The following is a 57,671-nucleotide window of genomic DNA, read 5'->3' as shown; positions in this document are numbered from 1 at the left end:
CCAGCCGGTGTCGGTGTCGAAGGCGTCGTCGTCGGCGCCGTTGATGACGATGCGCTTCAGGTTGACGTTGCCGCCGAAGATTTCGATGCCGTCGTCCGACGAGTTGTAGGACTGGACGTATTCGATGGTCGTGCCCGCGCCGACGCCGGCCAGGGTCAGGGCCTGCAGCTCGTTGCCGGTCGAAATCTCAAAGCCCGAGTAGCGGATCTGGACGTAGCGCAGACGGCCCGAGTTGTCGTTGACGTTGCCGCCGCCGTAGAAGGCGTTGGTGCCTTCCACCTGGCCGGTGCAGGTGACAGGCGCAGTCAGCTGGCAGTTGGCCTGCGGCGCGCGGCCGGCGATGACGATGCCGCCCCACTGGCCGTGCGAGTTCTCGGTCGTCGCGCCTTCGACGTTCTGGCGGCTGGTGAAGACGATCGGCTGCGAGGCCGTGCCTTCAGCATAGATCTGCGAGCCGCGGTTCACCAGCAGGTAGTCGCCGCCGCCCGAGGCGAAGATGGTGACGCCCGCTTCGACCGTCAGGATGCCCTGCGTGCCCGTGCTGGCCGAGGCGTCGACGCCGCCGTCGGTGCCGACGGCCGTGCGGCCCGAGATGGAGTAGATGGTGCCGGCGCGCAGCGGCACGGTCAGCGCGCCGTTGATCTGTTGCGGCAGCTGGCAGTTGCGCAGCGTGCCGTTGGCCATGGTGCCGACGTTAGCGAAGCCGGTCGGGCAGTCAGCCGCGGCCTGGCCGTTGCCGCCGTTGCCGTTCCCATTGCCGTTGCCGTTGCCGTTGCCGTTCCCATTGCCGAAGTCGCCTTCGCCGGGCGAGGCCACCTCGGCGGAGCCGCCGCAGGCCGCCAGGGCGAGCGCGCTGGCCGCCACGGCGAGCATGGTCTTGAAGCTGCTGTTCATCGTCATCCACCGGTCTGGTCAAAAGATGCGACAGTGGGCGGCCTGTCCGTCACGGACGGCCCTGCTTCCCTCCTGCCTCGGCGGCATGGATAGCGGCTGCGGTTTCCGAAGCTTGCGCGCTTCAGTGACGGATCGGCTTAGGTTTCTTGCCGTTTTGTCGCCGCTTGAGTGACAAAATGTCCGGCGACGGAGGTAGCGCCTCGCCCTCCCGCGTCTCAAAGCCGCGGCCGAGGTCCGTGTGACGCTTGTATCCAGGACGCGTCTGGCGCAACACAGCGCGCCGGTCTTCCCGCCGGTCCCGACACACAAGAAGACGAGACACCGTATGGGCGGCTGGAACGTGCGTAAGCGCATCACTGTCAACGCGCAGGAACGCAGCCTGGCCCGCAGCCTCAGCTGGCCGCACCTGATGGCCATGGGCGTGGGCGCCATCGTCGGCACCGGCATCCTGACCCTGATCGGCATCGGCGCGGACAAGGCCGGCCCGGCCGTCCTGCTGTCCTTCCTGATCGCGGGTTTCGTCTGCGCCTGCGCCGCCCTGGCCTATGCCGAAATGGCCTCGACCATCCCCGCCTCGGGCAGCGCCTACACTTACAACTACGTCGTCCTGGGCGAGGTCGTCGCCTGGATCATCGGCTGGAGCCTGATCCTGGAATACAGCCTGGTGGTCAGCGCTGTGGCCGTCAGCTGGTCCGGCTATGCGGCGCCCCTGCTGCACGACTGGCTGGGCCTGCCCATGGCCCTGATGCAGGGACCGCACGCGGGCGGCGTCGCCAACGTCCCGGCCCTGTTCATCATCCTGATCATCGCCGGAATGCTGATCATCGGCACCCGCAAGAGCGCCACGCTGAACCTGGCCCTGGTGGTCGTGAAGCTGTCGGCCCTGGTGCTGTTCGTCTGGTTCGCCCTGCCCCACTTCAACGCCGCCAATCTGGAGCCGTTCAATCCCTACGGCTTCGGCCGCACCATGGGCGAGGACGGGGTCGAGCGCGGCATCATGGCCGCCGCGGCCATCATCTTCTCGGCCTTCTACGGCTTCGACGCCATCGCCACGGCGGCCGAGGAAACCCGCAATCCCAAGCGCGACCTGGCCATCGGCATCATCGGCTCCATGCTGGTCTGCGCGGCCATCTACACCGTCATCGCCACGGCGGCCCTGGGCGCCGCGCCTTTCACCCTGTTCGCCAACAGCCCCGAGCCGCTGGCCCTGATCCTGCGCGAGATCGGCCAGCCGGGCGCCGCTCACTTCCTGGCCGTCACGGCGGTGCTGACCCTGCCCACCGTCATCCTGGCCTTCTTCTACGGCCAGAGCCGCATCTTCTTCGTCATGGCGCGCGACGGCCTGCTGCCGCGCGGCCTGTCGCAACTGTCGGCCAAGGGCGCGCCCCTGCGCATCACCGCCTTCACCACCGCCGTCGTCGGGACCATCGCCCTGTTCTTCCCCCTGGGCGAGATCGTCGCGTTGGCCAACGCCGGGACGTTGGTGGCCTTCAGCTCCGTGGCGCTGTGCATGCTGATCCTGCGCCGCCGCTCTCCGGAACTGCCGCGCGGCTTCCGCACGCCCCTGGCCTGGGTCATCGGCCCCGTGGCCATCGCCGGCTGCCTGTATCTGCTGGCCAGCCTGCCACAGAAAACGCAGCTGTGGTTCCTGATCTGGAACGTGATCGGCGTCGGCGCCTATCTGCTCTACGGCCGTCGTTTCAGCGTCGCCCGCCGCGAGGCCAGGGAAGCCGAACAGGCCGCCGCCGACTGATCCCTATAGAGGGGGCGCTGCAACCGGCGCCCCCGCTAATCCGCAACCGGCCCAGGCGGCCCCCGGCGCCGCCTGCTATCCAGACGCCTCGCCCCGATGGCCGGATGGCGGAGCGGTTACGCGGCGGAGTGCATATCCGTCCAGCCTGGTTCGATTCCAGGTCCGGCCTCCATCGGGGCGCCCTGCTTTTCAGGAGCCGCCGCCATGCACCGTCTCGCCCCCTCGATCGACGCCGCGGTATGGCTGAACACGCCCGAGCCGGTGCGCCTGGAAGACCTGCGCGGCAAGGTCGTCTGCATCGCCTTCCTGCAACGCCTCTGCCCCGGCTGCTCCCACTACGCCCTGCCCCAGGCCCGGCGCGTGGCCGAGACCTTCACCTCCGGCGAGGTCGCCGTCCTGGGCGTCCACAGCGTGTTCGAGCATCACGACCAGCAGTCGGACCGCGCGGGCCTGACAAAGTGGCTGGCCGAGCACGGCTGCCGTTTCCCGGTCGCCGTCGACGCGCCGTCGGCCGATACGACGGCGCCGCGCACCATGACCTCCTTCAATCTTCAGGGCACGCCCAGCCTGGTGCTGGTCGACCGGCTGGGCCGGATGCGGATGCGTCGTTTCGGCCCCGTCTCGGACATGATGCTGGGCGCCGAGATCATGGCCCTGCTGCTAGAGCCCGCAACCCCCGCGTGAAAAGCCGCCCGCGCCTGCTTGCCCCAGCGTCAAACGCTCATTTTATTGAGCACTCAGAACACAAAATCAGTGACTTAGGCCAAAACCATAAAGGGCTTGGCGCCTGATCCGTTATCGTGCCCACTATCCTGGACGGCGAACCAGAGGGGGATCGCCCTCACAGTGAGCCTAACGACATGGTCGCGCCCTTCCCCACGGATAAGCTCTTCATCGACGGCGTCTGGCGCCCCGCAGGCGGCGACGCGACCCTGCCGATCGAGAACCCGTCGACGGGCGAGGTCATGGGCCGGCTGGCCGCCGGAACCGCCGCCGACGTGGACGACGCCGTCCGCGCCGCCAGCACGGCTTTCCACGGAGGCTGGGGCCGCACCACCGCCGTCGAGCGCGGCCGCATCCTGGCCCGCATGGGTCGCGAGGTCGAAGCCCGCATCGACCTGCTAAGCGAACTGGAAGCGCTGGATGTCGGCAAGCCGCTGAAGCAGGCCCGCAACGACGTGATCGCCCTAGCCCGCTATCTGGAATTCTACGCCGGTGCAGCCGACAAGCTGCACGGCGAAACCATTCCCTTCCAGGACGGCTACACCGTCTACACCCTGCGCGAGCCGCACGGCGTGACGGGGCACATCATCCCCTGGAACTATCCGATGCAGATCATCGGCCGCTCCGTCGTGGCGGCCCTGTGCGTCGGCAACGCCGTGGTGCTGAAGCCCGCCGAGCAGGCGTCGTTGACCGCTCTCGCCTTCGCTCATATCGCCGCCGATTGCGGCCTGCCCGCAGGCGTCTTGAACGTCGTGACCGGCACGGGCGCCGAAGCGGGCGCGGCTCTGGCGGCGCATCCGGGGATCAACCACCTGTCCTTCACCGGCTCGACCGGGGTGGGCGTGGCCATCCAGCAGGCGGCGGCGCTCAACGCCGTTCCGGTGACGCTGGAGCTGGGCGGCAAGTCGCCCCAGCTGGTCTTCGACGACGCCGATCTGGACAAGGCCCTGCCCTTCCTCGTCAACGCGGGCGTCCAGAACGCAGGCCAGACCTGCTCGGCCGGCTCGCGCGTGCTGGTTCAGCGCGGCGTCTATGATGAAGTCGTGCGCCGCATGGCCGAACGCTTCGCCGCCCTGACCGTCGGCCCCGCAATGGACGACCGCGATGTCGGCCCGCTGGTGTCCAAGAAGCAGCAGGCCATGGTCGAAAACTTCATCGAAAAGGGCCGCGCAGACGGCCTGATCATGGCGCAGGCGACGCTGGGCGACTTACCAGAAGGCGGCGCCTACGTCGCGCCCACTCTGTTCGCAAACGTCGCGCCCGACCACCCGCTGGCGCAGCAGGAAATCTTCGGCCCCGCCGTCGTCGTCATCCCGTTCGAGACGGAAGACGAGGCGGTCGCCATCGCCAACGGCACCGACTACGGCCTCGTCGCAGGCGTCTGGACCGCCGATGGCGGACGGCAGATGCGCCTGGCGAAACGGCTGCGCGCCGGACAGGTCTTCATCAACAACTACGGCGCGGCGGGCGGGGTCGAGCTGCCCTTCGGCGGCGTCGGCAAGTCGGGCCACGGTCGCGAGAAGGGGTTCGAGGCGCTCTACGCCTTCACCACCCTGAAGACCGTCGCGGCCCATCACGGATAGCGCAAGGGAGTAGCGTCTTGGAGGGGAACAGATCGAAGCGGCTGGAGGGCAAGCGAGCGATCGTCACGGGCGGAGCCTCCGGCTTCGGCGCCGGAATCGCGCGCCGCTTCGCCGAGGAAGGCGCCCGCGTCATCGTCGCCGACCTGAACGGCGACGCCGCCCGCGCCCTGGCCGCTGAACTGGGCGACGCCGATCTGGGCGTGAAGGTCGACGTCTCCAGCGCCGCCGACGTGGCCGCACTGGCCGAAACCGCCGACCGCCTGCTGGGCGGCGTGGACATCGTGGTCAACAACGCGGGCGTCGGCCACACGCCTCAACCGCTGGACGAACTGTCGGACGAAGCCTTCGAACGCATCGCCTCCGTCAACATGCGCTCCATCTATCTGATGTCGAAAACCTTCGTCCCGGCGATGAAGACGCAAGGATCGGGCGCCATCCTGAACATCGCCTCGACCGGCGGGGTCAGCCCCCGCCCGAACCTGACCTGGTACAACGCCTCCAAGGGCTGGGTCATCACGGCGACGCGGGCCATGGCGGTCGAGCTGGCGCCCTTCCAGGTGCGGGTGAACGCCCTGAACCCGGTAGCGGGCGACACCCCCCTGCTGAAGACCTTCATGGGCGCCGACACGCCCGAGGTGCGGGCGAAGTTCCTGGCCTCTATCCCCATCGGTCGCTTCTCGACGCCCGAGGACATGGGCGCCGCCGCCGCCTTCCTCTGTTCGGACGACGCCTCGATGATCACGGGCGTGGCGCTGGAGGTCGACGGTGGCCGCTGCATCTGACCGTGTGTTCAAACTGCTGGTCCTGCCCGGCGACGGCATCGGACCGGAGATCATCCGCGAGACCCTACGCGTCGTCGACTGGGCCCGGAACGCCGGGCTGCGGATTGAACTGAGCGAGGGATTGGCGGGCGGCGCCAGCATCGACGCCGTCGGCGCGCCCATAGCCGAGGATGTGGTCGAGCAGGCCCTGGCTTCCGACGCCGTCCTGTTCGGCGCCGTCGGCGGGCCGAAGTGGGACCACCTGCCCCGTGCCGAGCGGCCCGAGATGGGCATTCTGCGGCTTCGTCAGGCGCTGGACCTCTACGCCAACCTGCGCCCCGCCGTCTGTTTCGACGAACTGCTGGACGCCTCGGCGCTGAAGCCCGACCTGATCCGAGGCCTCGACATCCTGATCGTGCGTGAGGCGACGGCGGGGGTCTATTTCAGCCTGCCCCGCGCCAACGAGATCAGTCCCGACGGCCAGCGCCGCGCCTATGACACCCAGGCCTATACGGAAGCCGAGATCGCCCGCGTCTGCCGCACGGCGTTTGAACTGGCCCGCACCCGCCAGCGCCGCGTCTGCTCGGTCGACAAGGCCAATGTCATGGAGACCGGCGCCCTGTGGCGCGCGGTCGCCACCGAGGTCGCCGCCGACTATCCCGACGTGGAGCTGTCGCACATGTACGCCGACAACTGCGCCATGCAGTTGGTCCGGCGCCCGGATCAGTTCGACGTCATCGTCACCGACAACCTGTTCGGCGACATCCTGTCGGATGCAGCGGCGGCCCTCACAGGGTCTCTGGGCCTGCTGCCCTCCGCCTCCCTGTCCGGCCTCGGTCAGGGCGGCACCAGCCGGGGCCTGTATGAGCCGATCCACGGTTCGGCGCCGGACATCGCGGGACAGGGCGTCGCCAATCCCATCGCGACCATCCTGTCCTTCGCCCTGTGCCTGCGCTGGTCGTTCGACCGCGCCGATCTGGCCGACCGGCTTGAGCGCGCCGTTCGGCACGTCGTGTCCAGCGGCGTCCGCACCCCGGATATCGCCCACCCCGGCGTCGCCGCTGTTTCCACCATTGAGATGACCGACGCGGTTCTGGCCGCCTTGGCTGCCGAGTGAGGTTCCACCGATGAGCGCCCCGACCCTGCAGACCGTCATGGACCTGATCGACGGCCGCACCGACGAACTGGTCGCCCTGACCCAGGATCTGATCCGCTTCCCCACCATCAACCCGCCGGGCGAGGCCTATCGCCCCTGCGCCGAATACATCGGCGAGCGGCTGAAGAAGCGCGGCTTCACCGTCGAATATGTGCGCGGCGAAGGCTCGCCGGGCGACAGCGATCAATACCCCCGCACCAACGTCATCGCCCGCTGGACCGGCTCCGAACCGGGGCCTTGCGTCCACTTCAACAGCCATATCGATGTAGTCGAGGTCGGCGCCGGCTGGACCGTCGATCCCTTCGGCGGAGAGGTGAAGGACGGCCGTGTCTACGGCCGGGGCGCCTGCGACATGAAGGGAGGGCTGGCCGCCTCCATCATCGCGGTCGAGGCCCTGATCGATTCCGGCCTGCCCCTGCCCGGCGCGCTGGAGATCTCCGGCACGGTGGACGAGGAATCGGGCGGCTACGGCGGCGTCGCCTATCTGGCCGAGCGCGGCTGGTTCTCGGAGCCGCGCGTCAACCACGTCATCATCCCCGAACCGCTGAACGTGGACCGGGTCTGCATCGGCCATCGCGGCGTCTGGTGGGCCGAGATCGAGACTAAGGGCCGCATCGCCCACGGCTCCATGCCCTTCCTGGGCGACTCAGCCATCCGCCACATGGGCGCGGTGATGGAAGAGTTTGAATCCAAGCTCTACCCCGCCATGGCTGCCCGCCATTCCGACATGCCGGTCGTGCCCGAGGGCGCGCGCCAGTCGACGATGAACATCAACTCCATCCACGGCGGCCAAGCCGAGGGCTTCGACGGCCTGCCCGCGCCCTGCGTCGCCGATTCCAGCCGCATGGTCATCGACCGCCGCTTCCTGATCGAGGAGACGCTGGAGGACGTGAAGGGCGAGGTGAAGGCCATCCTCGAGGGGCTGGCGGCCCAGCGCCACGGCTTCCGCTACGAGATGCGCGACCTGTTCCAGGTGGCGCCCAGCATGGCCGACCGCGACGGCCCCGTCGCCAGCACGACCGCCGCCGCCATCGAGACGGTGCTGGGCAAGAAGGCCCAGTTCGTCTGCTCGCCCGGCACCTATGACCAGAAGCACATCGACCGTATCGGCAAGCTGAAGGACTGCATCGCCTACGGCCCCGGCGTGCTGGATTTGGCGCACCAACCGGACGAATGGGTGGGCATCGACGACATGACCAACTCAGCCAAGGTCATGGCTAGGGCGGCCTATGATCTGCTGACCCGCAAGCGGAGCTGACAGGATGGCGCGTGGCGACATGGAAGAAGAGAACATCATCGGCCCGCGCCTGCGCGCCCTTCGGGATCGCCTGGGCCTGTCGCAGCGCGCCCTGGCGCGCAAGGCCGGCGTGCCGTCCAGCACCGTCAGCCTGGTCGAGAGCGGCCGCACCAGCCCCTCCGTCGGCTCGCTGAAACGGCTGCTGGACGCGGCGGGCATATCGCTGGGCGACTTCTTCAGCTCGGAGTTCGAGACCCCGACCAAATACTTCTATCGCCACGACGAACTGACCGACATTTCGCGCGGCGAAGTCTCCTACCGCCAGTTGGGCTCCAGCCAGGATTCCAGCCTGCAGATCCTGCACGAGACCTATCAGCCCGGCTCGGACAGCGGCCGGGTCATGCTGTCCCACGAGGGAGAGGAAGGCGGCATGATCATCTCCGGCCGTCTGGAAGTCACCGTCGACGGCCAGTCGCGGGTGCTGAAGGCGGGCGAAGGCTATCTGTTTCCCAGCGTCCTGCCGCACCGCTTCCGCAACATCGGCGACGCGCCCTGCGTGGTCATCAGCGCCTGCACGCCGCCGACCTTCTAACGGCGCCGTTGCGAATGATCAGTATTCCGATCATTGGATTATTTTATCCTTACGCGACAGGAAGATAGGCACCCAAAGAAACAGTCTTGCCCCAAATCGACCCAAGGCAGCTACTGATTGCCGAGGGAAGAGAGATTTCCGTCGCCGACAGAGCAGCCGCACAAATGTGCTGCATTGCACAAGACGTCGACTACGGAGATAGTTCGGCGAGCGGGCAGTCCCGGTCGCGACGGCTGAACGCGGCCATAGACCGCGACGGCCTCATGGGGAGGAAGACGATGAATCGTCTGATGGTCAGCGTTTCCGCCGGGGCCCTGTTCGCCCTGTCCGCCACCTCCGTCGCCGCGCAGCGCGCGCCCGACGAGCCGGCCGCCACCACGGTCGACGAGGTCATCGTCACCGCCCAGCGCCGTGAACAGGCGGCCCAGGACGTGGGCATCGCCCTCAGCGTCCTCAGCGGTGAAAGCCTGACGCAGCAGGGCGTCACCAACGTCAACCAGCTTCAGAACGCCACGCCCAACCTGGAGGTCGAACCGGCCTTCGGCGGCGGCGCGGCCCAGTTCCGCATGCGCGGCGTCGGCTTTCAGGACTACGCCTCCAACAACTCGCCCACGGTCGGCGTCTATGTGAACGAGGTCGCTTATCCGGTCCCCGTCATGACGCAGGGACTGATCTTCGACATCGACCGGGTCGAGGTGCTGCGCGGGCCGCAAGGCACCCTCTACGGCCGCAACACCACCGGCGGCGCCATCAGCTTCGTCACCAAACGCCCGACCGAGGAGCTGACCGCAGGCCTGATGACCGAATGGGGCAGCCACAACCTGTTCCGGGGCGAGGGCTATGTCTCCGGCCCGCTGACCGACACGTTGCGCGGCCGTCTGGCCGTCTCGACCGAACAGGGCGGCGCCTGGCAGCGCAACCGCGACACGGGCGAAAGCCTGGGCGACGCCGATCGCTCCGGCGCCCGCGCCCTGCTGGAATGGACGCCCAATGAGACCTTCACGGCCCTGCTCGACGTCCACGGCGGCGTCGACAAGTCCGAGAACCAGGGCCTGTATCTGATCAGCGACCTGCACACCCGCCTGGGGACCGGCCCGGTCATTCCCGCCGACAAGGACCGCTCCAAGACCGGCTGGGGCCTGTCTCAACGCTTCGCCGACGCCATCGGCCGTGATGTGAACGCCAAACCGGGCCGGGACAACTCATCCTGGGGCGCCTCGCTGAACGCCAATCTGGCGCTCAAGGGCATGAACCTGTCCAGCATCACCAGCTATGAGACCCTGGACCGCAGCGAATACGGCGACTGGGACTCCAGCGCCTCGGTCGAGGCCGACACCTTCTTCGGCAGCGACGTGAAGGTTCTGTCGCAGGAACTGCGTCTCGCCTCGGACAACGACAGCCCCCTGACCTGGGTGGCCGGGTTCTACTATTCCAAACAGGATCTCAACGAGCGCTACTTCTCGGACTTCATCGACATCTACAACACCTACGCCCAGGTCACCTATGACCAGAAGGTCGAGTCGTGGAGCCTGTTCGGTCAGGCCGAGTACGCCTTCTCCGAGCGGTGGAAAGCCATCCTGGGCCTGCGCTACGAAGAAGAAACGCGTGAACTTGAAGGCTTCGGCTCGGCCTTCGGCGGCGCCACCGCCCTGCCCCCGACCAGCGTCGACACCAAGATGACGCCTTTGACCGGCAAGGCGGCGCTGGAGTTCAAGCCCGCCGACAACGTCCTGATCTACGGTTCGGCCAGCCGGGGCGCCAAGTCGGGCGGCTTCACCACTTACAACACCGGCGACAGCAGCGGCATCGAGCCCTTCGATCCGGAAATCCTCTGGGCCTATGAGCTGGGCTTCAAGGCTGACCCGTCGCGTGCGATGCAGATCAACGGCGCGGCCTACTACTACGACTACAACGGCCAGCAGGTGCTGTCGGCCGTCTGCGGCGCCAACGGCCCGGTCGGCCGCTTCACCAACGCCGATTCCAAGATTTACGGCGCGGAGTTGGAGGGCGTCTTCCGCCCCGCCGCCGGTCTGCGGATCAGCCAGAACCTCAGCTACAAGAAGGGCGAGTACACCGACTTCATCGACCTGGACATCGGCGCCTGCCAGCAGATCCCCCGCGCCACCGTCTACATCGACAAGTCAGGCCAAAAGATCCCCTTCCCCGCCTGGTCGTACGGCGGCTCGGTCAGCTACGACTGGACGGTCGGCGGCTTCGCGGTCACGGCCGAGGCCAACTACAGCTATCGTGACGAGTACCCGTCCTGGCTGGGCGCAAAATACGATGTCGAGGCCTATTGGCTGGCCAACGCCAGCGTCACCATCGGCCCCGAGGACGCCGCCTGGTCCGTGGCCTTCTGGGCGCGAAACCTGTTCGATCAGGACTACGACCTGACCCGCAACTTCTTCACCAGCGCCGACATCGCCCAACCCGGAACGCCGCGCACCATCGGCGCGCGGCTGACCCTGCGCTACTGATCGATCACGCCGCTCAGTAAATCGAGCATGCAGGTAAAATGTCTTTTTTTATCTGCATGTTGCGCCCGACAAGTAACAGTCTTCCCTTTCGTCGCGGTTCGTCCGCTACTGGCGAAAGACAGAGGATGACCGCATGACCGCTGCAAGCGCCGGCAAGGCCGCCAACGACCTTGATCCATTCTGGATGCCGTTCACGGCGAACCGCGCCTTCAAGGCGCAGCCTCGCCTGTTCGCCTCGGCCAGGGACATGCACTACTTCACGCCGGACGGCCGGGCGGTGCTGGACGGCACCGCCGGCCTGTGGTGCGTCAACGCCGGTCACGCCCGCCGGCCGATCGTCGAGGCCATCCAGCGTCAGGCCGAGATTCTGGACTACGCCCCGACCTTCCAGCTGGGCCATCCGCTGGCGTTCGAGCTGGCCTCGCGTCTGGGCATGCTGCTGCCCGGCGACCTGAACCACGTCTTCTTCGCCGGTTCGGGGTCAGAGGCGGTCGACACCGCGCTGAAGATCGCGCTGGCCTATCAATCGGCCAGGGGGTTCGAGAACCGCACCCGCCTGATCGGCCGCCAGAAGGGCTATCACGGCGTCGGCTTCGGCGGCATTTCCGTCGGCGGGCTGGAGAACAACAAGCGCGGCTTCCCCACCCTGCCCGGCGTCGACCACCTGTCGCATACGCTGAACCTGGACGAGGCCGCCTTCACGCGCGGCCAGCCCGCCTGGGGCCTGCATCTGACCGATGAGCTGGAGGCCCTGATCGAGACCCACGGCGCCGAGACCATCGCCGCCGTCATCGTCGAGCCCATGTCCGGCTCGGCCGGGGTGATCGTGCCGCCGCTCGGCTATCTGGAGCGCCTGCGCGAGATTACGGCGCAGCACGGCATCCTGCTGATCTTCGACGAGGTCATCACCGGCTTCGGCCGCCTGGGCGCCCTGACGGCGGCCGAGGCCCTGGGCGTCACGCCCGACCTGATGACCTGCGCCAAGGGGCTGACCAACGGCGCCGTGCCGATGGGCGCCGTGGGCGTCAGCAGCGCCGTCTATCAGACCGTGGTCGAGGGCGCGGCCGGGCCGGGCATCGAGTTCTTCCACGGCTACACCTATTCCGGCCACCCGCTGGCGGCGGCGGCCGGGCTGGCGACGCTCGACGTTTATGAGAGCGAAGGCCTGTTCCAGCGCGCGACCGAACTGACGCCCTACTGGCAAGACGCCGTGCACAGTCTGAGGGGGCTGCGCCACGTCATCGACATCCGCGATCTGGGTCTGGTTGCGGGGATCGAGCTGGAGCCGCGTCCCGGCGCGCCCGGCGCCCGCGCGACCGAGGTCTTCCACCAGGCGTTCGACGAAGGGCTGCTGATCCGGGTGACGGCGGATGTCATCGCCCTGTCGCCCCCGCTGATTATCAGCCGGGAACAGATCGACGAACTGATCGGCCGCCTGTCAGGGATCATAGAAAAAACACCCTGATCAGGGGTGTCGAGGAGGGGGAATAGAATGAGAAAACACCTACTGGCGTCGTCGGTCAGCCTGCTGACCCTGGCCGCCTTCTCCAACGCGAACGCTCAGAGCGACGCCCGATCGGGGGATCAGGCCACGCGCGTCGACGAGATCATCGTCACCGCCCAGCGTCGCGAGCAGGCCAGCCAGGACGTGGGCGTCTCGCTCAGCGTCATCGGCGGCGAACAATTGGACGAGAAGGGCATATCGGTCGTCAACGATCTGGAGAACGCCGTCCCCAACATGGAGGTCGACAGCCAGTTCGGCGGCGGCCAGCCTCAGTTCCGCATCCGCGGCATCGGCGCGCGCGAATACTCCTCGAACAACGCCTCGACGGTCGGCATCTACGTCGATGAAGTGGCCCATCCCTATACGGTGACGACCCAGGGCGCCCTGTTCGACGTGGCGCGCATGGAAGTCCTGCGCGGCCCGCAAGGCACCCTCTACGGCCGCAACACCACCGGCGGCGCCGTCAACATCATCACCAATGCGCCCACGACCGACTTCCGCGCCGGCTTCAACGCCGAATACGGCACGTTCGATCGCTTCAAGGTCGAGGGCTATGTCTCGGGTCAGATCGCGCCCAACCTGCTGGGCCGCCTGGCCGCCGTCACCGAACAGGGCGGCGCCTGGCAATACCACCGCGATACCGGCGAAAAGCTGGGCGACCTCGACAAGAGCGCCATCCGCGGCCGCCTGACCTGGGACGCCAGCGAGGCCGTCACCGTCGACCTGGCCGCCACCTATTCAATCGACAAGTCGGACGGCCGCGGCTTCCGCCTGCTGGGGCCGTACACGGTCGCCGACGGCAGCATCACCTACCCGAAAGACACGGCCTGGCGGATTACCGGGTGGGGCATTTCGCAACGTCTGGCCGATGTGGCCGGCGTCTCGACCGACGCGAAGCCGTTCCGCGACAATGACGGCTTCGACATCAACGCGCGCATCAAGGCGGATCTGGGCTGGGCGGACTTGTCCTCGATCACCGCCTATCAGACCTTCTCCCGGAAGGAATACAACGACTGGGACGGCACGCGATTCCAAGAGTCTGATGTCTATTTTTACAATGACATCAATGTTTTTGCTCAAGAGTTTCGCCTGAGCTCGACCAGCGACGGCCCGCTGCAATGGATGGTCGGCGCCCACTATGCCGATGAGAGCATCGACGGCGGCTTCTATACCGAGTTCCGGGGCTCCCCTTCGACCAACTACCAGTCCAGCCTAGTCAACACGGCCTACGACCAGAGCGTTACCGCCTTCGGGCTGTTCACGCACAACTCCTATCAAGTCACGGACCGCCTGAACCTGATCCTAGGCCTGCGCTGGGAAAAGGAAGAGCGGGAACTGACGAGCCGCGGCACCTTCACGGCCCCGGCCCTGCCGCCGCCGCCCGAGACATTTGACACCACGATGGAGGAAATCACCGGTCGGGCTGGACTGGAGTACACGCTCACGGACGACGCCCTGTTCTACGCCAGCGTGGCGCGCGGCGTGAAGTCGGGCGGCTTCACCACCTACAACTCTCCGAACTCCCAGGCAGCTCGTCCCTTCAAGCCCGAAATCGTCATCGCCTATGAGACCGGGATCAAGTCGGACTTGTTCGATCGTCGCCTGCGTCTGAACGGCGCCCTGTTCTACTACGACTACAAAGATCAGCAGGTTCAGGGGATCGAGTTCGACCGCACCGCAGGCCGCCTAGGCAAGATCACCAATGTGCCAAAGTCACACATCTGGGGCGGCGAAGTGGAACTGGTCTGGGCTCCGATCAATGGCCTGACCATCACCCAGAACCTCGGCTACAAGACGGGCAAGTACGACGAATACTTCGCGGTCGACAGCGCCGCGACCGTCGCCGCCAACCCGCCCAATGGCCCCTGGGACATCATCATCTCGAACGACCGCTCGGGCGAGCGCCTGTCTTTCCCCAAGATGAACTACGGCGGCTCGGTCGCCTATGACTGGGAAGCGGCCGGGTGGGAGCTGCGCGCCGAGACGAACTACAACTATCGGGACGAGCTGTATTCCGTCAGCTCCTCATCGATCATCGACGCCTACTGGCTGTGGAACGCCAACTTCAGCGTCAGCCCGGCCGGCGCCAACTGGCGCGCGGGCCTGTGGGTGCGGAACATGTTCAACACCTACTACGAAGAGACCCGCAACGGCTTCAACGGCTCGGCGCGCCCGACCACCTCGCCCAGCCAGGGCCGCACCTACGGCGTGCGCCTGTCGATGGACTTCTAAGGCTTCCTCCCGAGTGAGGCGGGCCGGTTCCGGCCGGTCCGCCTTGCGCCTTTTCCTGATGGTATGATGGCTTACTCCGCTTCCCGCCTTGATCGCCGCACCCTGCTGACGGGTCTGGTCGTCGCGCCCGCCGTGCTGAGTTTCGGTCGCGCCCAGGCGGGCGGCGCCTATCTGTTTCCGCTGGGCGTCGCCAGCGGCGATCCCGCGCCGGACGGCTTCGTCATCTGGACCCGACTGGCGGCCGATCCTCTGGCCGCCGACGGTCTGGGCGGCCTCGACGCCGCCATTCCCGTGCGCTGGGAAGTGGCCGCCGACGACCAGTTCCGCCGCATCGTCGCCGCCGGCAACGCGACCGCCGCCCGCGACGCCGCCCACAGCCTGCACGTCGAGGTCGCGGGCCTCGCCCCCCACCGCCCCTACTGGTATCGCTTCACCGCCCAGGGCCAGCAGAGCCCGACGGGCCGCGCCCTGACCACGCCCGCCCCGAACGCCAGCGCCGACCGGCTGCGCCTCGCCGTCGCCTCCTGCTCGCACTGGGAGCGCGGCTATTTCAGCGCCTATGGCCACATGGCCGACGAACAGCCGGACCTGACCCTGTTCTTGGGCGACTACATCTATGAATACAGCCTGGGGCCGGACCGCGCCGACCAGGTGGTGCGCCCCTACAACCTCGAGGAAGCGACATCGCTGGCGGGCTATCGAAACCGCTACGCCCTGCACCGCACCGACGCCAACCTGCAGCGCCTGCACGCCGCCGCCCCCTGCCTCGCCGTCTGGGACGACCATGAGGTTCAGGACGACTATTCCGGCGTCTGGTCCAAGGTTTCGGGCGTTGCGCCCAATGACTTCCTGCAACGCCGCGCCGCCGCCTATCAGGCCTTCTACGAGGCCATGCCGATCCGCCGCACGCGCCTGAGCGCCGCCCTGCAGATGCCGATCTATCGCCGCGTCCGCTACGGCCAGCTGGCCGAGTTCTTCATGCTGGACGGCCGCCAGTACCGCTCGAAACAGCCGTGCAGCGACGGCGCCAACGGCGGCAAGGGCCAGATCGTCAGCGACGCGACCTGCACCGACCGGCTGGACCCGTCGCGCACCTTCCTCGGCTTCGAGCAGGAGCGCTGGCTGTATGACGGCCTGGCCCGCGCTGAGGCGCGCTGGAACATCCTGGGCCAGAATCTGGTGATGGCAGGCCTGCGTCTGGCCCGCAGTCCTGCCGAGGAGAACCGCTACTGGACCGACACCTGGGACGGCTTCCCCGCCGCCCGCGACCGGCTGACCTCGGCCCTGTCGGAACTGAAGCCGTCCAACCCCGTCGTCCTCAGCGGCGACTACCATTCGTTCTGGACCAATGACGTGAAGCTGGATAGCCGCGACCCGTCGTCGGCCACCGTGGCGACCGAGTTCGTCGGCACCTCCATCACCTCGACCGGCCCCAGCTACGACGGGCTGATGGCCGTCATGCCCAATAATCCGCAGGTGAAGTTCTTCGACAGCCGGCCGCGCGGCTATATGTCGATCGACGTGCGCCCCGACCGCATGGATACGCGCTATCAGGTCATCAGCGACGTGCGCGACCCCAAGGCCAGCCTGTCGACCCTGAAATCCTGGACCGTTGAATCGGGCCGCCCCGGCGCCGTCGCCGCATGATCCCTTCTACCCGGAGTTTTCCCATGACCACCTCGCGCCGCTCTTCATCCCTCATCGCGATGAGCCTGGCTCTCGCGCTCGGCGGAGCGTTGAGCGGCTGCGCCGGGGCGGTGTCGACGCAGACGGCGGCGACTGCGCGCGTGACCTTCTGGGAAGGCTTCCGCGATCATCCGCACGGCTATCTGACCGCCGAGAACACGCCCAACGCCGCCAACTTCCTGCCGCCGCCGCCCGCCGAAGGCTCGTTGCGCGAACAGGCCGACATCGCCGCCTATCGCGCCATGCGGTCGCTGGAAGGCTCCGAGCGCTGGGCCATCGCCCGCGCCGACAATGAGATCGAAACGCCCGGCGCCCCGCGCGCCTTCGACTGCGCCCTCGGCTTCAAGTTCGAGCCGGAACAGATGCCGACCCTGACGCTGTTGATGGGCAAGATGCTGGGCGATCTGGAGATGATCCAAACGCCCGCCAAGAAGGGCTATTTCCGCAAACGCCCCTTCGTGGTCGAGCCCCTGCCGACCTGCATCGCGCCCGAGACCTGGCTGGCGGCCAGCGGCTCCTATCCGTCGGGCCACTCGGCGCTGGGCTGGGCCTGGTCGCTGGTGCTGGCCGAACTGGCGCCCGACCGCGCCGACGCCATCCTGCGACGCGGACTGGCCTATGGCGAAAGCCGCGCGGTGTGCGGCGTCCACTATCCCAGCGACGTCGAGGCGGGCCGCATCGTCGGCGCGACCATCGTCACCCGGCTGAAGGCCGATCCGGCGTTCCAGGCCGATTTCGCCAAGGCCAAGGAAGAGTTCGACGCCGCCCGCGCCGCCGCGACCGAGGCTACGGCCGCCTGCCCCGCCTCGCTGGCGCGCCAGCCGTGGTGAGGCGCGCTTAATCCATGGCGTGAAAGCAAATCCATGACGTAGGCTGACGAAGATCGGCCACGTCGCAAGGGGGAGACCGAGGGAAGGTGACGAAGACAGGGGCGACACGCGTCGCGACAGCATCCCGACGGCGCGGCCGGAACGGCGGGCTTCGGCCCGGCCTGATCACGCTTATGCTGTCGCTGGCCCTGTGCCTCGTCTGGGGCCTGACCACGCCGCAGGTTCAGGCGCAGGCGCCGCGTGACCGCCTGATCCTCGGCCTGCCGCTGGAGCCGCCGAACCTCGACCCGACCTCGGGCGCGGCGGCGGCGGTGGATGAAGTCGTCTACGCCAACGTCTTCGAAGGCCTGACCCGGCTGACCCAGAACGGCGCCGTCGCCCCGTCGCTGGCCGAGTCATGGGAGGCCGCCCCCGACGGCCTGACCTGGACCTTCCACCTGAGACGCGGCGTCACCTTCTCGGACGGCTCGCCGTTCGACGCATCAGTGGCGAAGTTCTCCCTGGACCGTATCAAGGCCGAAGGCTCGACCAACGCCCAGAAGGCCCTGTTCGCGCCGATCCAGAGCGTCGAGGTCGTCGACCCGGCGACCATCCGCATCCGCCTGTCGCGGCCGATGGCCACCCTGCCCTATGTTCTGGCCTGGGGCGACGCGGTGATGGTTTCGCCGAGCAGCGCGGCCACCAACGCCGTCACGCCGGTCGGCACCGGCCCGTTCAAGCTGCAGAACTGGCAGCGCGGCAGCCAGCTGACCCTGATCCGCCGCGACGGCTACTGGGGTCCGACGCCCCGTCTGAACACCGTCGTCTTCCGCTTCATCAGCGACCCGACCGCCGCCTTCGCCGCCGTCAGCGCCGGCGACGTGGACGCCTTCCCCAACTACCCCGCGCCCGAGAATGTCGCCCAGTTCCAGCGCGACCCGCGCTTCCGCGTCGTCGTCGGCGCGTCCGAAGGCAAGGTCATCCTGGGCATCAACAACACCAAGGCGCCGTTCAACGACGTGCGGGTGCGCCGCGCCCTTTCCTACGCCATCGACCGCGACGCCCTGATTCAAGGGGCCATGTTCGGCTTCGGCCAGCCCATCGGCAGCCACTATTCGCGTCAGGCGCCGGGCTATGTCGACCTGACCGGCCTCTATCCCCACGATCCCGCCAAGGCGCGCGCCCTGTTGGCCGAGGCGGGCTATCCCAACGGCATCGACGTGACGCTTCGCCTGCCGCCGCGACCCTACGCCCGACGCAGCGGCGAGGTGCTGATCTCGCAACTGGCCCAGGCGGGCATCCGCGCCAAGATCGAGAACCTCGAATGGGCCCAGTGGCTGGACCAGGTGTTCAAACGCCGCCAGTTCGACCTGACCATCGTCGAGCACGTCGAGCCGATGGACTATGACATCTACGGCCGCAAGGACTACTACTTCGGCTACGACAGCCCGGCCTTCGACGCCCTGCTGGCGCAGGTCAACGCCGCCCCGGACGAGCCGACGCGCAACCGCCTGCTGGGCGACCTGCAACGCCGCATCGCAGACGACGCGGTCAACGGCTTCCTGTTCCAGTCCTCGCGCATCGGCGTGTGGAAGGCGGACGTGAACGGCCTGTGGATCAACGGCCCCATCGCCGCCAATGACGTCACCGGCGCATACTGGACCGGCGCGGGCGCAGCCGCGAGCGCCAGCGCCGAGCGTACCGGCGGCGGCCTGCCCTGGGGCTGGATCAGCCTGATCACGGGCGCCGCCCTGCTGGCCTTCGTCGCCTGGCGCTTCGGCGCGGCCTGGCTGCTGAAGAAGCTGGGCGGCCACGCCCTGACCCTGCTGGCGGCGACCGTGGTCATCTTCCTGTTGCTGCAGGTCGTGCCCGGCGATCCGGCCAGCTATATGATGGGGCTGAACGCCAGCCCGGAATCCATCGCCGCCCTGCGTCAGCAGATGGGCCTCGAAGGCTCGGGCCTTGAGCGCTACTTCGCTTGGCTCGGCGACCTGCTGACCGGCCAGTTCGGCGTCAGCTACACCTATCAGGTGCCGGTCGGCGGCCTGATCGCCGAACGTCTGGCCGTGTCCGCGCCGCTGGCCCTGATGGCCACCGTCCTGTCGCTGCTGGTCGCCCTGCCCATCGGCGTCACCGCCGCCAGCCGCCGAGGCACCGCCGTCGACACCGGCCTGATCGGCGTCACGCAAGTGGGCGTCGCCCTGCCCAATTTCTGGATCGCCATGCTGCTGATCCTGCTGTTCTCGGTGAACCTGGGCTGGTTCTCGGCCGGAGGCTTCCCCGGCTGGAGCAAGGGTTTCTGGCCCGCCTTCAAGGCCCTGCTCCTGCCTGCTGTCGCGTTGGCCGCGCCGCAGGCCGCCATCCTGGCCCGCGTCCTGAGGACCGCCCTGCTCGACACGATGAACGAGGACTATGTCCGCACCGCCCGCGCCAAGGGCCTCTCGGTCAATCAGGCCCTGTGGCGACACGCCCTGCGCAACGCCTGGATCCCGGTCCTGACCATCCTCGGCCTTCAGTTCCCCTTCCTGCTGGCGGGCGGCATTATCATCGAAAACGTCTTCTCCCTGCCCGGCCTCGGCCGACTGGTCTTCCAGGCCATCACCCAACGCGACCTGATCGTGGTGCAGAGCGTCGTGGTGGTGCTGGTCTTCGCCGTGGTTCTGGTCAGCTTCCTGATCGACCTCGCCTATCTGTTCGCCGATCCGCGCCTGAGGGGACGCCGCGCATGACCGACGCCCCCGCCATCATCGCCCCCGCCAAACCCCGCGTGCGCTGGCCGCTGTCGCTGATCGTCGGCGCCACGCTGACCGCCGTCGTGCTGGCGACCGCCCTGATCGCCCTCGTCTGGACGCCCTATGACGTCGAGGCGGTGGACATCGCCGCCAAGCTGACCGCCCCCTCGGCCGCCCACTGGATGGGCACGGACCACTTCGGCCGCGACGTGCTGTCGATGATCATGGCAGGCGCGCAGAACTCCCTCGTCGTGGCCTTCGTCGCCGTCGGCATCGGCATCGGCATCGGCACGCCTCTGGGCCTGACGGCGGCGGCGCGCGGCGGTTGGATCGACGAACTGGTCATGCGCGGCAACGACCTGATCTTCGCCTTCCCCGCCCTGCTGCTGGCCGTGATGATCACCGCCGTCATGGGGCCGGGCGCGATCAACGCCGTCATCGCCATCGGCGTCTTCAACATCCCCGTCTTCACCCGCGTCGCGCGCGGCGCGGCGCAAGGCCTGTGGACCCGCGAATACGTCCTGGCCGCCCGCACGGCCGGCAAGTCCAAGGCCCTGATCTCGCTCCAGCACATCCTGCCCAATCTGATGAGCCTGCTGGTGGTTCAGGCTGCGATCCAGTTCGCCGTCGGCATCGTCGCCGAGGCGGGCCTGTCCTATGTCGGCCTGGGCGCCCAGCCGCCCGCGCCCAGCTGGGGCCGGATGCTGGCCGAGGCCCAGACCATGATCGGTTTCGCGCCATGGCTGGCGATCATGCCGGGGCTGGCCATCTTCGTGACCGTGCTGGGCCTCAGCCTGACCGGCGACGGCCTGCGCGACCTGTTCGACCCGCGCGTGCGGCGGGAGCGTTGACCATGACCGTCCTCGACATCCGCGACCTCAGCCTGTCGATCGGCCAGACGCCGATCCTGAAGAACGTCAGCCTGTCCGTCGCCCCCGGCGAGATCCTCGGCCTCGTCGGCGAAAGCGGCTCGGGCAAGTCCATGACCTCGCTGGCAGTGCTGGGCCTGACGCCGCCGCGCGCCACCATGACCGGCGAGATCCGCCTGAACGGTCAGCTCATCTCGAACGCGCCTGACGCCGCCCTGCAGCAGGTGCGCGGCCGAGACGTGGGCATCATCTTTCAGGAGCCGATGACGGCCCTGAACCCCGTCATGACCATCGGCGATCAGGTCGCCGAGACCGTGCGCCTGCACAAAAAGGCCTCGCGCAAGGAAGCCCTCGCCGTCGCCCGCGCCGTGCTCGACCGCGTCGGCCTGCCCGCCGAACGCTTTCCCCTGACCCGCTATCCGCACGAACTGTCGGGCGGCCAGAGGCAGCGCGTCGCCATCGCCATCGCCATCGCCCTGACGCCGAAACTGCTGATCGCGGACGAGGCGACGACGGCGCTGGACGTCACGACCCAGGCCCAGGTGCTGGACCTGCTGAAGCGGCTGGTGCGCGAGGACGGCATGGGCCTGATCCTCATCACCCACGACCTCGCCGTCGTGGCCGAAACCGCCGACCGCGTGGCGGTGATGAAGGACGGCGAACTGGTCGAGGAAGCGCCCGTCGACCGCATCCGCACAGGCATGGCCCACGCCTATTCCCAACGCCTGCTGGCCAATGCGACCCACGCCCCCACGCGCCGCAGCCGCCCGCAGGCCGACGCCGCCCCCGTACTGCAGGTCGAGGGTCTGGTGCGCGAATACGGCGGCGCGCCCGCCCTGTTCGGCAAGTCCAGGACCTTCCGCGCCGTCGATCAGGTCAGCCTGTCGATCCAGCCGGGCGAGAGCGTCGGCCTGGTCGGCGAAAGCGGCTGCGGCAAGTCCACCCTGCTGCGCGCCATCCTGGCGCTGGAAACGCCGCAGGCGGGCCGCGTCCGGGTCAAAGGCCGCGACATCACCGCCGCGCGCGGCGTCGCCCTTAAATCCATTCGCCGCGACATCCAGGTCGTTTTCCAGGACCCCTACGGCAGCTTCGATCCACGCTGGAAGGTCAGCGATCTGGTGGCCGAAAACTTCCATCTGCTGGACGCCAAGCCGTCGCCCGCCGAGGCCCGTCGCCGCGTCGATGAGATGCTGGAGCGCGTCGGCCTGGCAAGCAACGCCGCCGACCGCTATCCGCACGAGTTCTCGGGCGGCCAGCGCCAGCGCATCGCCATCGCCCGCGCCCTGATCACCGAGCCGTCGGTCATCTGTCTGGACGAAGCGGTCTCGGCGCTGGACGTTTCGGTCCGGGCGCAGGTGCTGGACCTGCTGGCCGACCTGTCGGACCGGCTGGGCCTGTCCTACCTCTTCGTCACACACGACCTCAGCGTGGTGCGCACGGTGACGGATCGCCTGCTGGTCATGCAGGCCGGAAAGATCGTCGAACAGGGCGAGACGGCCGCCGTCTTCGCCGCCCCTTCGCACCCCTATACGCAGAAACTTCTGGCGGCGACGCCGGATCTGGTCCGCAATCACGCTCTGGAAAAGGAAACCGCCGGATGAACCGCAGAACCGTCCTCGGCTCGGCCCTGATCGGCGCCGCAGCCTCCGCAGCAGGAGCCGCCAGCGCCAAGCCCGCCGCCCAGAGCGCCGCCCGCGCTTCCGGCCGCACCGGGCCGCTGAACCTGATCACCGACGTCGAGGGCATCAAGGTCGGTCAGGCCCACGACGCGGGCGTCCGCACCGGCGTCACCGTCATCCTGGCCGAAAAGCCCGCCACAGCCGCCGTGGACGTGCGTGGCGGCGGCCCCGCCGGGCGCGAGACCGACGTGCTGCGCCCCGAAAACCTGGTGCAGGAGGTGGACGCCATCATCCTGTCGGGCGGGTCGGTCTATGGTCTCGGCTCGGCCGACAGCGTCGCCGCCTGGATGGGCATGCGCGGGCGCGGCTACGGCATGGGCGGGGCGCCGGGCGTGCCGCCCTCGCCCATCATCCCGACCGCCTGTCTCTACGACCTGGCCAATGGCGGGAACAAGGCGTGGGAGATGGAGCCCCCCTATCGCCGCCTGTCGGTTCAGGCGCTGGAGGCCGCGAGCGACCGCTTCGACCTCGGCACCGCAGGCGCAGGCTATGGCGCCGAGGCTGGCGCGCTGAAGGGCGGGATCGGCTCGGCCTCGGCGGTCATGGCGGCGGGCTGGACGGTCGGCGCCATCGTGGCGGTCAACAGCGTCGGCTCGGTCGTGGCGCCGGGCGGCAAGAGCTTCTGGGCCGCCCCCTATGAGATCGGCGACGAGTTCGGCGGTCTGGGATCATCGGGCCTGCACGCCTCGACCGAGGACTGGGGCCCGTCCAAGTTCCGGCCCCAGCCGCGCGAGAACACCACCATCGCCTGCATCGCCACCGACGTCGCCCTGACGCGGGTCGAGCTTCAGCGCGTGGCCATCATGGCGCAGGACGGCATGGCGCGCGCCATCCGCCCCGCCCACGCGCCGTTCGACGGCGACACCCTGTTCAGCCTGTCCACGGGCAAGAAGGTCATCGCTGACCCGGCCCTGCGTCAGGTCGTGGTCGCCCAGCTCGGCAACGTCGCCGCCGACGTCCTGGCCCGCGCCGTGGCGCGCGGCGTCTATCACGCGACCAACTATGAAGGCATGACCGGCAAGACCTGGCGGGAGCTGTAACCCTCTCCCGCCGGGAGAGGGTCGCCTTTTCAGTCAGGGTCAGATCGGCGCGCCCGGCGGCACCGCCTGCGCGACCGGCAGCGTCTCGCTCAGCGCCTTCAGCCCCTCGACCGGCCCGGTCAGAGCCTCCGCCAGATAGGCGCACTGCGCCGTCTCCAGCCGGTCGCCGCGGCAACGCTTCAACTGCTCCCCGAACCGCCGCGCGCTGTCGCGCACCGCGCCCTGCGCCGTCGAGGACAGATCCTTGCCCTGAATCAGCGCGGCCAGATGGGCCGCATAGCGGGCGCGGGCGACGCGGCGCAGCTCGGCCTGACGCGGGCTCAACGCCGCGCCCGGCCCGACGGCGACCGCCACCCGATCCAGCGTCTCGACCAGGCCCAACTGCCCCGGATCGCGGCGCTCCTGCTCGACCAGGCGGTTCAGCCGCTCCGGCGCCAACAGGGTTTCAAACACCACCTCGGTCGCCGCCGCCGCCGCCGAGGACGGATCGAACACGGCGTCGGTCTTGCCCTCGAACAGCTCGATCTGGGTCTGGCGATCCGAATTGCCCGACTGGGCCGAGGACAGCAGGTCGATCAGATCGTCGCGCAGGTCCAGTTCGGCCGGAGACAGGGCCAGCATCAGGGCCTCCAGCGCCGCGCGCTGTTTGTCCGCAGGCACGACCTCGGCCCGCTCACGCCCTTCGCCGCTGACGGCGTAGCTGTAGTCTAGGCCCCCGATCTGACGCCCCACCGCCGTCGTCTGATAGCGGTGATAGAGATAGATCGGCACGATGACCCGGCGCAGGTCCGCCGCCGGCGCGCCCGCCGGCAGATTGGCCAGGCCGAAGCGCGACAGGGCGATGCGCCGCACCGCCAGGGTGTTGGCGAACTCGGCGGTCGGGTCTGTTCCGTTGTCCCACATGGCGCCGTAGGGCTGCAGGCTGCCCAGCGGACGGGTGTCGGAGTCGTTGACGAAGCGGTAGCCCTTTGCTTGCGCCTCGGCGGCCAAGGCCGCTCTCCGCGCGATCGGATCACGTCCCGGCGCGTCGCCATAGAGCCAGTCGACGACATAGCGGTCCCAGGCGCCGACGCCGGTCGTATAGGCCTGGCTGAAGTCCAGCCGGTCCCCGTCCGCGATCACCCACGGCGCCGGATAATCCATGACTGAGGCCCGCCCCTCGAAGGTGGAAGCGGCGAAATTGTGAGCAATGCCCAGGGCGTGGCCGATCTCGTGCGCCGACAGGTGGCGCAGGCGGTGATAGGCCAGACGGTCCGGGTCGTCCTCGGCGCCCGTGCCGCTGCGGGCGGCGCCGATCAGCCCTTCGATGATCATCTTGTCCTGACGGTCGCGCAGGGAGCCCAGTTGCACCACGCCGCGCACGATCTCGCCGGTCCGGGGGTCGTTGACGCTGGTCCCGGTCGACCAGCCGCGCGTCTCGCGGTGAACCCAGGAGATGATGTTGTAGCGGGCGTCCATCGGATGCGCCCCCTCGGGCAGGAGCTCGACACGGAAGGCGTTAAGATAGCCCGCCTGTTCAAAGGCCTGCGCCCACCAGTTGCCGCCCTCGATCAGGGCTTCGCGGATAGCGGGCGGGGCGGCGCGATCGACGTAGAAGACGATGGGCTTCTTCACCGTCGAGCGCGCGGCGGTCGGATCCGTCTTCTCCAGCCGGAACCGGCGGGCCAGCCGACTGACCACCGGCTGATCCAGGTCGGCGGCGAAATCCGTCACCGTCACCTGAGCCGAGGTGCCCGACCGAGGATCATGCAGCACAGGCAGGAAGCCCTCGTCCGGCAATCGGATGAACGAATGGCGCACCGCCAGGGTGACGGAACGGGTTTCCGGCGAAACGCGCGACAGCTCACCGCCCGGCTCGTCGCTGGTGAAGGTCTGGACCGTCTGGAACTCGACATTGTCGGGGAAGACCAGGGTCTGGGCCGTATCGACGTAGCCGAGGCTGGCGGCCGGCTTGAACGTCCCCAGCCGCGCACGCTTCAGACGGGAAACCACATTGACCGCGTCGCGCTCGAGAAAGCCCGAAAGGTCCACCGTGACCGAACCGTCGGCCCCGGCGTCCGTCGCCTCAGCCGACCAGACGACCGGCGAGACGAAGGAGGCGGCGACGGCGTTGACCTGATCCGGGTCGGCGTCCACGGCGCGGAAGCGATGGTTCTCGAAGGCGGCGAAGACCCGGTTCCCGACCTTGCGGAAGACCACGATCTGCGTCTGCCCGAGGCCCGAACGATCCAGCCCCGCTCCGTCCATGCCCAGGCCCGCCGACAGACCCGGCTGATACAGATAACGGCCCAGAACCCCGTCCGCGTCCGGCGCGGGCAGGCGCACCGAGACCTTGCCCTTGTCGCTGTCCTGTCGCACGCCGAACAGGCCGTCCCGCCAGGCGGCCGACGCCGCCGCCGAGGCGGGCGCGGACTGAGCCGCTACGGGAGCCGCTGCTCCAGCCAGAACCAGACCCGCGGCGCCCGCCAGCAGAACCTTGCGCAACATCGGCTTCCCCCTCCGATTGATTCAACAGCGGTCGTTCAGACCATCGAACGGCCGAAACAGCAAGCGGCGGCTCAGCGTACGCCCAGGGCCAGAGCATCCGGACGCCGAGTGTCGGCCGCGCCCAGGAAACGGTCGCCATCGACCATGATGGACTGGGTGCTCCCCATGGTCATCGACGGACGCACGGCGTGCCCCCGCTCGCGCAGCAGGCGCTCGACGTCGGGCGAAAAACCGCCTTCCAGCTCCAGCGGGCTGTCGCCTCCCGCCTGGTTCAGACGCGGACGCATGGCCGCCTCGGCCACGTTCAGATCGTGGTCGATCACGTTGGAGATCAGCTGGACCATGGTGGCGATGATGTAGCCGCCGCCGGGCGTGCCTGTGACCAGCCAGGGCTTGTCGTCCTTGAACACCACCATCGGCGTGATGGTCGAACCCAGGCGCTTGCCCGGCGCGGGCGAGTTCGGCTCCCCGCGCGTGCCCCACGAGAAGTTGTCCAGGTGGTTGTTCAGCAGGATGCCCGTCCCCACCGGGGCGACGTGCGCGCCGTAGGAGTTGGACAGGGTGTAGGTGTTCGACACCGCATTGCCGAAAGCGTCCGCGACCGAATAGTGGGTCGTGTCCTGGCTCTCATAGGGATAGGGGTTGCCCTCGGGGATATCGGCCGCTTTCAGGGTGCGGTCCAAGGCGATCAGTCGAACGCGTTCGGCGGCGAATTCCTTGCTCGCCAGCCCATGCGCCGGGGTGGTCCACTGCGGCGCCCCGCCGATCAGGCGACGGTCCGACGAGGTGATCTTCATCGCCTCGGAGATCAGGTGCAGGCTGTCGACGCTGCCCCACCTCATCGCGCGCAGGTCGAAATGCTCCAACAGGTTCAGCGCCTGGGCGACGCTGACGCCCGAGGCCGTCGGCGGCATATAGGCGATGCGATGGTCGCGATAGCTGCCCCAGATCGGCTCTGACACGTCGGCGCGGTAGGCGGCCATGTCGGCCATGGTGATCACACCGCCCTGGGCCTGGACGCCCGCGACGATCTGGCGGGCCAACTCGCCCTTGTAGAACTCATCGGCCCCGCCGCGCGCCACCTTGCGCAGGCTCTCGGCCAGCAGAGGCTGGCGGAAGATCTCGCCCGCGCGATAGGGGGTTCCGTCCGCCTTCAGATAGGCTTCGCGCGCGCCCGGATCGGTCGCAAGCACCCGCGCCCGCCCGGCCGTGGCGTCGGCCTCGCCGTCCGACAGGACATAGCCTTCCTCGGCCAGCTTGATCGCCGGCGCGACCAGATCGGCCCAGGGCATGGAGCCGAAGCGCGCGTGCGCCTCCCACATGCCCATGACCGTGCCCGGCACCGAGACGTTGATGAAGCCCGACGGCTTGCTGCGGTCAAAGCGGCCGCTGTCGTCCAGCAGCAGGTCCGGCGTCGTCGCCGCCGGCGCCGTGCCGTAGTAGTTGACGGCGATGGTCTGGGCCGGCCGCTCGGCCGTGGCCGCCATATGGACGATCATGTAGCCGCTGCCGCCGATGTTGCCCGCACGCGGCAGGGTCACGGCTTCCGCGAAAGCCACGGCGACGGCCGAATCCACCGCATTGCCGCCCTGACGCAGGATTTCGACGCCCACGCGGGTGGCCGGGTCGCTCTGGCTGACCACCATGCCGCCGCGGCCCACCACGGGGCTGTGGATCTGGCCGTAGTTGACGATGTCTCCGCCGCTGCCTGCGGCGGGCCGAACCGGCGCGGCCTGTTTGGCCAGGACCGGCCCGCCCATCAGCATCAGGGCCGCCGTCAAGGCGACCAGGGTTCTGGGTTTGGTGATGTACATGCAGCCCCCGTCACAATCCATCGCCGCCCCGCCTCGAACAGCGACGAGCGGACCGCGACGACTGACCTCAAATCCGATGAATGAGCGATAGCATTGCTAAAAAGTCGACTTCAAGGGCATTTCTTAGTGATTATTGCGCTCATTATTTTGAATATCGGCAATATTTAACCCAAAAAGGTTGACGCCGCTAACTATGGCGTCTTTTAGTCTGAAATGCGGCGCATCGTCCGCCATCGATAAAAACTCAGGCGACGGCGCGCTGCGCGACGGTCGCCGGCCATCAAACGACGCTCAATCGGAGGGGATGCCGAGGCGATGATCAAACACGGGGATGCCAAGCTCATGCGTTCAGTCCATGCACGTCGAAACATAAAGGCCGCCATGCTGGCCTCCACCGCCCTGCTCGCCGCCGGAACGGCGCACGCCCAGCAGACGCCGGCCAACGAACAGGCCACCCAGGTCGAAGATATCGTCGTCGTCGGCTCCCAGATTCGGGGCGCGAAGGTCACCGCCGCCCTGCCCGTCACGGTCGTGGGCGAGGAATTGATCCAGGCGACCGCCGCCACCTCGGGCGACGAACTGCTGCGCTCCATCCCCCAGATGGGCGATGTGACGTTCAACTCGGGGTATCTGCCGGCCTCGTCCAACTCGGCGCGCGGCGACACCGGCTCGGTGAACCTGCGCAACCTCGGCATCGGCAACACCCTGGTCCTGCTGAACGGCCGCAGGGTCGTGGGGCACCCGACGTCCCAGGCGAACGAGCACCTGGTCCCCGTCCTGACCTACAACACCAACGCCATTCCGGTGTCGGGCCTGAAGCGGCTTGAAGTCCTGCGCGACGGCGCGGCGGCCATCTACGGCGCCGATGCGGTGGCGGGCGTGGTCAACACGGTCCTGCGCGACGACATGAACGACTGGACCGTCTCGGCCCAGTACGGCGCCGCCGAGGGCACCGACATGTGGGAGAGCAATTTCTCCTTCTACGGCGGCAAGGACATCGCCGACGGACGCGGCAACCTGTCCCTGTTCTTCAACTACGACCACCGCGACGAGCTTTCGACGCTGGATCAGGACTACACCGCCTCCGTGGACATCCGTTCCCTGTTCGCCGGAACGGGCTTCGAGAACGACACCACGCTGAACGGCGTCTCGTCGCTGACGCCCTGGGGCTATTTCCGCGTCGCGGACGGCGCCGCCTCGATCGGCGGCGCGAACCGCTCGGCCTTCACCATCCAGCCCAACACCCTGTCCGGCTGTATCCGGCAGTTGGGCGACGGCTTGTGCATCAAGAACGGCACCACGGTTGACGCTGCCTTGCGCGCCGATACGGCCCAGGAAGACCTGACGGTCATTCCCCAGGTCGATCGTTTCAACCTGTTCCTGACCGGCCGCTACGAGATCAACGACAACGTCGAATTCTTCGGCGAACTGGGCGGCTACTACGCCAAGTCCAAGGCGCGGCAGGCGCCGATCAACACCCTGTCGTCCGTGGTCATGACGATTCCGGGCACGAATTTCTACAATCCGACCGGCGAGGATCTGCTGCTCAGCGGCTATCGCTTCAACGACTTCGGTCCGATCGGCGTCGAGGTCACGAACAAGCAGTTCCGCGCCCTGGGCGGACTGCGCGGCGAATGGCGCGGCTGGAACTGGGAAACCGCCCTGGTCTGGTCCGAAGCGACGGCCGAGGACGTGTCGGACAACATCTCGACCACGCGCCTGTTCGAGTGGGCGTCCAAGTCCACGCCCGACGCCTACAACTTCTTCAACGGCGGCGACCCGACGCACCCGCGTTACGGCGACTCCACCCCGTCGAGCCAGGCGGCGCTGGACGCCATCGGCGTCGACATGGTCCGCAAGACCAAGACCGAACTGGGCATGTGGGACTTCAAGATCTCGCGGCCTGACCTCTTCACCCTGCCCGCCGGCCCGGTCGGCATGGCCGCCGGCGTCGAGGCCCGTACGGAGACCCAGCTGGACGACCGCGACAGCCGCATCGACGGCACGATCACCTATACCGACCGATCGGGCGCGACCTACAGCGACCTGATCAACTCATCGATGAACCCCGACACCTACGGCGAACGGGACGTACTGTCGGCCTATATCGAGTTCGCCGCCCCGCTGGTCTCGCCGGAGATGGGCGTGCCCCTGGTCCACAACCTGGAGGTCCAGATCGCCGGCCGCTTCGAGAATTATTCCGACTTCGGCGACGTGGCCAAGCCCAAGTTCGCGGCGGCCTGGGACATCGTCGACGGGTTCCGCGTTCGCGGTTCGTGGGCCCAGGGTTTCCGCGCCCCGAACCTGGAACAGATCAACGCCACGATCATCACCCGCTCCAACACCAGCACCGACTGGACCTATTGCGAGGCCCTGCTGCGTCGCGGCGCGCTGAGCAACATGAACCTGTGCGGCGGCAGCTTCACCCCGCCCTCCACCTTCCCCGACGCCGACGCCGTCAGCACGGCCCGGATCGCGCGCCTGACCGCCGAGCAACGCTCGGGCAATCCGGACTTGCAGCCCGAGGAGTCCGAGACCCTGTCCTTCGGCCTGGTGGTGCAGCCGCGCTTCATCCCGGCGGACTACGGCGACTTTACCTTCACCGCCGACTGGTGGCGGGTCGAGCAGACCGGCATGGTCGGCATCTTCCGCGGCCAGAACGCCATCACCCTGGACTATCTGCTGCGCAAGAGCGGCGGCTCGAACCCCAACGTGGTGCGCGCCGCCCCGACGCCCGAGGACATCCGCCTGTTCGCGGGCACCGGCCTCGCCCCCGCGGGCGAGATTCTCTACATCAAGGACGCCTACACCAATCAGCAGCCCCAGACCGTCGAAGGACTGGATCTGGGCGCCATGTGGAGCCTGCGCGGCACCCGCTACGGCGACTTCAACCTGAACCTGAACGTCTCGCACTTCCTGAAATACTATCTGGAGCCGTCACCGGGCGTTCAGGAGCTGATGGACGCGATGGACTCCGGGGACATCGATCCCGCAATCAACTTCTCGGGCAGCGCAGGCGATCTGCTTCGCGACTTCGGCCGCCCGGAATGGAAGTGGTCGCTGTCGGGAACCTGGCGCTATCAGAACATCACCGTCGGCGCCTTCACCCAGTACATCTCGTCGCTCTACGACGACTCCGTCACCAATGCGGCGAACGAGCCCTGGACCGTCGACGCCACCCTGACGGGTAATCTGTACGGCGAATATCAGTTCGAGGACGGCGGCCTTCTGTCCGGCACGGCGGTCCGCGTAGGCGTGCGCAACATCACCGACGAACAACCGCCCCTGTCCAGCGGCGGCTATGTCGGCACCGTCTATCAGCCCTACGGTCGCTACTGGTACGCTAGCATCCGCAAGACCTTCTGACCGATCTCTGATCGTCCGGGGACGGCAGGCGGCGACGCCTTCCGTCCTCCCTTCTTTTGTTCCCGGAGTACTCCATGAAGCCCGTTTCGATGCGCGCCCTCGCCCTCGCCGCCGCCCTGGCCGGCGTCGGCGTCCCCGCCCTGGCCGGCGAGCTGTCGCCCCAGGCCCAGCAGCAGATCGTCTCGACCGTCGACCGCAATCAGGCCGCCCTCGACCACGCCGCGCTCGAAATCTGGAAGTTCGCCGAGTTGGGCTATCAGGAGACCCAGAGCGCGGCCCTGCTGCAGGGCCAGCTGCGCGAAGCCGGCTTCACCGTCACGCCCGGCATCGCCAATGAGCCGACCGCCTTCCTGGCCAGCTTCAAGAACGGTTCCGGTCCGGTCATCGCGGTCCTGGCCGAATACGACGCCCTGCCCGGCCTGTCGCAGACCCTCAGCCCGATCCAGGAATCCGCGGGCGGCCATGCGGGCCACGGCTGCGGCCACAACCTGTTCGGCGCCGCCTCCATCCACGCCGCCATCGCGGTGAAGGACTGGATGGTCGCCAACAACATCAAGGGCGAGCTGCGCGTCTACGGCACGCCCGCCGAGGAAGGCGGCTCGGGCAAGGTCTACATGGTCCGCGACGGCCTGTTCGACGACGTGGACGTGTCGCTGCACTGGCACCCCGGCAATGTGAACTCGGCCCGCCAGGGCGACACCATGGCCAACGTCTCGGGCAAGTTCCGCTTCTACGGCACGGCGTCCCACGCCGCCGCCGCGCCGGACAAGGGCCGCTCCGCCCTGGACGGCGTCGAGGCCATGAACGCCATGGTCAACCTGATGCGCGAACACGTGCCCGACCGCACGCGCATCCACTACGCCATCACCGACGGCGGCAAGGCGCCGAACGTCGTCCCGGCCTACGCCGAGGCCTATTACTACGTCCGTCACAACAACCCGGAAATCGTCCGCGACGTGCTGGAGCGGGTGAAGCTGGCGGCCGACGGCGCGGCCCTGGGCACCGGCACCCGCGTCGAGTTCGAGGCCATCGGCGGCGTCTACTCCATGCTGCCGAACGAGGCCCTGATGCACGTCATGGACCGCAACCTGCGCCATGTCGGCGGCATCAGCTGGACGGCCGAGGAAACCGCCCTGGCGTCGGAAATCCAGAAGACCCTGACCACCAAGCCCGACCTGGCCTCCGTCGGCCAGATCGAGGACGCCGTGATCGGCGGCGACTTCGGCGGCTCGACCGACGTCTCGGACGTGTCCTGGGTCACGCCGACGGTCGGCCTGTCGACGGCGACCTTCGTGCCGGGTTCGGCCGGTCACTCGTGGCAGAACGTGGTGGCGGCAGGCTCGACCATCGGCCTGAAGGGCGCCCATCTGGCGGCCAAGACCCTGGCCCTGACCACCGCCGAACTGTTCCAGAGCCCCGAGACGATCCAGGCCGCCAAGGCCGAATTCGAGCGCCGCCGCGGCCCTGACTTCCAATACCGCGCCCTGCTGGGCGACCGCGCACCGGCGCTGAACTACCGCGACTAGCCGCCGCGCCCCTTCTCCCCTTGCGGGAGAAGGTGGCCCGTCAGGGCCGGATGAGGGGTGTTGACGCGATGTCTAAACGGATGTCGCCGACCGGCGCCCCCTCATCCGTCCGGCTTCGCCGTCCACCTTCTCCCACAAGGGAAGAAGGACCAAACAGCGCCCTTGCCCGCCTATCGCACCGCTCCAATCCCGGTAAAACACGGCGATTGACCGCGGCTGGACGCGATCAGCCCGCCGCCTCCCGTCCGTCCGCCATCATGAGCGCTCCACCGACGGCGCGGAGCGATTTCAGACGATTCAGACGAATTGGACTCTGTTTTTTCGGCGGGGCCGATCAGGCCTCCGCGCGTGACGCCGGGCGGCTCCTGACCGCCCGCGCGGGCTGCCCGGCGTGTATGTCGCGCCCGCGCCGCTCGACCTCCCGCAGGATCACCGCCAGCTCCTTGTCGGTCAGATGCTCGATGCCGATGAAGGCCGCGTCGGCCTTCTTCACCGCATAGATCAGCTCGTCCATCTTGGCGTGCATGGCGGCGGCGTCGCGGTTCTGGGTGTTCTGGATCAGGAAGACCATCAGGAAGGTGACGATGGTCGTGCCGGTGTTGATCACCAATTGCCAGGTCTCGCTGTACCTGAACACCGGTCCCGTCACGGCCCAGATCAGCACCACCGCCAGGCAGACGATGAAGGTCCACGGCCGCCCCGCAAGCTTGGCCGTCGCGTTCGCCAGATGATTGAACAGCTTTTCCATTCCGGCGGAACGACGGCCGCAGGGCCGGGTTCCGCCGGATCAGAGTTCGCCTCAGTCCGCCTTCTGCGGCGCCCGCGTTCCGATGGTGCGGTCCAGGAAGTCCAGATAGGTCCGCCACTGATGCAGCTGACGATCATTGCCCCGGATGCCGTGACGCTGGCCCGGATAGAGCATGGTCTCGAAGGGGATGCTCTTTTCCTGAAGGGCGTTCAAAACCCGCGTGGTGTTCTCGAAGATGACGTTGTCGTCGGCCATGCCGTGCATCAGCAGCAGACGCCCGGTCAGATTATCGAGGCGGTTCACCACGTCCGAGGCGGCGTAGCCGTCCACGTTCGCCTGCGGCGTCGACATATACCGCTCGGTATAGGCGGTGTCGTACAGGCTCCACTCCGTCGGCGGCGCGCCCGCCAGGGCGGCGGCCAGCCCCATCTTCGGTTCGGTCAGCGCCATCAGGCTCATGAACCCGCCGTAGGACCAGCCCATCATGGCGATCCGGCTGTCGTCGACATAGGGCAGCGAGCGCAGATAGTCCGCGCCGATGACCTGATCCGCGATCTCGGGCTGGCCCATCTTCAGATAGAGGGCCTGTTTGAAGGCCGCCGAACGGTCGCCTTCGCCCCGGTTGTCCAGGCGGAAGACGATATAGCCGGCCTCGGTCAGCAACTGGGTCTTGGCCGGCTGCCAGGCGTTCTTTACCCCGCCGCCCGACGGGCCGCCATAGACTTCCATCACCACCGGATAGGTCTTCGACGGATCAAAGCCCGGCGGCGTCGTCATCTGCCACATCAGCGTCTCGCCGTGGCTCTGAAGGGTTCCGAAGGTCGGCTTCTGCTGACGCTCGGCATAGGGCCAGAAGGGGTGGCCGGGCTGAAGCCGGTTCTCCTCGATCCAGCGCACGCGCTGCCCATCGATCGAGTACAGCGCCGACTGCGCCGGGGTGTTCACGTCGCTGTAGTTGCCGACATAGGCCGTGCCGGTGTTGTTGACCGACGCGCTCCACCAGCCGCCGCGCGGGGTGACTTCCGTGGGGCTAAACGTCCGCTTGTAGCTGGCGCGGAACAGCTGCTGCTCGATCGGATATTCCTTGCCGTCGCGCATGGAGGCGGTGAAGAAGACCTCGCCCGTCTCCTGATTGACGCCGTCCAGCGCCTTGACCGGATAGTCGCCGCGCGTGATCGCCCGCAGGCGGCGGCCGTCCTTGTTGTAGAGATACAGGTGACGCCACCCGCTCTCCTCGCTGGACCAGATGAAGTTACCGTCCTTCAGCGCTTTGAAGTCATGGGTGACGTTGACCCAGGCGTTCGAGGTCTGGCTGGCGATCACCCGGCTGACGCCCGTGGCCGGATCGACGCTCAGCAGGTCCAGCCGCTTCTGGTCGCGCGACAGGCGTTGGACATAGGCGACCGAGCCGTCCGCCGCCCAGTTCACCCGGCCCAGATAGATGTCGGTGTCGGCGCCCAGGTCGACCTTGACCCGCTGACCGCCCTGCACGTCCTGCACATAAAGCTCGACCACGGCGTTGGGCCGTCCGGCGCGCGGATAGCGTTGCGAGATGACCGAGGCCCCGCCGCCCGTGATGTCCAGGCGTGGAATGACGTCGACCGTGCTCTCGTCCGTGCGTTGCAGGGCGATGTAGCGTTCGTTCGGGCTCCACCAATAGCCGGTGTCGCGGTCCAGCTCTTCCTGGGCGATGAACTCGGCTGTGGCCCAGGTGATCAGATCCTTGCCGTCCGTGGTGATCGCCTGTTCGGCGCCCGTCTCCAGGTTGATCAGGAACAAGTTCTGATCGCGCACGAAGCTGACGAAGGCCCCCTTTGGCGAGACCTTGGCGTCGATCTCGTCGGCCGCCGTCTCGGTCAGACGCCGCACCGAGCCGTCGGCGCGATTGGCCAGGAAGACGTCGCCTTCCAACGGGGCCAGGATGTAGCGGCCCTGTTCGTCCCACGAGTATTCGACCACGCCGCGCTGGGAAATCCGCATCCGCTCGCGCCGCGCCTTCTCGGCCTCCGAAAGTTCGCCCGCATCGGGGACCAGGGCGCGGGCGTCGATCAGCTTGAACGGCTCGCCCCCCTTCACCGGCGCGGCCCACAGGTCCAGCACGTCCACGTCATCCTCGCGCGAGCGCAGGAAGGCGACCAGTTCGCCGTCGGGCGACAGGCTGACGCCCTTGGCCACCGGCCCGGCCAGGGACGGATTGGCGAACACCCGCTCGACCGTCAGGATCGAGGACGCGGGCGCCGTGGCGGCAGGCGGAGTCGCGGGCTGCGGCGAGGATTGGGCGAAGGCCGAGGTCGCAGCCATCAGGATCGTCGAAGCAAGAAGAAAAGTGCGCATGGCGGTGAAGCTAAAGACGGAATCCTCCGCCGTCATCCGCAATTCGTCCTTCTCCCCTTGTGGGAGAAGGTGGGCCCGAAGGGCTCGGATGAGGGGTTTCTTCGACAGGGGCCAAAGCTTCGTGGCCGGACCGGTGGCGAGACCCCTCATCCGTCAGGCTCCGCCTGCCACCTTCTCCCACAAGGGGAGAAGGGAGAAAAAGAGAGTTCAATTCATCTGAATCGTCTGAATCCCCTGCGGCTTGCGGCCGCATCTAGCCGGAACGCAGTATGACACAGTCGGACAGGCAGGCTGGCCGATTGTGATCCGCCCTTGTCGCAGAAGAGACGGAAGGATCGCCGCAGCGCCCTTTCGCAACCGCCCGCGACGGCCTAGGTAGTCGCCATGTCTGACGCCTCCCTCTCCGCGCCGCCCGTCAAGGCCAGTCCGTTTCATGAGTTGGAAGTCCTGTGGGTCCGCCACTGGAACGACCAGTTGTTCAGCTTCGGCGTCAAACGGCCCGAGGATTTCCGCTTCCGTTCGGGCGAATTCGTCATGATCGGCCTGCCGGGTCTGGACGGGGCCAAACCCGTGCTGCGCGCCTATTCCATCGCCTCGCCCTTCTGGGCCGAAGAGCTGGAGTTCTTCTCCATCAAGGTCGAGGACGGCCCCCTGACCTCGCGCCTGCAGAAGATCGTCGCGGGCGACAGCGTGCTGATGGGCAAGAAGCCGACCGGCACCCTGGTGCTGGACGCCCTGACCGGCGGCGAGCGTCTGTGGCTGATCGGCACGGGCACGGGCCTGGCGCCCTGGCTGTCGGTGGCGCGCGATCCGGAAACCTATTCGCGCTTCAAGCAGGTCATCGTCTGCCACACGGTGCGCAACGTCGCCGACCTGGCCTACCGCGACTTCTTCAGCCACGAGATCCACGACGATCCGCTGATCGGCGACGAAGCCAAGGCCCAACTGACCTATTATCCGACCGTGACGCGCGAGCGCTTCGAGACGCCGGGCCGCATCACCGACCGCATCAAGTCGGGCGACGTCTTCGCCGACCTGCAACTGCCCATCGGCTTCTCGCCCAACAGCGACCGCGTCATGCTGTGCGGATCGATGGCGATGATCAAGGAGACCGGCGAACTGCTGGAATCCTACGGCCTGAAAGAAGGCTCGAACGCCGAACCCGGCGACTATGTTCTGGAGCGCGCCTTTGTCGGCTGACCTGATGACCGCCCCCCGCACCGTCGCCATCGACGACCGCAAGGCCCCGGAAGACTGCGTCACGATGGCCGATGTGCGTCAGGGCGTGGACGCCCTGGACCGCGCCCTTGTGACCCTGCTGGCCGAGCGCCAGCGCTATATGGACGCCGCCGCCCGCATCAAGCCGAACCGCGACGCCGTCTTCGACCAGGCCCGCATCGACGACGTGGTGGCCAAGGTGCTGAAGGCGGCCGAACCCGCCGGCCTGTCGCCCGACATCGCCGAGCCGGTCTGGCGCCTGCTGATCGACCGCTGCATCGCCCACGAGTTCGGAACCTGGGACAAGACGCGGGTCTGACGACCTTTCAGCCCTTGAGGCTCTTCAGCGCCAGTTCATGGCGATAGGCCGCCACATCGGCCAGGGCCGCGTCCAGCGCCGTCTTCACCCGCTCCAGCCCGGCGGGCGCGGCCGCCTGTTCGCCGAACTCCACCTCTTCGCAGACCTGGGCCAAGGCCTTGGCCCCGATGCCCGCCCCGGCGCCGCGGATGGTGTGAACCGCGTCGCGCCAGCCCTCGCTGGACGCGTCCAGCATGGCCGACCACATGCGGGCCTGTTCGGCGAACAGGCCCAGCACCTCCTCCGTCACATCATCCATGCCCGCCGTCATGGCTTCGAGGACGGTGAAATCCACCGCCCCCGACAGGTCGCGTCTCGCCATCAGGCCTCAGACTCCTCGCCCTTGGCCAGGCGCGAGTTGCGCGACGACCACAGCAGGTAGAGAGCCAGACCGAACAGGTTCCACAGCAGGAAGTAGAGCTGCGTCGAGCTCTTCAGGCTGAAGAAGAAGACGATGCAGCCGACGATGGCGATGCCGCCGACCAGCCACCACAGCGGCGCCTTGAACTTGCGCTCGCGGTTCGGTTCACGCACGCGCAGCACGATCAGGCTGACGCCCACGGCCATAAAGGCCATCAGGGTGCCGGCGTTGGCCAGCGACGCCAGTTCGTCCAGACGCATGATGCCGGCCAGGAAGGCCACGACGATGGCGGTGAACACCGTCACCACGGCCGGAACGCCGCGCTTGGAGATCTTGGCCAAACGGTTGGGCAGCAGGCCGTCGCGCGCCATGCCCAGGAAGATGCGGCTCTGGCCGAACAGGAAGGCCAGCAGCACGGTCGGCAGGGCGATCACGGCGGCGGCGGCGATCCACTGAGCGGCGACGCCCTGGCCCAGGCCGCGCATGATGTGAGCCAGCGGCTCCGGGCTGTCGGCGAAGCTGGCGACCGGGGCGGCGCCGATCGCAGCGGCGGCGACGGCGATATAGAGGACGGTGCAGACCACCATCGATCCGACGATGCCGATGGCCAGATCACGCTCGGGCTTCTTGGTCTCTTCGGCCGCCGTGGCGATGGCGTCAAAGCCGTAGAAGGCGAAGAAGATGATGGCCGCCGCCGCCATCACCCCCGTCTGCACGAAGGGCGCCCCGAAGCCGTGCGGCATGAAGGGGGTGAAGTTGGCCGTATCGAAGTGCGGCATGGCGATGGCCACGAACACGACCAGGGCGGCGATCTTCACGAACACCAGAATGGCGTTCAGCGTGGCGCTTTCCTTCGTGCCCAGCAGCAGCAGGCCGGTCACCACGGCGATGATGAAGATGGCCGGCAGGTTGATCAGCCCGCCCTCAACGTGCGGCCCTACGGTCAGGGCGAACGGCAGGTCGACGCCCAGCCCCGCCAGGAAGGGCACGGCGTAGCCGGACCAGCCGACGGCCACTGTCGACACGACCAACGAATACTCCAGGATCAGGCTCCACCCCACGACCCAGGCGAAGATCTCGCCCAGCGCGGCGTAGGAATAGGTATAGGCGCTGCCCGAGGCGGGCATGATGGTCGACAACTCGGCGTAGGCCAGGGCCGCGCAAGCGCACACCAGACCGGCCAGGGCGAAGCTGATCAGCACCGCCGGCCCCGCCAGTCCCGCCCCGACCCCGATCAGGGTCAGGATGCCGGTGCCGACGATGGCGCCGACGCCCAGGGCCATAAGGTGCGGCCAACCCAGGGTTTTCTTGAGCCCCGGCCCCGAATGCGGGGCCAGCATCGCGTCGATCGAGCGACGACGGTTCCAGAACGCCATAATCTCTACTCCCCCTCGCCGCGTCTTTCCGGCGGCTGATTCAAGGCGCGACCTTAGCGCGCGATGCAATCGCGATAAAAGATGCATTTGACGCTTGCACCCGACACCGGTCCTGAGTAATAGGAGCGCCCTTCGCCGAGGCCATCAACGCCGCCGCGAAGGACCGGCGCCATACCAAGGGCGCAGACGACGGTACGGGTGATTAGCTCAGTTGGTAGAGCAGCTGACTCTTAATCAGCGGGTCCACAGTTCGAACCTGTGATCACCCACCATCGTCTTTTTTCTTAGCATCGTTAGATGGGTGTCGCTTCGGCGCGAAACCATCCTGCCGCGTGCGGTTTCTGCTAGAAGACGCGCATGTCTGACGCCGTCTCGATTCCCCCCGCCTCACCTTTCTCCCACGGTCCGCTGATGGGCGTGCGCGTGCTGGATCTGTCGCGGGTGCTGGCCGGGCCCTGGGCGACGCAGACCCTGGCCGATCTGGGCGCCGAGGTCATCAAGATCGAGCGACCGGGCGCGGGCGACGACACCCGCCACTGGGGCCCGCCCTTCACCACGACGGCCGATGGCCAGCCGGGAGACGCCGCCTATTTCCTGTGCGCCAACCGGGGCAAGAAGTCGGTGGAACTGGACATCGCCAGCCCTGAAGGCGCCGAGGCCGTGCGTCATCTGGCTGCAACCTGCGACGTGGTGGTCGAGAACTTCAAGACCGGCGGGCTGAAGAAGTACGGCCTCGACTACGCCTCGCTGGCGGCGGTCAATCCGAAGCTGGTCTATTGCTCTATCACTGGCTTCGGCCAGGACGGGCCGGACGCGCGCCGGGCGGGGTACGACTATATGATCCAGGCCATGGGCGGGCTGATGTCCATCACCGGCCAGCCGGACGGCGCGCCGGGTGCCGAGCCGATGAAGGTCGGGGTGGCGGTCGTGGACCTGTTCACCGGCCTGTACGCCTCCAACGCCATCCTGGCGGCCTTGTGGCACGCGCGGGCGACGGACGAGGGCCAGCACGTCGACATCGCCCTATTCGACGTCCAGGCGGCCATGCTGGCCAATCAGGCGACCAACTACTTCGTGTCCGGCAAGGCGCCGACGCGGATGGGCAACGCCCATCCCAACCTGGCCCCCTATCAGCCCTTCGCCTGTTCCGACGGGATGGTGATCATCGCCGTGGGCAACGACGGCCAGTTCCGCGCCCTGTGCGGCGCCCTGAAGCTGCAGGTCGAGGATCGCTTCGCCACCAACGCCCTGCGCGTCGCCAACCGCGAGGCGTTGGGGCCGCTGATCGCCACGAAGACGCAAGGCTTCACCATGCAGGGGCTGATGCAAGCGCTTGAGGCGGCGGGCGTGCCCTGCGGCCCCGTCAACACCATCGACCAGGTGTTCGAAGAGCCCCAGGCCATCCATCGCGGCCTGACCGTCGAGCAGACGCGGCCCGACCTGGCCGATCCCGTCCGCACTGTGGCTTCGCCTATCCGCCTGTCGAAGACGCCGGTGCGCTATGACGCCCCGCCGCCGAAACTGGGGCAGGATACGGAAGCGATGTTGGGAGCGTTGAAGGCGGAGAGGTGACGCCTCCCCCCTCTCTCAGGCCGTCATTCTCGGGCTTGACCCGAGGATTCAGCCCTTCAACCTTTGAACAGGCATGGGTTGATGCGGTCGCCGTCGTGCTTGCTGGATTCCCGGGTCAAGCCCGAGAATGACGGTGAGGTAGGCATGAGCGCGGCGTTTGGCTCAGCTGACCTGCCGCTTCTCCAGCTTCCGCGCCAGGGTGCGGCGGTGCATGCCCAGGCGGCGCGCGGTTTCGGAGATGTTGAAGTCGGTCTCGGCCAGGACTTCGTGGATGCGCTCCCACTCCAGCGTCTTGATCGAGGTCGAACGCGCCGTCAGGGGCGCATCGGGATCGCCCGCCTCGCGGCCGAAGGCGGCTTCGATAGCGTCGGTGCCGGCGGGCTTGGCGAGGTAGTGCCGCGCGCCCAGCTTGATCGCCTCGACCGCCGTGGCGATGCTGGCGAAGCCGGTCAGCACCACGATCACCAGGTCAGGATCAAAGGCGTGCAACGTCTGCACGCAGGTCAGGCCCGACGCAGTTCCCAGCTTCAAATCCACCACGGCGTAATCGGGATGGTGCGTCTTCAGCAGTTCGACCATCTGGTCGTGGCTGTGAGCCGAGACGACCTGATAGCCGCGCCGCTCGAAAGACCGACGCAGGGTGCGCGAAAAGGACTCGTCGTCCTCGACGATCAGAAGCTGGCGGGGTTCGTCGTTCATCTCAGTCCCTCTTTCCAGGCCCCTCATTTCGGCGCCAGGGCGTCGATCGGCAAGGTCAGGCGCACCATGGCGCCGGCAGCGCCGCCCTGCCCTTTCGGCCGATTCACAGCCACGACCGTCCCGCCCAGCTTGCGCATCACATTCACCAGCAGGAACAGCCCCAGGCCCGACCCCGCCCGCGCCTTGGTCGACTGATACGGCTGGCCTAGCTTTTCCAGAATAGCTGAAGAAAAGCCCGGCCCGTCGTCCTCGAAGGCGATGAACAACCCGCCCGCGTCGGCGGCGGCCCGCACCTCCAGGTTTCGCGCTCCGGCTTCATGAGCGTTGTCTAGAAGGGCGCTGAACACCTGCTTCAAGGCGGGATCTACGATGATGGACGGATTGCCGGGCGCCGGGCCGTCCAGGGTCACGCGCATGGCCTCCCCCGACTTGTCGGACCATTCGGCGATGATCTCCTGCAGGAAGGCCTGCAGGGTGGTGACGGTCGGCGCCTCGCCCCGCGCCTCGCCCGCCGACATCAGGATGTTGGTGACGATGGATTTGCAGCGCTCGACCTCGGCCTGCATCTGCTCGATGTCTTGCACCATATCCTCGTCGCGGTTCAGCGCGGGCATCCGCCGCCAGTCGCTGAGGATGACGGAGAGCGAGGCCAGGGGCGTGCCCAGTTCATGCGCCGCGCCTGACGCGAGCAGCCCCATGCGCACGATGTGGTCCTGTTCCGCCGCCTGCTGCCGGGCCTCGGCCAGATAAGCGTCGCGGGCGCGCACGTTCTGGCTGGTGCGGGTGACGAAGGCCACCAGCAGCACGGCGATCAGGATGAAGTTGATCAGGGCGCCCTGCTGGATCAGGCCCAGCCGCGCATCGGCCCCTGCGGGCAGGTCCAGCGGCTGCCGCCAGATCGCCAGAAAGGCCAGGCAGGCGCCGGTCGCCAGCACGAAGCCCCAGGCATAGACCGGGCGCAGCAGCACCGCCGCCAGCACCACCTGCATCAGATAAAGCGCCGCAAACGGATTGGTCGCCCCGCCGCTGAAGTAGAGCAGCCAGCTCAACGCCGCCACGTCGACGCATAGGGCCAGCAGGATCTCGGGGTCGGTGACGACCTTGCGACGCAGGGTGACGGGCGCGCTGACCAGGTTCATCACCGCCAGGGCCGTCGGCGCCAGCAGCAGCGGCCCTAGCGGCAGATGGATGCCTAGCCCCCAATGGACGATGACGATGGTCGCCACCTGTCCGATCACAGCCAGCCAGCGCAACTGGATCAGCAGCAGCATGTTGCGTCGCCCCGCCGCGCCCGGCGACACGGGAGTCTCGGCGTTGGCGTCCATGCCCATCAGGGTGCGGGCGAAGCGGCTCAGGGTCTGGGTCTGCATCAACGTCTTCCCAGCCTGCGACGCCGCTCCTCGCGCAGCCACAGCACCGCACCGCCCGCCGACATCAGCGCCAGGCCGAACCAGGTCAGGGCGTAGACCAGATGGCTGTTGGCGAACCGCACCACCGTCAACCCGCCGCGCGGCCAGCCGCCCGGATTGGGCGTCGCATCCGCGTCGATGAAATAGGGGGCGACCGGGCCGCTCAACTGCTTGGCCTCGGCGATCGCGGCCACGTCGCGCGAGAACCAGCGGTCGCCCGCCGGATCGTTGTCGCGCAGGAAGCCGCCCTTGGGCTCGCTGATCCGCAACAGGCCGGTGACGGACACCGGCCCCTCGCCCTGACCTTCGGCGCGGGTTTCGGGCGCGGCGCGCTCGGCCGGAACGAAGCCCCGGTTGATCAGAACGGTGAAGCCCCGCGCGTCTTCCAGCGGCGTCACGACCCAGAAGCCCGGCCCCAGGTCCGTCACCGCCTTCACCCGCACCTCGCGGTCATGCGCAAAGCGGCCGCTAGCGATGACGCGGCGGTACTGGTCCGCCTCACGCGTCACGGCGTCGAAGTCGGCAGGCCCCGGCGCCGGGACAGGATCGGCGTGGATGCGGCTGTCGACCTGGCGGATCAGTTCCTGCTTCCACGCCAGGCGCTGGACCTGCCAGACGCCCAGCGCCGAAAAGCCCGCGATCAGCACGGCGAACGCCGCCAGCCCCGCGACCAGTCGACGACGTGAAACCGGACCGGAAACCGGATCAGGGGCCGACGATGGCGTCAAACGGCGGTCTCCGCGGGCGAGAGGGCTCAGCCCATCCCCTGCATGTCGTGGACGGGCATCATGTTGGTGTTCAGGTGATACATGACCCAGACCGAACCGGCGACGGCGATGACCACGATCACCAGGGTGAAGATCAGCGCCAGCATGTTCCACCCGCCCTCGGACTTATGGTTCATGTGCAGGAAGAAGATCATGTGGACCACGATCTGCACCACGGCGAAGGCGGTGATGATCAGGCCCGTCAGCTGCGGCGCCAGCACGCCGGTCATGACCAGCCAGAACGGAATGGCGGTCAGCACGACCGACAGGCCGAACCCGATCAGATAGCCCTTGTAGGTGCCGTGATCGTGGTCGTCGCCGTGGTGATCGTCATGATGATCCACGGCGTGCTCATTGTGGGCTTCAGCGCTCATCGCAGCATCCCGAACAGATAGACGAAGGTGAAGACGCCGATCCAGATGACGTCGAGGAAGTGCCAGAACAGGCTCAGGCACATGAGGCGGCGCTTGTTGGCCTGGATCAGGCCCTTCTGACCTACCTGGATCATCAGGGTGACCAGCCAGATGACGCCGAAGGTGACGTGCAGGCCGTGGGTGCCCACCAGGATGAAGAAGGCCGACAGGAAGCCGCTGCGCTGGGGCGTGGCGCCCAGGTGGATCATGTGGGCGAACTCATAGAGCTCGATCCCCAGGAAGCACAGGCCGAACAGGCCTGTGACCGCCAGCCAGACCTGCGTCTGCGCCACCTTGTTGCGGTACATCGCCAGCATGGCGAAACCGTAGGTGATCGACGAGAACAGCAGCATCGACGTGTTCACCGCCACCAGCGGCAGGTCGAACAGATCCTTAGGCGCCGGGCCGGCCGCATAGTTGCCGCCCAGCACGGCGTAGACGGCGAACAGGATCGCAAAGATGAGGCAGTCGCTCATCAGATACATCCAGAAGCCCAGCATGGTGCTGTGGCCTTCCGGGTGATGCGGTTCCTCTACCGGGTGGAAGATCGGCCGCCCGGCGTCGTCGACATAGTCGGGGTTGAGGGAAGGTGCGTGGCTCATCGGATCACCCTTGCGTCGCTGCTGCGGCCGCCAGGGCCTTGGTGCGCGCGTCCTCGGTCGCCTGAACCGTCTCGGCCGGGATGTAGTAGTCGCGCTTGTAGTTGAAGGTGTGGAAGATGGCGTAGGCGATCAGCGCCGCAAAGCTCGCGGCCGCCAGCCACCAGATGTACCAGATCAGGGCGAAGCCCACGATCAGCGACAGCGCCGACAGGATGAACCCCGCTCCGGTGTTGGACGGCATGTGGATCGGCTTGAAGCCGCCCGTCGGGCGCTCATAGCCGCGCGCCTTCATGTCCCACCAGGCGTCGCCGTCGTGGATGATCGGCGTCTTGGCGAAGTTGTAGTCCGGCGGCGGCGACGAGGTGGCCCACTCCAGGGTGCGGCCGTGCCAGGGGTCGCCCGTCTCGTCGCGCAGCTTGTCGCGGTTGATGATGCTGACGGCGAACTGGATCAGCATGGCCAGGATGCCGACGGCGATGATCGCCACGCCAACGGCGGCGATGATGAACCAGATCTGATAGGCCGGGTCGTCAAAGACCCGCATCCGCCGCGTCACGCCCATGAAGCCCAGGACGTACAGCGGCATGAAGGCCATCCAGAAGCCGACCACCCAGCACCAGAAGCTGACCAGCCCCCACTTCTTCTCCAGCTTGAAGCCGAAGGCCTTGGGCCACCAGTAGTTGATGGCGGCGAACAGGCCGAACAGCACCCCGCCGATGATGACGTTGTGGAAGTGGGCGATCAGGAACAGGGAGTTGTGCAGCACGAAGTCCGCCGGCGGCACCGCCAGCATGACGCCCGTCATCCCGCCGATCACGAAGGTCAGCATGAAGGCGACCGTCCACATCATCGGCAGCTCGAAGCGGATGCGGCCGCGGTACATGGTGAACAGCCAGTTGAACAGCTTGGCCCCTGTCGGGATCGAGATGATCATCGTCGTGATCCCGAAGAAGGAGTTCACGGACGCGCCCGAGCCCATGGTGAAGAAGTGGTGCAGCCACACCAGGTAGGACAGGATGGTGATGACCACCGTCGCATAGACCATCGAGGTGTAGCCGAAGAGCTTCTTGCCCGAGAAGGTCGAGGTGACTTCGGAAAACACGCCGAACAGCGGCAGGATCAGGATGTAAACCTCGGGGTGGCCCCAGATCCAGATCAGGTTCACGTACATCATCGGGTTGCCGCCGAAGTCGTTCGTGAAGAAGTTGGTGCCGATGTAACGGTCCGCCGACAGCAGGACCAGCGTCGCCGTCAGGATCGGGAAGGACGCCACGATCAGGACGTTGGCGCACAGCGACGTCCAGGTGAAGACCGGCATCTTCATCAGGCCCATGCCCGGCGCGCGCATCTTCACGATGGTGGCGATCAGATTGATGCCGGACAGGGTGGTCCCTACCCCCGCCACCTGTAGCGCCCAGATGTAATAGTCGACCCCGACGCCGGGGCTGTAGCCGATGCCCGACAGCGGCGGATAGGCCAGCCAGCCGGTGCGCGCGAACTCGCCGATGAACAGCGAGGCCATGACCAGCACGGCCCCCATCGTCGTCATCCAGAAGCTGAAGTTGTTCAGGAAGGGGAAGGAGACGTCCCGCGCCCCGATCTGCAACGGCACCAGATAGTTCATCAGGCCGGTGATCATGGGCATGGCCACGAAGAAGATCATGATCACGCCGTGGGCGGTGAAGATCTGGTCATAGTGGTGGGCGTTCAGATAGCCCTCGGACCCGCCGAAGGCCATGGCCTGCTGGATCCGCATCATGATGGCGTCAGCGAAGCCGCGCAGGAACATGACCAGGCCCAAGATCATGTACATGATCCCGATCTTCTTGTGGTCCACGGTGGTGAACCACTCCTTCCAGAGATAGCCCCACAGCCTGTAGCGGGTGATCAGGGCCAGCATCCCCAGACCGCCGATGACGACGACGGCGAAGGTGGCGACCAGGATGGGCTCGTGGAACGGAAGCGAGTCCCAGTTCAACCGGCCCAGAAGCGGCGATGTTGTTTGTTCGACAGTCATGATCGTTCAGGCGCTCAAGATTGCGACGCGGCGGGCGCGGACGCCGTGGAAGGCGCGGAGAAGAGGGAGGCGAAACGCTCGTTCGGTTCGGACCGGCCGGGGCGTTCAAGCCCCTGCCCCATGACCCGGTTCAGCGGCGTGTCGCGGGCGACGTCCTCGCCGAAGGCCTGACGGCGGCGGGCGGCCTCGACGGCGGCAGCCTCGGCCTCCAGCGGGGTGCACAGCGTCATCACATAGGACTCGCCGGCGCCGAACACGGCGTCCCCGCGACGGGCGTATTTGTCATAGACCAGCGGCAGGGTGTTCTTGACCGCCGCCAGGCCCAGACCGCCCTTGCGGTCGATGTCCATCATCTCGCCCATGCACATCTTGCCCGGCTCGACGCACATGTTGACCACGGCGTCGAACAGGCGGTCGTCGACGGAGGCGTAGTGGATGACCGGCACCTTCTCGCTAGGCTTCTCAAGCTCCAGATAGGTGTCGCGATCCAGCCCCTGACCGGCGGCGCGCACGCCCGCGACCCACTGGTCGAAGCCGGCCTGATCCAGACCGTGGAAGGCGAAGCGCATGTTCGAGAAGCCGTCGCCGGAATAGTTGGCCGAGAAGCCGACGTATTCGCCCGGGCGATTGATGACGGCGTGCAGCTTCGTCTCCATGCCCGGCATGGCGTAGATCTGACCGGCCAGGGCGGGGATGTAGAAGGAGTTCATCACCCCGGTCGAGGTGATGTGGAACCGGATCGGCCGATCAACCGGCGCGGCCAGTTCGTTCACCGTGGCGATGCCGTATTCCGGGTAGATGAACAGCCACTTCCAGTCCATGGCCACCACCTCGACCTGCAGCGGGCGGTGATCCTCGGCCACGGCCTGTCCCTCGGCGATGCGGTCCAGCGGCCGATAGGGGTCCAGAAGGTGCGTCCCGGCCCAGGTGATGGCGCCCAGGCAGATGATGATCAGCAGCGGCGCGGCCCAGATCACCAGCTCCAGATGAGTCGAGTGGTCCCAATCCGGCTCATACCGGGCTTCCTTGTTCGATTCCCGATACTTCCAGGCGAAGAAGACGGTCAGGATCATCACCGGAATGATGATGATCAACATCAGCACCACGGACATGACCAGCAGGTCGCGCTGTTGGGCGGCGATGTCGCCGGCGGGCGCCAGGACCACGGCCTCGCAGCCGGGCAGCAGGGCCAGAAGGGGCAACAGCAACAGGGGGCGCAGTCGGCGCACGGCGGCTCCAGTCGAGGTTCGAGGCAAGGGCACGGTCATCTTGCAGGCCCCGTAACCCCGCCCCCGAACAGGCGACATTGGACAATCTGCCCTATCCCCTGTTCCGACCATCGGGAGCAAAGGGGCTGTTTCAACATTCTATTGTCGCGGGCGCGCGTGCGCCCCGGTTCCTGGAGCCTCATCGGTCATGAACGCAGCCAGCGGCGCGCCTTCTTCAGAGCCCCTCGAGCGGGACGCCAGCCGGATCAACGCGCGAGACGGCAAAATCGACGCGGGCGAAATCGCCATCGGCGTCATCATCGGCCGGACGTCGGAATTCTTCGACTTCTTCGTCTACGCCATCGCCTCGGTCGTGGTGTTTCCGCAACTGGTCTTCCCCTATGCGGGACCGCTGGGCGGGACGCTGTTGTCCTTCGCCGTCTTCGCCGTGGCCTTCATCGCCCGGCCGTTCGGCACCGCCCTGTTCATCGCCGTCGACCGACGCTTCGGGCGCGGGACCAAGCTGACCATCGCCCTGTTCCTGCTAGGCCTGTCGACGGTCTGCCTGGGCTTCTTGCCGGGACACGCGCAGGTCGGTCACTGGTCGGCCGCCATGCTGATCGCGCTGAGGATCGGTCAGGGCGTAGCCCTGGGCGGCGCCTGGGACGGCATGGCCTCGCTTCTGGCCGTCGCAGCGCCCGAGAAACGCCGCGGCTGGTACGCCATGGTGCCGCAACTGGGCGCGCCCTTCGGCCTGATCGTGGCCAGCGCCCTGTTCGCCTATTTCCTCAGCAAGCTGTCGGCCGCTGACTTCATGGACTGGGGCTGGCGCTATCCCTTCTTCGTGGCCTTCGCCATCAACGTGGTGGCCCTGTTCGCGCGCCTGCGCATCGTGGTGACGCCCACCTTCCAGGCCGCCTTCAAGACGCTGGAGCTGCACCCCACGCCCGTGACCAAGGCCGTGCGCGAAGAAGGCGGAAGCATCGTCATCGGCGCCTTCGCCCCCCTGGCCAGCTTCGCCATGTTCCACATGGTGACGGTGTTCCCGCTGTCGTGGGTCTTCCTCTACACGGACGAGGCGCCCAGCCGCTTCCTGATGATCGAACTGATCGGCGCCGTCTTCGGCCTGATCGCCATCATGGCGTCGGGCTGGCTGGCCGACCGCTACGGCCGACGCGCCCTGCTGGCCGTCACGGCGGCGGGCATCGCCGCCTTCTCGGGCTTCGCGCCCCAGCTTCTGGACGGCGGCCCGGCGGGCGAGCTGACCTATATGATCCTGGGCTTCATCCTGCTGGGCCTGTCGTTCGGCCAGGCCTCAGGTTCGATCGCCTCCAGCTTCAGCCTGACCAACCGCTACACGGCCTCGGCCCTGACCTCGGATCTGGCCTGGTTGTTCGGCGCGGGCTTCGCCCCGCTGGCGGCCCTGGCGCTGTCGGGCAAGTTCGGCCTGGTGGCGGGCGGCGCCTATCTGCTGTCGGGCGCCATCTGCACCCTGCTGGCGCTATGGCTGAACCGCGAACTGGCCAAGGGCCGCGCGGGCGCCAAGGCCTAGGGCTTTCTTTTTGTCCAATAAAGAAGGGGCGCGACCGGCCGGTCGCGCCCCTTTTTGGTTGCGCTAGCGCTCGGCGCGCGGCGCCTCGCTGCTTGAGCGCATATTGATGTGTGTGTTCAGCCCTGCGCCTTGGCCTTGCGGCGCCAGTGGGTCAGCAGGTGTTCAGTATAGCCGTTCGGCTGTTCCCTGCCCTTGAACACCAGATCGCAGGCCGCCCGCCACGCCGGGCCGTCATATCCAGGCGCCAGCGGGCGATAGGCCGGGTCGCCCGCGTTCTGGCGATCCACCACCACGGCCATGCGCTTCAGCGCCTCCATGACCTCATCCTCGGTCGTGACGCCGTGACGCAGCCAGTTGGCCAGGTGCTGGCTGGAGATCCGCAGCGTCGCCCGGTCCTCCATCAGGCCCACGTCGTGAATGTCCGGCACCTTGGAGCAGCCGACGCCCTGATCCACCCAGCGCACGACATAGCCGAGGATGCCCTGCGCATTGTTATCCAGCTCCTGCCGGATCTCGTCGGCGCTGGGCGTTCCGGTGGCGAACGGCGGGGTCAGCAGGGGCGTTAGGCCGGTCGGCGCGCGCGTGGCGATCTCGGCCTGACGCGCCCAGACGTCGACCTCGTGATAATGCAGGGCGTGCAGGGTCGCCGCCGTCGGCGACGGAACCCAGGCCGTCGAGGCGCCCGCGCGCGGATGGCCCGCCTTGTCTGCCAGCATGTCGCCCATGCGGTCCGGCGCCGCCCACATCCCCTTGCCGATCTGGGCCCGGCCCGACAGGCCCGCCTTCAGGCCGATGTCGACATTGCGGTCCTCATAGGCCTTGATCCAGCCGGTCTCGCGCACCGCCTCCTTGCGCACGACGGGACCGCCTTCCATCACCGTGTGGATCTCGTCGCCGGTGCGATCCAGGAAGCCGGTGTTGATGAAGACCACCCGGCCCTTCGCCGCCGCGATGCAGTTCATCAGGTTGACGCTGGTGCGGCGCTCCTCATCCATGATGCCCATCTTCAGCGTCAGGGCGGGCAGGCCCAGCATGGTCTCGACCGCGCCGAACAGTTCGTCGGCGAAGGCTGTCTCGTCCGACCCGTGCATCTTGGGCCGCACCACATAGACCGAGCCCGCCGGACTGTTGCGCGCCTCGGCCGGACGGCGCAGGTCGTGCAGGCCGATCAGGCCCGTCATGGCGATGTCCAGCAGATGCTCGGGCGTCTCGCGCCCGTGGGCGTCCAGCACGGCGTCAGTCGTCAGGTGCAGGCCGACGTTGCGCACCAGCATCAGGCTGCGCCCCTTCAGCGCCAGCCGCGATCCATCGGGCGCCGTATAGACGCGGTCCAAGTTCAGCCGCCGCTCGACCGTACGGCCGTCCTTCTGAAAATCGGCCTGAAGATCGCCGCGCATCAGGCCCAGCCAGTTGGCGTAGACCAGCCGCTTGTCCGCCGCATCGACGGCGGCGACGCTGTCCTCGGCGTCGGCGATGGCCGACAGGGCCGCCTCGACCAGCACATCGGCGACGCCTGCCAGGTCGCCGCGGCCGATGCGGTGCGCGCGATCGATGACGATCTCCAGATGCAGGCCGTTGTGGCGCAACAGAACGCCCGACGGCGCGTCGGCCTGGCCCGAATAGCCCGCGAACACATCCGCGCCCGCCAGCCCAGTCTCCAGCCCGCCGTCCAGCGTCACGATCAGGCGGCCATGCTCGACCCGATAGGCCGCGGCCTGGGCGTGCGATCCGGTCGCCAGCGGCGCCGCCCGATCCAGAAACGCGCGGGCGCGGGCGATGACCTTGGCGCCGCGTTCGACGTCATAGCCGCCCGCCTTCGGCGCCTCGCCCAGCGCATCCGTGCCGTAGAGGGCGTCATACAGGCTGCCCCAGCGGGCATTGGCGGCGTTTAGCAGGTAGCGGGCGTTGGTCAGGGGCACGACCAGTTGCGGCCCGGCCAGGGTCGCGATCTCGGGGTCGACGTTCGCCGTCTCGGCCCGCACGCCGTCGCGTTCAGGCTCGATGTAGCCGATCTCGCGCAGATAGGCCTGATAAGCGTCCTGATCCGGCTGGCCCGGATAGGCGCGGTGCCAATCGTCCAGCTTGCCCTGCAGTTCATCGCGGCGTTCTAGCAGATCGCGGTTGCGACGGCCGAAGCGGGCCAGCAGCCCCTCGACGCCGGCCCAGAAGCCTGCGGCGCTCACGCCCGTATCCGGCGTCGCCTGCTCGCGCACAAAGGCGTCCAGTTCGGCGGCGACCTTCAGGCTGCCGTGGCGGACATAGGCGTCAGCGGGAGTCTTGGGGGCGTCGAACATGGCGGTCTCCTTCATCGCCCACACTAGTCGCGTCCTGCTTCGCTATCCACGGCGAAGAAAGACGCCTATCTTTGCATAATCCGCAATGATGAGACCCCGCCATGCTGGCCGAGTATGAAATCTTCGTCCGTGCGCTGGAGGAAGGCAGCCTGTCCGCCGCCGCGCGTCGGCTGGACCTGTCGCCCGCCGTGGCCTCGCGTCGGCTGGCGCGGCTTGAGGACCGGCTGGGGGTGAGGCTGATCGAGCGCACTTCGCGCCGTCTGGCCCCGACCGAGGCCGGACGGCTGGTCTATGACCGCGCGGCGCAACTGCTGGAAGGGGTCGAGGATATGGAGGCCGTGGTGTCGCGCCGCACGACGCAGGCGCGCGGCCTGCTGCGCGTCTCGGCGCCGACCTCGTTCGGACGGCGACGGCTGGCGCCCCTGCTCCAGCCGTTTCTGGCGGCGCAGCCCCGCCTGACGCTGGAGTTGAACCTGAGCGACGCCTTCGTCGACCTGATGGCTGAGGACGTAGACGTGGCGGTGCGGATCGGCGGCTATGAGGCGGAGAACCCGCTGATGCATCGCCTGGCGCCGAACCGGCGGGTGCTGTGCGCCTCGCCCGCCTATCTGGCCGAGCACGGCGCGCCGGACAGTCTGGACGACCTGCGCCGCCACGCCCAGCTGGCGGCCGAGAACCAGTCGACCTGGCGGCTGGAAGGCCCCGAAGGCCCCGTCGTCTTTCGCGCCCGCAGCCGGGTGCGGACCAACTCAAGCGAAGTGGCGCGCGAACTGGCGCTGGCGGGCGCCGGCGTGGCCCTGCGCTCGACCTGGGACGTCGGCGACGAACTGCGCGACGGGCGGCTGAAGGTGGTGCTGCCGCAGTATGCCGGATCGTCGGACGTGGCGATCTTCGCCCTGACGGCAGGCCGGGCGCGGGCCGAAACCCGCGTCCGCGCCTTCATCGACTTCCTGTCCGGCCTCTATGGCGAGACGCCGGAGTGGGATCGCTGACTACTCCTGAGAAGCCGCCGTCGTCGGCTTCATCCAGCGATCCAGCCAGGACGCCATTTCATACAGGGTGTGGCCGACCGATTCCCGCGCGCGATAGCCGTGGTCCTCCTTGGGCAGGACGACATAGCGCGCCGTCGCCCCATTGCCCTTCAGCGCGGCGTAGAAGCGTTCCGTCTGGATCGGGAAGGTGCCGGAGTTGGCGTCCGCCTCGCCGTGGATCAGCAGGATCGGCTCGTTCACCTTGTTGGCGTAGGTGAAGGGCGACATCTCCGTATAGGTCTCGGTCGCCTCCCAATAGGAGCGCTGCTCGGCCTGGAAGCCGAACGGCGTCAGGGTGCGGTTATAGGCGCCTGAGCGCGCGATGCCCGTCTTGAACAGGTCGGTGTGCGCCAAGAGGTTCGCCGTCATGAAGGCGCCGTAGCTGTGGCCGCCGACGGCGATCCGCTCCCGTTCCGCCACGCCCAGAGCCACCACGGCGTCGACCGCCGCCTTGGCGCTGGCCGACAGCTGCTCGATGTAGGTGTCGTTCGGCTCGGCCCCGTCGCGGCCGATGATCGGCATCGTCGGGTTGTCGAGAATGGCGTAGCCCTGGGTCAGCAGGAACAGGTGGCTCGATCCCGACGGACGCACGAAGCGGTTGTCGGTGTCCACGACCTGACCCGCCACGGCGGCGTCGGTGAACTCGGCCGGATAGGCCCACATCAGCAGCGGCAGCGGGCCGTCGCGATCCTTGTCGTAACCGGCGGGCAGATACAGCGTCCCCGACAGCTCCACCCCGTCGTCGCGGGTGTAGGTGATCAGCTGGCGCGTGGCCCCGGCCAGTTGCGGCGCCGGATCGGGGAAGTTCGTCAGTTGGGTGACGCCGCCGTCCAGATCACGCACGCGCAGGTTGGCCGGATCGGTGCGGCTTTCGCGATAGGTGACCAGCTTGCGGCCCGCCTCGTCCAGCACGCCCACGACGCTTTCATACTCGCCCTGGGCCGAGCGCCAGACGCGTTCCGTCTCGCCCGTATTCAGGTCCATCAGGTCGAGGAAGGGATAGGCGCCCTCGCGCGTCGCCCCGTCGCCCTCGACGAAGACCTTTGAGCCGTCGGCGTTGAAGCGCATGACCGAACGGCCGCGCGCGTTCGGCTCGGTCACGACCGAGCCCGGATCGTTGTAGCGATCCTGATAGTTGCGATCGACCAGGACGCGGCCCGCGCCGGGGTTCGACGGATCGACCAGGGTGCGCGTCTCGTGCCGGGTGTTGAACCAGCGGCTGTTGACGATGGCGGCGTCGTTCCGGCCCCAGGTCGTTCCGGCGTAGCGTTCCTTCAGGTCGGCCAGGGTCTGCACCCGGTCGTTGAAGGGCGCGCGCAGCATGAAGACGCGGTCGCGCACCTCGGCGGCGTTGCGCGGGTCGCCGCCGTCCTGAGCCTCGGCCCAGACCAGGGTGGCGTCGGCGTCGGCCCGCCACTGGACCGCGCGCGGCCCCGGCGCCACGGCGTCGAACGGCGTCGGCACATTGTCGCGCAACGGCAGGTCGGCCACGCGGTGCACCTGGCGCCCGTTCATGTCGGTGACGATGACGTCCGAGGGGAACAGGCTGGCCGGCACGACGTAGGAATAGGGCTTCTTCACCCGCGTCTGCAGGATGTAGCGCCCGTCCGGCGAGGTCGAGACGCCCAGGATGACGCCCGGCTGGCCCACCGAGCGCGCGCGGCCGTTCAGCGACACCACGGTCGGCTGACTGGTGAAGTAGTAGTCGAACAGGGCCTCGTCGCCCACGTTGGACAGCAGATCCTGATAGGTCCGCACCGGGGCGGCGCGGCCGCCCGTCTCGGTGATGATCGGGCCTTCCGGCGGATGATCGACGTTGGGCGCCAGGCCGCGCCCGGCCGGAACCGCCAGGACCAACAGGCCCGAGGAGTCCGACAGCCAGGAGAAGCCCGAACCCGCCGCCGCATTGACCATCGGCCCGTTCAGCTTGCGCGCCTTGGCCTGGGCGACATCGGCGGTCCAAAGCTCCAGCCCGTTGGGCGCATTGACCAGGAAGGCCACAGCCTGGCCGTTCGGCGCCCAGCTGACATTGGTCAGGCGCGCATTGGCGGGCAAGCCCGTCACCGGGCGCGCAGGCCCGCCGTCGACCGCCTGGAAGCTGAGCCCCGTCAGCCAGGAGACGCGGCTGTTGGCCGGGCCGTTGTTCTTGGGATTGATGCGATAACCCGCCAGCCGCAGCATCGGCTCGGCCAGTTCGGCGATGGCCGGCAGGTTGGAGCGGTCGGTCAGCAGCAGGGTCTTGCGGTCGGGGCTGACGCTGACGCCCGGATTGGGCTTGGCGTCCAGAATCTGGGCGATCGGCGACGGCGGTTGGTGATAGGTCGGCGCGGCGTCCTGGGCGACCGCTGCGACCGGCAGGGCCAGGGCTGGAACGGCGGCGGCGAGCACCAGGGCGGGCAAGGCGGCCCGCAAGAGATGATGGCGCATGGATTTTCCCCACTGAGACGAGTCTTATGTGGCGCTAGGTGTGAGACCCCTGCGGTCCAGGGTCAACCGTCAGGCTTGTCACGCCATGCCTTCCCCTGCGTCGCGCTTGCCGCTTGCTCCACTTCCCGGCCCGCTTTAAGGACGGAGGAGACCACGATATTCATCAGTTGGTGAAAAAGGGAGTCCGATGGGCAAGATTTACGCTGACGTGAAGTCCGCGCTGGAGGGGCTGACATTCGACGGCATGACCGTCATGTCCGGCGGCTTCGGCCTGTGCGGCATTCCCGAAAACCTGATCGCAGGCTTGCGCGACACGGGCGTGAAGGGTCTGACCGTCATCTCCAACAATGCGGGCGTGGACGGCTTCGGCCTGGGCCAGCTGCTGGAGACGCGCCAGATCGCCAAGATGATCTCGTCCTACGTCGGCGAGAACAAGGAGTTCGAGCGCCAGTACCTCGCCGGCGAGCTGCAGCTGGAGTTCAACCCGCAGGGCACCCTGGCCGAGCGCATCCGCGCGGGCGGCGCGGGCATCCCGGCCTTCTTCACCGCCACCGGCGTCGGCACCCTGGTCGCCGAGGGCAAGGAAGTGCGCGACTTCGACGGCCGCAAATACGTCATGGAGACGGGGCTGGTCGCCGACCTGGCCATCGTCAAGGCGTGGAAGGCTGACGAGCGCGGCAATCTGGTGTTCCGCAAGACGGCCCGCAACTTCAACCCGATGATGGCCACCGCCGGCAAGGTGACGGTCGTCGAGGTGGAGGAGATCGTCCCCGTCGGCTCGATCGACCCCGATCACATTCACACGCCGGGCGTCTATGTCGACCGCCTGATCCAGACCGTGTCCGAAAAGCGCATCGAACAGCGCACCGTCCGCAAGCGGGAGGCTTGATCCAAATGGCACGTACTCGCGAACAACTGGCTGAACGCGCCGCCAAGGAGCTGCAGGACGGCTTCTATGTGAACCTGGGGATCGGCATCCCGACCCTGGTGGCCAACTACATCCCCGACGGCATGATCGTGACCCTGCAGTCGGAAAACGGCATGCTGGGCATGGGCCCCTTCCCCTATGAGGGCGAGGAAGACCCCGACCTGATCAACGCCGGCAAGCAGACGATCACCGAAATTCCCGAGAGCAGCTATTTCAGCTCGGCTGACAGCTTCGCCATGATCCGCGGCGGCCACATCAATCTGTCGATCCTGGGCGCCATGGAAGTGGCCCAGAACGGCGACATCGCCAACTGGATGATCCCGGGCAAGCTGGTGAAGGGCATGGGCGGGGCCATGGACCTGGTCGCGGGCGTCAAGCGCGTGGTCGTGGTCATGGAGCACGCCAACAAGCACGGCCAGTCCAAGGTGCTGAAGGCCTGCACCCTGCCGCTGACCGGCACGGGCGTGGTCAGCCGCATCATCACCGATCTGGCGACCTTCGACGTCAAGGCGGACGGTTCGGGGCTGGAGCTGATCGAACTGGCCGACGGCGTCACGCTGGACGAGGTCGCGGCCAAGACCGAGGCCGAATACACGGTGGCGGCGGGCGTAGGCTGAACCGCCCTCGCCCCTCTGTAAAAACACAAACCCCGGCGACCGCGAGGCCGCCGGGGTTTTTCATGTCTTCCTTCTCCCCTTGAGGGAGAAGGAATTTAGTCCCGGGTCGCCTGGAAGCCCTGCTGGTCGGTCCAGAGGACGATCTGACGGCTGGTCTCGGCCGTGGCGCGGTCAAAGGCGGCGACGATGGCCGACTGGCGGTTCACGCCTGCGTTCTCGCTGACCGTGATGCGGTCCTCGGCCACGATCGAACGATCGCCCGGCCGGACCAGACGCAGCAGCACGACAATGGTCGCATCCGGCACGGCACCCGGCGCGACGTAGGACGCCTCGAACCGGCGCACGTCCACGCTCAGCAACAGCCCGTCGCGCGTCAGCGGACCGCTGCTCAGCACGGTGCATGTCCCGCCGTCCAGAAAGGCGTTGCGCAGGGCTTCCTCAAACAGGGTCTCGGCCGGAGACACCCAGCGCGCGCCCTTGATATAGGCCGCCTCGGTCCCCGTCACGGCCAGGATGCGGTCGCCGCGCGCCGCTTCGGGAAAGTCCACCCGGCGCATGGAGACATGGACATCCGGGCAGGCCGAGGTCGCGCCCGTTCCGGCATAGGCCGAGGCGCCCCCGAAACGATACAGCTGAACCGGGTCCGGCGTCGCCAGCACCGCACACCCCGACACGGCGCCCGCAAGGGCGGCGCAGGCGGCGACGGTCATCAGTCGGTTGCGGATCATGGCTGCACCTCGATTTCCTTGGACGGCGCCTTGGCGATGAACTCACGCGGACTGTCGCGCACGTTGTCGATCAACGACTGCAGCGAGCGGGT

The 57,671-nt window shown here is 67.6% G+C and carries 43 protein-coding genes and 2 tRNA genes (2 of these 45 only partly in view); 27 read left to right on the top strand and 18 right to left on the bottom strand.

Annotation, left to right across the window (positions count from 1 at the left end):
* Positions 1 to 894, bottom strand: the 5' portion of a protein-coding gene (locus tag BJP32_RS10060) for a hypothetical protein (protein WP_233126803.1). It extends 621 nt beyond the left edge of the window; only the first 894 of its 1,515 coding nucleotides appear in the window; it begins with the start codon at positions 892 to 894; its stop codon lies beyond the left edge, outside the window.
* Between the two features lie 325 nt (positions 895 to 1,219).
* Here BJP32_RS10060 and BJP32_RS10055 point away from each other — a divergent pair, with 325 nt between their 5' ends.
* The 17 genes from BJP32_RS10055 to BJP32_RS09975 all read left to right on the top strand — a co-directional run bounded on the left by BJP32_RS10055 (position 1,220) and on the right by BJP32_RS09975 (position 23,727).
* On the top strand, positions 1,220 to 2,647 hold the full coding sequence (locus BJP32_RS10055; RefSeq protein WP_076223890.1) for an amino acid permease: 1,428 nt from the start codon (positions 1,220 to 1,222) through the stop codon (positions 2,645 to 2,647).
* A 98-nt stretch (positions 2,648 to 2,745) separates the two neighbouring features.
* Positions 2,746 to 2,819: transfer RNA gene (locus BJP32_RS10050), tRNA-Cys, on the top strand.
* 32 nt (positions 2,820 to 2,851) lie between these two features.
* On the top strand, positions 2,852 to 3,331 hold the full coding sequence (locus BJP32_RS10045; RefSeq protein WP_076223888.1) for a redoxin domain-containing protein: 480 nt from the start codon (positions 2,852 to 2,854) through the stop codon (positions 3,329 to 3,331).
* Between the two features lie 176 nt (positions 3,332 to 3,507).
* Positions 3,508 to 4,953: an aldehyde dehydrogenase family protein gene (locus BJP32_RS10040; protein ID WP_076223886.1), complete on the top strand. Its 1,446-nt coding sequence runs from the start codon at positions 3,508 to 3,510 to the stop codon at positions 4,951 to 4,953.
* Positions 4,954 to 4,970: 17 nt separating this feature from the next.
* Positions 4,971 to 5,735, top strand: coding sequence for a glucose 1-dehydrogenase (locus tag BJP32_RS10035; protein WP_076223884.1), 765 nt, complete (start codon positions 4,971 to 4,973; stop codon positions 5,733 to 5,735).
* A 4-nt stretch (positions 5,736 to 5,739) separates the two neighbouring features.
* The gene (gene leuB / locus BJP32_RS10030; protein ID WP_198935281.1) at positions 5,740 to 6,831 is read left to right on the top strand and encodes a 3-isopropylmalate dehydrogenase; all 1,092 of its coding nucleotides are present in this window, start codon (positions 5,740 to 5,742) and stop codon (positions 6,829 to 6,831) included.
* 10 nt (positions 6,832 to 6,841) lie between these two features.
* The gene (locus BJP32_RS10025; protein ID WP_046652014.1) at positions 6,842 to 8,128 is read left to right on the top strand and encodes an acetylornithine deacetylase/succinyl-diaminopimelate desuccinylase family protein; all 1,287 of its coding nucleotides are present in this window, start codon (positions 6,842 to 6,844) and stop codon (positions 8,126 to 8,128) included.
* Positions 8,129 to 8,132: 4 nt separating this feature from the next.
* The gene (locus tag BJP32_RS10020; RefSeq protein ID WP_003165611.1) at positions 8,133 to 8,699 is read left to right on the top strand and encodes a cupin domain-containing protein; all 567 of its coding nucleotides are present in this window, start codon (positions 8,133 to 8,135) and stop codon (positions 8,697 to 8,699) included.
* Positions 8,700 to 8,977: 278 nt separating this feature from the next.
* Entirely contained in the window at positions 8,978 to 11,176 is a 2,199-nt protein-coding gene (locus BJP32_RS10015; protein WP_233126802.1) for a TonB-dependent receptor, read from the top strand.
* Between the two features lie 133 nt (positions 11,177 to 11,309).
* Positions 11,310 to 12,641 carry an aspartate aminotransferase family protein gene (locus BJP32_RS10010; RefSeq protein ID WP_076223880.1) on the top strand — a complete coding sequence of 444 codons (1,332 nt, stop codon included), beginning with the start codon at positions 11,310 to 11,312 and terminating at the stop codon, positions 12,639 to 12,641.
* Between the two features lie 27 nt (positions 12,642 to 12,668).
* Entirely contained in the window at positions 12,669 to 14,912 is a 2,244-nt protein-coding gene (locus tag BJP32_RS10005) for a TonB-dependent receptor (RefSeq protein ID WP_076223879.1), read from the top strand.
* A gap of 66 nt (positions 14,913 to 14,978) precedes the next feature.
* Positions 14,979 to 16,559: an alkaline phosphatase gene (locus tag BJP32_RS10000; RefSeq protein WP_233126801.1), complete on the top strand. Its 1,581-nt coding sequence runs from the start codon at positions 14,979 to 14,981 to the stop codon at positions 16,557 to 16,559.
* A gap of 23 nt (positions 16,560 to 16,582) precedes the next feature.
* Positions 16,583 to 17,428: a phosphatase PAP2 family protein gene (locus BJP32_RS09995; protein ID WP_233126800.1), complete on the top strand. Its 846-nt coding sequence runs from the start codon at positions 16,583 to 16,585 to the stop codon at positions 17,426 to 17,428.
* A 173-nt stretch (positions 17,429 to 17,601) separates the two neighbouring features.
* Positions 17,602 to 20,136, top strand: a complete 2,535-nt coding sequence (locus BJP32_RS09990; RefSeq protein ID WP_076223877.1) for an ABC transporter substrate-binding protein — start codon at positions 17,602 to 17,604, stop codon at positions 20,134 to 20,136.
* Positions 20,133 to 20,990 carry an ABC transporter permease gene (locus tag BJP32_RS09985; RefSeq protein ID WP_076223875.1) on the top strand — a complete coding sequence of 286 codons (858 nt, stop codon included), beginning with the start codon at positions 20,133 to 20,135 and terminating at the stop codon, positions 20,988 to 20,990. Before BJP32_RS09990 ends, BJP32_RS09985 begins: the two co-directional genes overlap by 4 nt.
* A gap of 2 nt (positions 20,991 to 20,992) precedes the next feature.
* Entirely contained in the window at positions 20,993 to 22,609 is a 1,617-nt protein-coding gene (locus BJP32_RS09980) for an ABC transporter ATP-binding protein (RefSeq protein WP_046652020.1), read from the top strand.
* Positions 22,606 to 23,727 carry a P1 family peptidase gene (locus BJP32_RS09975; protein ID WP_046652021.1) on the top strand — a complete coding sequence of 374 codons (1,122 nt, stop codon included), beginning with the start codon at positions 22,606 to 22,608 and terminating at the stop codon, positions 23,725 to 23,727. The genes BJP32_RS09980 and BJP32_RS09975 overlap by 4 nt, the downstream gene beginning before the upstream one ends.
* A 39-nt stretch (positions 23,728 to 23,766) precedes the next feature.
* Here the strand turns inward: BJP32_RS09975 and BJP32_RS09970 are convergent, their stop codons facing one another.
* Together BJP32_RS09970 and ggt are read right to left on the bottom strand one after the other, a co-directional pair.
* Positions 23,767 to 26,214 carry a zinc-dependent metalloprotease gene (locus BJP32_RS09970; protein WP_046652022.1) on the bottom strand — a complete coding sequence of 816 codons (2,448 nt, stop codon included), beginning with the start codon at positions 26,212 to 26,214 and terminating at the stop codon, positions 23,767 to 23,769.
* Between the two features lie 71 nt (positions 26,215 to 26,285).
* The gene (gene ggt / locus BJP32_RS09965) at positions 26,286 to 28,028 is read right to left on the bottom strand and encodes a gamma-glutamyltransferase (RefSeq protein WP_046652024.1); all 1,743 of its coding nucleotides are present in this window, start codon (positions 28,026 to 28,028) and stop codon (positions 26,286 to 26,288) included.
* A 381-nt stretch (positions 28,029 to 28,409) separates the two neighbouring features.
* Between ggt and BJP32_RS09960 the strand changes: the two genes are divergently transcribed.
* Positions 28,410 to 31,394 carry a TonB-dependent receptor domain-containing protein gene (locus BJP32_RS09960; RefSeq protein WP_312293867.1) on the top strand — a complete coding sequence of 995 codons (2,985 nt, stop codon included), beginning with the start codon at positions 28,410 to 28,412 and terminating at the stop codon, positions 31,392 to 31,394.
* 74 nt (positions 31,395 to 31,468) lie between these two features.
* Entirely contained in the window at positions 31,469 to 32,920 is a 1,452-nt protein-coding gene (locus tag BJP32_RS09955; RefSeq protein WP_198935277.1) for an amidohydrolase, read from the top strand.
* A 334-nt stretch (positions 32,921 to 33,254) separates the two neighbouring features.
* Here BJP32_RS09955 and BJP32_RS09950 read toward each other — a convergent pair whose 3' ends face one another.
* Both BJP32_RS09950 and BJP32_RS09945 read right to left on the bottom strand, forming a co-directional pair.
* Positions 33,255 to 33,668 (bottom strand): low affinity iron permease family protein, encoded by a 414-nt coding sequence (locus tag BJP32_RS09950; RefSeq protein WP_076223873.1) that lies wholly within the window; start codon positions 33,666 to 33,668, stop codon positions 33,255 to 33,257.
* Positions 33,669 to 33,719: 51 nt separating this feature from the next.
* Positions 33,720 to 35,969: a S9 family peptidase gene (locus BJP32_RS09945; protein ID WP_233126799.1), complete on the bottom strand. Its 2,250-nt coding sequence runs from the start codon at positions 35,967 to 35,969 to the stop codon at positions 33,720 to 33,722.
* A gap of 417 nt (positions 35,970 to 36,386) precedes the next feature.
* Between BJP32_RS09945 and BJP32_RS09935 the strand changes: the two genes are divergently transcribed.
* Both BJP32_RS09935 and BJP32_RS09930 read left to right on the top strand, forming a co-directional pair.
* Positions 36,387 to 37,202, top strand: a complete 816-nt coding sequence (locus tag BJP32_RS09935) for a ferredoxin--NADP reductase (RefSeq protein WP_076223869.1) — start codon at positions 36,387 to 36,389, stop codon at positions 37,200 to 37,202.
* Positions 37,203 to 37,206: 4 nt separating this feature from the next.
* A complete protein-coding gene (locus tag BJP32_RS09930; RefSeq protein ID WP_076223937.1) occupies positions 37,207 to 37,539 on the top strand; it encodes a chorismate mutase in 333 nt (110 codons plus the stop codon).
* A gap of 7 nt (positions 37,540 to 37,546) precedes the next feature.
* Here BJP32_RS09930 and BJP32_RS09925 read toward each other — a convergent pair whose 3' ends face one another.
* A complete protein-coding gene (locus BJP32_RS09925; RefSeq protein ID WP_003165631.1) occupies positions 37,547 to 37,900 on the bottom strand; it encodes an Hpt domain-containing protein in 354 nt (117 codons plus the stop codon).
* Entirely contained in the window at positions 37,900 to 39,315 is a 1,416-nt protein-coding gene (locus BJP32_RS09920) for an amino acid permease (protein WP_076223868.1), read from the bottom strand. Before BJP32_RS09920 ends, BJP32_RS09925 begins: the two co-directional genes overlap by 1 nt.
* Positions 39,316 to 39,511: 196 nt before the next feature.
* Here BJP32_RS09920 and BJP32_RS09915 point away from each other — a divergent pair.
* Both BJP32_RS09915 and BJP32_RS09910 read left to right on the top strand, forming a co-directional pair.
* A tRNA-Lys gene (locus BJP32_RS09915) sits at positions 39,512 to 39,587 on the top strand.
* An 85-nt stretch (positions 39,588 to 39,672) separates the two neighbouring features.
* Entirely contained in the window at positions 39,673 to 40,887 is a 1,215-nt protein-coding gene (locus BJP32_RS09910) for a CaiB/BaiF CoA-transferase family protein (RefSeq protein WP_076223867.1), read from the top strand.
* Between the two features lie 162 nt (positions 40,888 to 41,049).
* Here the strand turns inward: BJP32_RS09910 and BJP32_RS09905 are convergent, their stop codons facing one another.
* Genes BJP32_RS09905 through cyoA form a run of 7 tightly spaced genes read right to left on the bottom strand, consistent with a single transcriptional unit; the run spans position 41,050 to position 48,023 of the window.
* On the bottom strand, positions 41,050 to 41,586 hold the full coding sequence (locus BJP32_RS09905) for a response regulator transcription factor (RefSeq protein ID WP_003165634.1): 537 nt from the start codon (positions 41,584 to 41,586) through the stop codon (positions 41,050 to 41,052).
* Positions 41,587 to 41,609: 23 nt separating this feature from the next.
* Positions 41,610 to 42,956, bottom strand: a complete 1,347-nt coding sequence (locus tag BJP32_RS09900) for an ATP-binding protein (protein WP_083673955.1) — start codon at positions 42,954 to 42,956, stop codon at positions 41,610 to 41,612.
* Positions 42,956 to 43,723 (bottom strand): SURF1 family protein, encoded by a 768-nt coding sequence (locus BJP32_RS09895; RefSeq protein WP_076223865.1) that lies wholly within the window; start codon positions 43,721 to 43,723, stop codon positions 42,956 to 42,958. Before BJP32_RS09895 ends, BJP32_RS09900 begins: the two co-directional genes overlap by 1 nt.
* A gap of 26 nt (positions 43,724 to 43,749) precedes the next feature.
* The gene (cyoD, locus tag BJP32_RS09890) at positions 43,750 to 44,136 is read right to left on the bottom strand and encodes a cytochrome o ubiquinol oxidase subunit IV (RefSeq protein ID WP_076223863.1); all 387 of its coding nucleotides are present in this window, start codon (positions 44,134 to 44,136) and stop codon (positions 43,750 to 43,752) included.
* Entirely contained in the window at positions 44,133 to 44,777 is a 645-nt protein-coding gene (gene cyoC / locus BJP32_RS09885; protein WP_040345780.1) for a cytochrome o ubiquinol oxidase subunit III, read from the bottom strand. The genes cyoD and cyoC overlap by 4 nt, the downstream gene beginning before the upstream one ends.
* Before the next feature lie 4 nt (positions 44,778 to 44,781).
* Entirely contained in the window at positions 44,782 to 46,794 is a 2,013-nt protein-coding gene (gene cyoB / locus BJP32_RS09880; protein ID WP_046653380.1) for a cytochrome o ubiquinol oxidase subunit I, read from the bottom strand.
* A 14-nt stretch (positions 46,795 to 46,808) separates the two neighbouring features.
* The gene (gene cyoA / locus BJP32_RS09875; protein ID WP_046653379.1) at positions 46,809 to 48,023 is read right to left on the bottom strand and encodes a ubiquinol oxidase subunit II; all 1,215 of its coding nucleotides are present in this window, start codon (positions 48,021 to 48,023) and stop codon (positions 46,809 to 46,811) included.
* A 187-nt stretch (positions 48,024 to 48,210) separates the two neighbouring features.
* Here cyoA and BJP32_RS09870 point away from each other — a divergent pair, with 187 nt between their 5' ends.
* On the top strand, positions 48,211 to 49,554 hold the full coding sequence (locus BJP32_RS09870; RefSeq protein ID WP_003165642.1) for an MFS transporter: 1,344 nt from the start codon (positions 48,211 to 48,213) through the stop codon (positions 49,552 to 49,554).
* 116 nt (positions 49,555 to 49,670) lie between these two features.
* On the opposite strand, the gene BJP32_RS09865 is transcribed toward BJP32_RS09870, so the two are convergent.
* Complete coding sequence (locus BJP32_RS09865) at positions 49,671 to 51,848, bottom strand: malate synthase G (protein ID WP_076223935.1); 2,178 nt, start codon at positions 51,846 to 51,848, stop codon at positions 49,671 to 49,673.
* 101 nt (positions 51,849 to 51,949) lie between these two features.
* Here BJP32_RS09865 and BJP32_RS09860 point away from each other — a divergent pair, with 101 nt between their 5' ends.
* Entirely contained in the window at positions 51,950 to 52,840 is an 891-nt protein-coding gene (locus BJP32_RS09860; RefSeq protein ID WP_076223862.1) for a LysR family transcriptional regulator, read from the top strand.
* Here the strand turns inward: BJP32_RS09860 and BJP32_RS09855 are convergent, their stop codons facing one another.
* Entirely contained in the window at positions 52,841 to 55,306 is a 2,466-nt protein-coding gene (locus tag BJP32_RS09855) for a prolyl oligopeptidase family serine peptidase (protein WP_076223860.1), read from the bottom strand.
* Positions 55,307 to 55,493: 187 nt separating this feature from the next.
* On the opposite strand from BJP32_RS09855, the gene BJP32_RS09850 reads away from it, so the two are divergent.
* Together BJP32_RS09850 and BJP32_RS09845 are read left to right on the top strand one after the other, a co-directional pair.
* Positions 55,494 to 56,195, top strand: coding sequence for a CoA transferase subunit A (locus BJP32_RS09850; protein WP_076223858.1), 702 nt, complete (start codon positions 55,494 to 55,496; stop codon positions 56,193 to 56,195).
* A 5-nt stretch (positions 56,196 to 56,200) separates the two neighbouring features.
* Positions 56,201 to 56,851, top strand: coding sequence for a 3-oxoacid CoA-transferase subunit B (locus BJP32_RS09845; protein WP_046653374.1), 651 nt, complete (start codon positions 56,201 to 56,203; stop codon positions 56,849 to 56,851).
* Between the two features lie 95 nt (positions 56,852 to 56,946).
* Here BJP32_RS09845 and BJP32_RS09840 read toward each other — a convergent pair whose 3' ends face one another.
* Complete coding sequence (locus BJP32_RS09840; RefSeq protein ID WP_046653372.1) at positions 56,947 to 57,579, bottom strand: ABC-type transport auxiliary lipoprotein family protein; 633 nt, start codon at positions 57,577 to 57,579, stop codon at positions 56,947 to 56,949.
* Positions 57,576 to 57,671, bottom strand: partial view of an MlaD family protein gene (locus BJP32_RS09835; protein ID WP_046653371.1) — the 3' end only. 843 nt of this gene lie beyond the right edge of the window; 96 of the gene's 939 nt are visible here — the last part of the coding sequence; its start codon lies beyond the right edge, outside the window; the stop codon is at positions 57,576 to 57,578. Before BJP32_RS09835 ends, BJP32_RS09840 begins: the two co-directional genes overlap by 4 nt.

Origin of the sequence: Brevundimonas sp. ZS04, from assembly GCF_001956865.1 — a bacterium.
Taxonomy (GTDB): Bacteria; Pseudomonadota; Alphaproteobacteria; order Caulobacterales; family Caulobacteraceae; genus Brevundimonas; species Brevundimonas diminuta.
This window is presented reverse-complemented; position numbering and strand designations above follow the sequence as displayed.

Bases quoted from the DNA above. Each gene is read 5' to 3' on its own strand.
- ggt (WP_046652024.1), bottom strand. From the start codon at position 28,028: ATGTACATCACCAAACCCAGAACCCTGGTCGCCTTGACGGCGGCCCTG.
- BJP32_RS09900 (WP_083673955.1), bottom strand. From the start codon at position 42,956: ATGCAGACCCAGACCCTGAGCCGCTTCGCCCGCACCCTGATGGGCATG.
- BJP32_RS09960 (WP_312293867.1), top strand. From the start codon at position 28,410: ATGCTGGCCTCCACCGCCCTGCTCGCCGCCGGAACGGCGCACGCCCAG.
- BJP32_RS10040 (WP_076223886.1), top strand. From the start codon at position 3,508: ATGGTCGCGCCCTTCCCCACGGATAAGCTCTTCATCGACGGCGTCTGG.
- BJP32_RS09950 (WP_076223873.1), bottom strand. From the start codon at position 33,668: ATGGAAAAGCTGTTCAATCATCTGGCGAACGCGACGGCCAAGCTTGCG.
- BJP32_RS09855 (WP_076223860.1), bottom strand. From the start codon at position 55,306: ATGCGCCATCATCTCTTGCGGGCCGCCTTGCCCGCCCTGGTGCTCGCC.
- BJP32_RS09975 (WP_046652021.1), top strand. From the start codon at position 22,606: ATGAACCGCAGAACCGTCCTCGGCTCGGCCCTGATCGGCGCCGCAGCC.
- BJP32_RS09845 (WP_046653374.1), top strand. From the start codon at position 56,201: ATGGCACGTACTCGCGAACAACTGGCTGAACGCGCCGCCAAGGAGCTG.
- BJP32_RS09910 (WP_076223867.1), top strand. From the start codon at position 39,673: ATGTCTGACGCCGTCTCGATTCCCCCCGCCTCACCTTTCTCCCACGGT.
- BJP32_RS10020 (WP_003165611.1), top strand. From the start codon at position 8,133: ATGGCGCGTGGCGACATGGAAGAAGAGAACATCATCGGCCCGCGCCTG.
- BJP32_RS09930 (WP_076223937.1), top strand. From the start codon at position 37,207: ATGACCGCCCCCCGCACCGTCGCCATCGACGACCGCAAGGCCCCGGAA.
- BJP32_RS10000 (WP_233126801.1), top strand. From the start codon at position 14,979: ATGGCTTACTCCGCTTCCCGCCTTGATCGCCGCACCCTGCTGACGGGT.
- BJP32_RS09945 (WP_233126799.1), bottom strand. From the start codon at position 35,969: ATGGCTGCGACCTCGGCCTTCGCCCAATCCTCGCCGCAGCCCGCGACT.
- BJP32_RS10015 (WP_233126802.1), top strand. From the start codon at position 8,978: ATGAATCGTCTGATGGTCAGCGTTTCCGCCGGGGCCCTGTTCGCCCTG.
- BJP32_RS10045 (WP_076223888.1), top strand. From the start codon at position 2,852: ATGCACCGTCTCGCCCCCTCGATCGACGCCGCGGTATGGCTGAACACG.
- BJP32_RS09980 (WP_046652020.1), top strand. From the start codon at position 20,993: ATGACCGTCCTCGACATCCGCGACCTCAGCCTGTCGATCGGCCAGACG.
- BJP32_RS09955 (WP_198935277.1), top strand. From the start codon at position 31,469: ATGAAGCCCGTTTCGATGCGCGCCCTCGCCCTCGCCGCCGCCCTGGCC.
- cyoB (WP_046653380.1), bottom strand. From the start codon at position 46,794: ATGACTGTCGAACAAACAACATCGCCGCTTCTGGGCCGGTTGAACTGG.
- BJP32_RS09970 (WP_046652022.1), bottom strand. From the start codon at position 26,214: ATGTTGCGCAAGGTTCTGCTGGCGGGCGCCGCGGGTCTGGTTCTGGCT.
- cyoC (WP_040345780.1), bottom strand. From the start codon at position 44,777: ATGAGCCACGCACCTTCCCTCAACCCCGACTATGTCGACGACGCCGGG.
- BJP32_RS09860 (WP_076223862.1), top strand. From the start codon at position 51,950: ATGCTGGCCGAGTATGAAATCTTCGTCCGTGCGCTGGAGGAAGGCAGC.
- BJP32_RS09870 (WP_003165642.1), top strand. From the start codon at position 48,211: ATGAACGCAGCCAGCGGCGCGCCTTCTTCAGAGCCCCTCGAGCGGGAC.
- BJP32_RS09865 (WP_076223935.1), bottom strand. From the start codon at position 51,848: ATGTTCGACGCCCCCAAGACTCCCGCTGACGCCTATGTCCGCCACGGC.
- cyoD (WP_076223863.1), bottom strand. From the start codon at position 44,136: ATGAGCGCTGAAGCCCACAATGAGCACGCCGTGGATCATCATGACGAT.
- BJP32_RS10055 (WP_076223890.1), top strand. From the start codon at position 1,220: ATGGGCGGCTGGAACGTGCGTAAGCGCATCACTGTCAACGCGCAGGAA.
- BJP32_RS09995 (WP_233126800.1), top strand. From the start codon at position 16,583: ATGACCACCTCGCGCCGCTCTTCATCCCTCATCGCGATGAGCCTGGCT.
- BJP32_RS09985 (WP_076223875.1), top strand. From the start codon at position 20,133: ATGACCGACGCCCCCGCCATCATCGCCCCCGCCAAACCCCGCGTGCGC.
- BJP32_RS09905 (WP_003165634.1), bottom strand. From the start codon at position 41,586: ATGAACGACGAACCCCGCCAGCTTCTGATCGTCGAGGACGACGAGTCC.
- BJP32_RS09935 (WP_076223869.1), top strand. From the start codon at position 36,387: ATGTCTGACGCCTCCCTCTCCGCGCCGCCCGTCAAGGCCAGTCCGTTT.
- BJP32_RS10005 (WP_076223879.1), top strand. From the start codon at position 12,669: ATGAGAAAACACCTACTGGCGTCGTCGGTCAGCCTGCTGACCCTGGCC.
- BJP32_RS09840 (WP_046653372.1), bottom strand. From the start codon at position 57,579: ATGATCCGCAACCGACTGATGACCGTCGCCGCCTGCGCCGCCCTTGCG.
- BJP32_RS09925 (WP_003165631.1), bottom strand. From the start codon at position 37,900: ATGGCGAGACGCGACCTGTCGGGGGCGGTGGATTTCACCGTCCTCGAA.
- BJP32_RS09920 (WP_076223868.1), bottom strand. From the start codon at position 39,315: ATGGCGTTCTGGAACCGTCGTCGCTCGATCGACGCGATGCTGGCCCCG.
- BJP32_RS10010 (WP_076223880.1), top strand. From the start codon at position 11,310: ATGACCGCTGCAAGCGCCGGCAAGGCCGCCAACGACCTTGATCCATTC.
- BJP32_RS10025 (WP_046652014.1), top strand. From the start codon at position 6,842: ATGAGCGCCCCGACCCTGCAGACCGTCATGGACCTGATCGACGGCCGC.
- BJP32_RS09990 (WP_076223877.1), top strand. From the start codon at position 17,602: ATGCTGTCGCTGGCCCTGTGCCTCGTCTGGGGCCTGACCACGCCGCAG.
- BJP32_RS09850 (WP_076223858.1), top strand. From the start codon at position 55,494: ATGGGCAAGATTTACGCTGACGTGAAGTCCGCGCTGGAGGGGCTGACA.